54 protein-coding genes and 3 tRNA genes (2 of these 57 running past the window's edge) are annotated in these 55,557 nt (G+C 66.9%); 18 read left to right on the top strand and 39 right to left on the bottom strand.

Going from position 1 to position 55,557, the window contains the following annotated elements:
- The 4 genes from D9V32_RS09760 to uriH form a co-directional block, all read right to left on the bottom strand.
- Positions 1 to 659 carry the 5' portion of a hypothetical protein gene (locus D9V32_RS09760; protein WP_121648711.1) on the bottom strand. It extends 535 nt beyond the left edge of the window, so 659 of the gene's 1,194 nt are visible here — the first part of the coding sequence; it begins with the start codon at positions 657 to 659; its stop codon lies off the left edge, out of view.
- Positions 660 to 785: 126 nt separating this feature from the next.
- Positions 786 to 1,721, bottom strand: coding sequence for a ribokinase (locus D9V32_RS09755; RefSeq protein ID WP_121648710.1), 936 nt, complete (start codon positions 1,719 to 1,721; stop codon positions 786 to 788).
- 117 nt (positions 1,722 to 1,838) lie between these two features.
- Positions 1,839 to 3,266 (bottom strand): uridine transporter UriT, encoded by a 1,428-nt coding sequence (gene uriT / locus D9V32_RS09750; protein WP_121648709.1) that lies wholly within the window; start codon positions 3,264 to 3,266, stop codon positions 1,839 to 1,841.
- The gene (gene uriH / locus D9V32_RS09745; RefSeq protein ID WP_220700684.1) at positions 3,266 to 4,222 is read right to left on the bottom strand and encodes a uridine-preferring nucleoside hydrolase UriH; all 957 of its coding nucleotides are present in this window, start codon (positions 4,220 to 4,222) and stop codon (positions 3,266 to 3,268) included. Before uriH ends, uriT begins: the two co-directional genes overlap by 1 nt.
- A 123-nt stretch (positions 4,223 to 4,345) precedes the next feature.
- Here uriH and D9V32_RS09740 point away from each other — a divergent pair, with 123 nt between their 5' ends.
- The gene (locus D9V32_RS09740; RefSeq protein ID WP_121648707.1) at positions 4,346 to 5,371 is read left to right on the top strand and encodes a LacI family DNA-binding transcriptional regulator; all 1,026 of its coding nucleotides are present in this window, start codon (positions 4,346 to 4,348) and stop codon (positions 5,369 to 5,371) included.
- Between the two features lie 115 nt (positions 5,372 to 5,486).
- On the opposite strand, the gene D9V32_RS09735 is transcribed toward D9V32_RS09740, so the two are convergent.
- Positions 5,487 to 5,563 (bottom strand) — tRNA-Met (locus D9V32_RS09735).
- Positions 5,564 to 5,594: 31 nt separating this feature from the next.
- Positions 5,595 to 5,666, bottom strand: a tRNA-Thr gene (locus D9V32_RS09730).
- A gap of 203 nt (positions 5,667 to 5,869) precedes the next feature.
- On the opposite strand from D9V32_RS09730, the gene rfbB reads away from it, so the two are divergent.
- Positions 5,870 to 6,868, top strand: a complete 999-nt coding sequence (gene rfbB, locus D9V32_RS09725; RefSeq protein ID WP_121648706.1) for a dTDP-glucose 4,6-dehydratase — start codon at positions 5,870 to 5,872, stop codon at positions 6,866 to 6,868.
- Positions 6,869 to 6,915: 47 nt separating this feature from the next.
- Here rfbB and D9V32_RS09720 read toward each other — a convergent pair whose 3' ends face one another.
- The 12 genes from D9V32_RS09720 to D9V32_RS09665 all read right to left on the bottom strand — a co-directional run bounded on the left by D9V32_RS09720 (position 6,916) and on the right by D9V32_RS09665 (position 17,830).
- The gene (locus D9V32_RS09720; protein WP_121648705.1) at positions 6,916 to 7,143 is read right to left on the bottom strand and encodes a helix-turn-helix domain-containing protein; all 228 of its coding nucleotides are present in this window, start codon (positions 7,141 to 7,143) and stop codon (positions 6,916 to 6,918) included.
- Positions 7,144 to 7,962 carry a hypothetical protein gene (locus tag D9V32_RS09715; protein WP_121648704.1) on the bottom strand — a complete coding sequence of 273 codons (819 nt, stop codon included), beginning with the start codon at positions 7,960 to 7,962 and terminating at the stop codon, positions 7,144 to 7,146.
- Positions 7,963 to 7,966: 4 nt separating this feature from the next.
- On the bottom strand, positions 7,967 to 8,758 hold the full coding sequence (locus tag D9V32_RS09710) for a hypothetical protein (RefSeq protein WP_121648703.1): 792 nt from the start codon (positions 8,756 to 8,758) through the stop codon (positions 7,967 to 7,969).
- A gap of 4 nt (positions 8,759 to 8,762) precedes the next feature.
- Entirely contained in the window at positions 8,763 to 9,557 is a 795-nt protein-coding gene (locus D9V32_RS09705) for a hypothetical protein (RefSeq protein WP_147440439.1), read from the bottom strand.
- An 84-nt stretch (positions 9,558 to 9,641) separates the two neighbouring features.
- Positions 9,642 to 10,451, bottom strand: coding sequence for an inositol monophosphatase family protein (locus tag D9V32_RS09700; protein ID WP_121648701.1), 810 nt, complete (start codon positions 10,449 to 10,451; stop codon positions 9,642 to 9,644).
- Positions 10,452 to 10,527: 76 nt separating this feature from the next.
- The gene (locus D9V32_RS09695) at positions 10,528 to 11,283 is read right to left on the bottom strand and encodes an amino acid ABC transporter ATP-binding protein (RefSeq protein WP_121648700.1); all 756 of its coding nucleotides are present in this window, start codon (positions 11,281 to 11,283) and stop codon (positions 10,528 to 10,530) included.
- Positions 11,280 to 12,158, bottom strand: coding sequence for an amino acid ABC transporter permease (locus tag D9V32_RS09690; protein WP_121648699.1), 879 nt, complete (start codon positions 12,156 to 12,158; stop codon positions 11,280 to 11,282). Before D9V32_RS09690 ends, D9V32_RS09695 begins: the two co-directional genes overlap by 4 nt.
- 13 nt (positions 12,159 to 12,171) lie before the next feature.
- Positions 12,172 to 12,996 (bottom strand): ABC transporter substrate-binding protein, encoded by an 825-nt coding sequence (locus tag D9V32_RS09685; RefSeq protein ID WP_121648698.1) that lies wholly within the window; start codon positions 12,994 to 12,996, stop codon positions 12,172 to 12,174.
- A 101-nt stretch (positions 12,997 to 13,097) separates the two neighbouring features.
- Positions 13,098 to 13,538 carry a cupin domain-containing protein gene (locus D9V32_RS09680; protein WP_121648697.1) on the bottom strand — a complete coding sequence of 147 codons (441 nt, stop codon included), beginning with the start codon at positions 13,536 to 13,538 and terminating at the stop codon, positions 13,098 to 13,100.
- Positions 13,535 to 14,845, bottom strand: coding sequence for an amidohydrolase family protein (locus D9V32_RS09675; RefSeq protein ID WP_121648696.1), 1,311 nt, complete (start codon positions 14,843 to 14,845; stop codon positions 13,535 to 13,537). The genes D9V32_RS09680 and D9V32_RS09675 overlap by 4 nt, the downstream gene beginning before the upstream one ends.
- 250 nt (positions 14,846 to 15,095) lie before the next feature.
- Positions 15,096 to 16,871 carry an adenosylhomocysteinase gene (locus D9V32_RS09670; RefSeq protein WP_245982225.1) on the bottom strand — a complete coding sequence of 592 codons (1,776 nt, stop codon included), beginning with the start codon at positions 16,869 to 16,871 and terminating at the stop codon, positions 15,096 to 15,098.
- Between the two features lie 629 nt (positions 16,872 to 17,500).
- Positions 17,501 to 17,830, bottom strand: coding sequence for a hypothetical protein (locus tag D9V32_RS09665; protein ID WP_121648695.1), 330 nt, complete (start codon positions 17,828 to 17,830; stop codon positions 17,501 to 17,503).
- 167 nt (positions 17,831 to 17,997) lie between these two features.
- Here D9V32_RS09665 and D9V32_RS09660 point away from each other — a divergent pair, with 167 nt between their 5' ends.
- From D9V32_RS09660 to D9V32_RS09645, 4 genes are all read left to right on the top strand, one after another.
- On the top strand, positions 17,998 to 18,732 hold the full coding sequence (locus tag D9V32_RS09660; RefSeq protein WP_121648694.1) for a GntR family transcriptional regulator: 735 nt from the start codon (positions 17,998 to 18,000) through the stop codon (positions 18,730 to 18,732).
- A gap of 2 nt (positions 18,733 to 18,734) precedes the next feature.
- Positions 18,735 to 19,736: an ADP-ribosylglycohydrolase family protein gene (locus tag D9V32_RS09655; RefSeq protein WP_121648693.1), complete on the top strand. Its 1,002-nt coding sequence runs from the start codon at positions 18,735 to 18,737 to the stop codon at positions 19,734 to 19,736.
- Between the two features lie 127 nt (positions 19,737 to 19,863).
- Complete coding sequence (locus D9V32_RS09650; protein ID WP_121648692.1) at positions 19,864 to 21,270, top strand: purine-cytosine permease family protein; 1,407 nt, start codon at positions 19,864 to 19,866, stop codon at positions 21,268 to 21,270.
- A 55-nt stretch (positions 21,271 to 21,325) separates the two neighbouring features.
- Positions 21,326 to 22,255 (top strand): PfkB family carbohydrate kinase, encoded by a 930-nt coding sequence (locus D9V32_RS09645; RefSeq protein ID WP_121648691.1) that lies wholly within the window; start codon positions 21,326 to 21,328, stop codon positions 22,253 to 22,255.
- Positions 22,256 to 22,324: 69 nt separating this feature from the next.
- On the opposite strand, the gene D9V32_RS09640 is transcribed toward D9V32_RS09645, so the two are convergent.
- From D9V32_RS09640 to D9V32_RS09630, 3 genes are read right to left on the bottom strand one after another with little or no spacing between them, the layout of a single operon-like run.
- A complete protein-coding gene (locus D9V32_RS09640) occupies positions 22,325 to 23,758 on the bottom strand; it encodes an MFS transporter (RefSeq protein ID WP_121648690.1) in 1,434 nt (477 codons plus the stop codon).
- Positions 23,759 to 23,796: 38 nt separating this feature from the next.
- Positions 23,797 to 24,942, bottom strand: coding sequence for a zinc-dependent alcohol dehydrogenase (locus D9V32_RS09635; RefSeq protein WP_220700683.1), 1,146 nt, complete (start codon positions 24,940 to 24,942; stop codon positions 23,797 to 23,799).
- Entirely contained in the window at positions 24,939 to 26,165 is a 1,227-nt protein-coding gene (locus tag D9V32_RS09630; protein ID WP_121648689.1) for an acyl-CoA dehydrogenase family protein, read from the bottom strand. Before D9V32_RS09630 ends, D9V32_RS09635 begins: the two co-directional genes overlap by 4 nt.
- A 128-nt stretch (positions 26,166 to 26,293) precedes the next feature.
- Between D9V32_RS09630 and D9V32_RS09625 the strand changes: the two genes are divergently transcribed.
- The 5 genes from D9V32_RS09625 (at position 26,294) to trxA (ending at position 30,533) form a co-directional block, all read left to right on the top strand.
- Positions 26,294 to 26,641, top strand: coding sequence for an ArsR/SmtB family transcription factor (locus tag D9V32_RS09625; RefSeq protein WP_121648688.1), 348 nt, complete (start codon positions 26,294 to 26,296; stop codon positions 26,639 to 26,641).
- A 250-nt stretch (positions 26,642 to 26,891) separates the two neighbouring features.
- On the top strand, positions 26,892 to 27,185 hold the full coding sequence (locus tag D9V32_RS09620; protein WP_147440438.1) for a hypothetical protein: 294 nt from the start codon (positions 26,892 to 26,894) through the stop codon (positions 27,183 to 27,185).
- A 61-nt stretch (positions 27,186 to 27,246) separates the two neighbouring features.
- Positions 27,247 to 29,439, top strand: coding sequence for a hypothetical protein (locus D9V32_RS09615; RefSeq protein ID WP_121648686.1), 2,193 nt, complete (start codon positions 27,247 to 27,249; stop codon positions 29,437 to 29,439).
- 8 nt (positions 29,440 to 29,447) lie between these two features.
- Positions 29,448 to 30,113, top strand: coding sequence for an ABC transporter ATP-binding protein (locus D9V32_RS09610; RefSeq protein ID WP_121648685.1), 666 nt, complete (start codon positions 29,448 to 29,450; stop codon positions 30,111 to 30,113).
- Positions 30,114 to 30,128: 15 nt separating this feature from the next.
- A complete protein-coding gene (gene trxA / locus D9V32_RS09605; RefSeq protein ID WP_121648684.1) occupies positions 30,129 to 30,533 on the top strand; it encodes a thioredoxin in 405 nt (134 codons plus the stop codon).
- Between the two features lie 118 nt (positions 30,534 to 30,651).
- Here trxA and D9V32_RS09600 read toward each other — a convergent pair.
- Positions 30,652 to 30,736: transfer RNA gene (locus D9V32_RS09600), tRNA-Tyr, on the bottom strand.
- 150 nt (positions 30,737 to 30,886) lie between these two features.
- Between D9V32_RS09600 and D9V32_RS09595 the strand changes: the two genes are divergently transcribed.
- Positions 30,887 to 31,375, top strand: a complete 489-nt coding sequence (locus D9V32_RS09595; RefSeq protein ID WP_030149239.1) for a YajQ family cyclic di-GMP-binding protein — start codon at positions 30,887 to 30,889, stop codon at positions 31,373 to 31,375.
- Between the two features lie 93 nt (positions 31,376 to 31,468).
- Here the strand turns inward: D9V32_RS09595 and D9V32_RS09590 are convergent, their stop codons facing one another.
- From D9V32_RS09590 to gabT, 11 genes are all read right to left on the bottom strand, one after another.
- Positions 31,469 to 32,719 (bottom strand): Dyp-type peroxidase, encoded by a 1,251-nt coding sequence (locus D9V32_RS09590; protein WP_245982222.1) that lies wholly within the window; start codon positions 32,717 to 32,719, stop codon positions 31,469 to 31,471.
- Between the two features lie 77 nt (positions 32,720 to 32,796).
- The gene (locus D9V32_RS09585) at positions 32,797 to 33,357 is read right to left on the bottom strand and encodes a copper chaperone PCu(A)C (RefSeq protein ID WP_121648683.1); all 561 of its coding nucleotides are present in this window, start codon (positions 33,355 to 33,357) and stop codon (positions 32,797 to 32,799) included.
- Entirely contained in the window at positions 33,354 to 34,109 is a 756-nt protein-coding gene (locus D9V32_RS09580) for a copper resistance CopC family protein (RefSeq protein WP_121648682.1), read from the bottom strand. Before D9V32_RS09580 ends, D9V32_RS09585 begins: the two co-directional genes overlap by 4 nt.
- Positions 34,106 to 36,292: a bifunctional copper resistance protein CopD/cytochrome c oxidase assembly protein gene (locus D9V32_RS09575; protein WP_245982221.1), complete on the bottom strand. Its 2,187-nt coding sequence runs from the start codon at positions 36,290 to 36,292 to the stop codon at positions 34,106 to 34,108. The genes D9V32_RS09580 and D9V32_RS09575 overlap by 4 nt, the downstream gene beginning before the upstream one ends.
- A 128-nt stretch (positions 36,293 to 36,420) precedes the next feature.
- Positions 36,421 to 37,041, bottom strand: coding sequence for a hypothetical protein (locus D9V32_RS09570; RefSeq protein ID WP_121648681.1), 621 nt, complete (start codon positions 37,039 to 37,041; stop codon positions 36,421 to 36,423).
- A gap of 133 nt (positions 37,042 to 37,174) precedes the next feature.
- A complete protein-coding gene (locus D9V32_RS09565; protein WP_121648680.1) occupies positions 37,175 to 38,752 on the bottom strand; it encodes an APC family permease in 1,578 nt (525 codons plus the stop codon).
- Positions 38,749 to 39,633 carry a universal stress protein gene (locus tag D9V32_RS09560; RefSeq protein WP_121648679.1) on the bottom strand — a complete coding sequence of 295 codons (885 nt, stop codon included), beginning with the start codon at positions 39,631 to 39,633 and terminating at the stop codon, positions 38,749 to 38,751. Before D9V32_RS09560 ends, D9V32_RS09565 begins: the two co-directional genes overlap by 4 nt.
- Before the next feature lie 112 nt (positions 39,634 to 39,745).
- Positions 39,746 to 41,107 carry a flavin monoamine oxidase family protein gene (locus D9V32_RS09555; RefSeq protein ID WP_121648678.1) on the bottom strand — a complete coding sequence of 454 codons (1,362 nt, stop codon included), beginning with the start codon at positions 41,105 to 41,107 and terminating at the stop codon, positions 39,746 to 39,748.
- Between the two features lie 26 nt (positions 41,108 to 41,133).
- The gene (locus tag D9V32_RS09550; RefSeq protein ID WP_121648677.1) at positions 41,134 to 42,564 is read right to left on the bottom strand and encodes a gamma-aminobutyraldehyde dehydrogenase; all 1,431 of its coding nucleotides are present in this window, start codon (positions 42,562 to 42,564) and stop codon (positions 41,134 to 41,136) included.
- Between the two features lie 19 nt (positions 42,565 to 42,583).
- On the bottom strand, positions 42,584 to 44,044 hold the full coding sequence (locus D9V32_RS09545; RefSeq protein ID WP_121648676.1) for an NAD-dependent succinate-semialdehyde dehydrogenase: 1,461 nt from the start codon (positions 44,042 to 44,044) through the stop codon (positions 42,584 to 42,586).
- A gap of 15 nt (positions 44,045 to 44,059) precedes the next feature.
- Positions 44,060 to 45,403 carry a 4-aminobutyrate--2-oxoglutarate transaminase gene (gene gabT / locus D9V32_RS09540; RefSeq protein WP_121648675.1) on the bottom strand — a complete coding sequence of 448 codons (1,344 nt, stop codon included), beginning with the start codon at positions 45,401 to 45,403 and terminating at the stop codon, positions 44,060 to 44,062.
- A gap of 188 nt (positions 45,404 to 45,591) precedes the next feature.
- On the opposite strand from gabT, the gene D9V32_RS09535 reads away from it, so the two are divergent.
- The 3 genes from D9V32_RS09535 (at position 45,592) to D9V32_RS09525 (ending at position 48,758) form a co-directional block, all read left to right on the top strand.
- On the top strand, positions 45,592 to 47,142 hold the full coding sequence (locus D9V32_RS09535; RefSeq protein WP_121648674.1) for a PucR family transcriptional regulator: 1,551 nt from the start codon (positions 45,592 to 45,594) through the stop codon (positions 47,140 to 47,142).
- 78 nt (positions 47,143 to 47,220) lie between these two features.
- A complete protein-coding gene (locus D9V32_RS09530) occupies positions 47,221 to 47,607 on the top strand; it encodes a PadR family transcriptional regulator (RefSeq protein WP_121648673.1) in 387 nt (128 codons plus the stop codon).
- Positions 47,604 to 48,758, top strand: a complete 1,155-nt coding sequence (locus D9V32_RS09525) for a hypothetical protein (protein ID WP_121648672.1) — start codon at positions 47,604 to 47,606, stop codon at positions 48,756 to 48,758. Before D9V32_RS09530 ends, D9V32_RS09525 begins: the two co-directional genes overlap by 4 nt.
- On the opposite strand, the gene D9V32_RS09520 is transcribed toward D9V32_RS09525, so the two are convergent.
- A complete protein-coding gene (locus D9V32_RS09520) occupies positions 48,755 to 49,375 on the bottom strand; it encodes a hypothetical protein (RefSeq protein WP_121648671.1) in 621 nt (206 codons plus the stop codon). The genes D9V32_RS09525 and D9V32_RS09520 overlap by 4 nt on opposite strands.
- Before the next feature lie 237 nt (positions 49,376 to 49,612).
- Between D9V32_RS09520 and D9V32_RS09515 the strand changes: the two genes are divergently transcribed.
- Positions 49,613 to 50,218, top strand: a complete 606-nt coding sequence (locus D9V32_RS09515) for a hypothetical protein (protein WP_121648670.1) — start codon at positions 49,613 to 49,615, stop codon at positions 50,216 to 50,218.
- 57 nt (positions 50,219 to 50,275) lie between these two features.
- On the opposite strand, the gene D9V32_RS09510 is transcribed toward D9V32_RS09515, so the two are convergent.
- Positions 50,276 to 50,644: a VOC family protein gene (locus D9V32_RS09510; protein WP_121648669.1), complete on the bottom strand. Its 369-nt coding sequence runs from the start codon at positions 50,642 to 50,644 to the stop codon at positions 50,276 to 50,278.
- A gap of 63 nt (positions 50,645 to 50,707) precedes the next feature.
- Here D9V32_RS09510 and D9V32_RS09505 point away from each other — a divergent pair, with 63 nt between their 5' ends.
- Together D9V32_RS09505 and D9V32_RS09500 are read left to right on the top strand one after the other, a co-directional pair.
- Positions 50,708 to 51,154: a MarR family winged helix-turn-helix transcriptional regulator gene (locus D9V32_RS09505; RefSeq protein WP_121648668.1), complete on the top strand. Its 447-nt coding sequence runs from the start codon at positions 50,708 to 50,710 to the stop codon at positions 51,152 to 51,154.
- Between the two features lie 61 nt (positions 51,155 to 51,215).
- Positions 51,216 to 51,407: a hypothetical protein gene (locus tag D9V32_RS09500; RefSeq protein WP_121648667.1), complete on the top strand. Its 192-nt coding sequence runs from the start codon at positions 51,216 to 51,218 to the stop codon at positions 51,405 to 51,407.
- 29 nt (positions 51,408 to 51,436) lie between these two features.
- On the opposite strand, the gene D9V32_RS09495 is transcribed toward D9V32_RS09500, so the two are convergent.
- The 4 genes in view from D9V32_RS09495 to D9V32_RS09480 are tightly spaced (at most 55 nt apart) and all read right to left on the bottom strand, a layout consistent with a single transcriptional unit that may run on beyond the window.
- The gene (locus D9V32_RS09495) at positions 51,437 to 52,441 is read right to left on the bottom strand and encodes an alpha/beta hydrolase (RefSeq protein WP_121648666.1); all 1,005 of its coding nucleotides are present in this window, start codon (positions 52,439 to 52,441) and stop codon (positions 51,437 to 51,439) included.
- 40 nt (positions 52,442 to 52,481) lie between these two features.
- Entirely contained in the window at positions 52,482 to 53,846 is a 1,365-nt protein-coding gene (locus D9V32_RS09490; RefSeq protein ID WP_121648665.1) for an FAD-dependent oxidoreductase, read from the bottom strand.
- A 55-nt stretch (positions 53,847 to 53,901) separates the two neighbouring features.
- Entirely contained in the window at positions 53,902 to 54,969 is a 1,068-nt protein-coding gene (locus tag D9V32_RS09485; RefSeq protein WP_121648664.1) for a polyprenyl synthetase family protein, read from the bottom strand.
- 10 nt (positions 54,970 to 54,979) lie between these two features.
- On the bottom strand, positions 54,980 to 55,557 hold the 3' portion of the coding sequence (locus D9V32_RS09480) for a demethylmenaquinone methyltransferase (RefSeq protein WP_121648663.1). Its footprint extends 127 nt past the window's final position; the window shows 578 of its 705 coding nt (coding positions 128–705); its start codon lies beyond the right edge, outside the window — the gene reads right to left on this strand; it ends in the stop codon at positions 54,980 to 54,982.

Below are 55,557 nucleotides of genomic sequence, written 5' to 3'. Positions count from 1 at the left end.
ATGGCGGGCACGAGCACCAACACAAACACCAGCTGGGCGAACCGCAGAATAAACGGTGGCGTCCGCAGATCCTCGTGGCTCTTGAGCAGCGCCTCCACCCGCGAGAGGGAGATGCGTTTGGCCGCGCCGCGCACGAGCGGATCCAGCCGGTTTTCCGAGGCGCAGGCGGCGTCCGCGGCGAGCACCGCGAGCAGGAGACCTCCCAGCGGCGGCCCAAACTGGCTGGGAATGTCGATCACGCCATCGAGCGGGGCGTTTGAAATCGCGGTGGCCACGGCGATGGAGATCGCCGCCATCCCGGCCACCTCGGCCAGAGACTCCAGAACGCGCTGACGCGCCAACTGCTCGGGGACGGCGTCATCCGGGTCCTGACCCGGGGTGCGCACGGCAATCTGCAGGGCCACGATGATGGTCGCGAGGATGCCCAGCGCCCCCAGCGCCGATCCCGTCGAGATGTTGAACCTGAGGGTAAAGTCCGTTGCGCTGCCGCGGCTGAGCTCCCCCACCACCATGAGAATTGCGATGCCGCCCAGCGGAAACGCGGCCCCCATCACGTGGCGTCCGAGCGTGCGCCAGTAGCGCTCCTGCTCGTGCAGGATGGCCAACCCCAACTCGGGGGTTCCCTGATCCACCGCCCGCGTGCCGTCCTCGAATGTCATGCCGCCTCCCCCGGTCTTGCGCTCCACCCTAGTGCTGCGCGGCGCGGTGGTGGGGCAAACACTCAAAATCAGGACGAAAAACGCCGGTGTGGTCCGAGGACCACACCGGCGTTCATCACGCCTCCCCTAGGCGTGCGAGGCCACAAACTCCGCGAGCTGCTCGGGGGTGGGGTACGAGGCCTGGGCACCCGCACCGGTCGCGGCGAAGCTCCCCACGGTGGCGGCGTATGCGGCGGCCTCGGCCAGGGCGTCGCCCGCGGCCAGACGCAGCGCGAGCGCACCCATGAAGGCGTCGCCGCACCCGGTGGTGTCCACCGCATCAACCTTCGGTGACGAGACCGCGACGGCATCGCTCTCGGCGTCAAACACCACGCTGCCGGCGGCACCGGCGGTGATGACCGCGCGGGGAATGCCGTGCGCGGTGAGGGCTGCACGGGTCTGCTCGCCACCCGCGGTGAGTACCTGCTCGGGGGTGAGCCCCAGCAGGTCGGCGGCCTCGTGCTCGTTGATCAGCAGAATGTCGGTGAGCTCCAGCAGCTCGGCCGGAACCGGGCCGTAGGGCGAGAGGTTCAGCAGCACCTGGGCACCCGCGGCACGGGCACGACGGGCCGATTCGAGCACCACGTCGATGTCGATCTCGAGGCAGAGGCAGAGGATCTCGGCCCGCTCAAACAGCGCCGCGGCCGCATCCAGCTCGGCCACACCCAGGCGGCCGTTGGCTCCCGGGGAGACGATGATGGTGTTCTCGCCGGCCGCATCCACGGTGATCACCGCGGTGCCGGTGGCAACGCCCTCGAGGGTCGCGACGTGCTCGGTGTCCACGCCCGAGGCTTCGACAGACTCCCGCAGTAGCGCGCCGTTGGCATCCGCGCCGAGCGCACCAACCATCGCAACGTTTCCGCCGAGACGACCGGCGGCCACCGCCTGGTTCGCGCCCTTTCCGCCCGGGATCACCCGAAGCTCCGACCCGTTCAGGGTCTCCCCCGGCTGCGGGAATCGCGCGGTCTGCACCACGAGGTCGGCGTTCAGCGAACCAACCACAAGAATCTGGCCATCGGTCATGAGGGAGTCCTTTCCTCCCCGAACGGGGCGGTGGGATGAGGGGTAAGGGGAGGGTGGTACGGGAAGGTCCCCGCCGGCCGAGGCCGACGGGGACCCGTCCCTAGAATACGAGGTTTGCTACTTGACCGAAGCCGGGGCCTTGACCTCGGCATCCTTCGGAGCCGGGATCAGGAAGCTGATCGCGAAACCAACCAGCGAGATGACCGCACCCGCGAGCATTCCGGCGGTGTAGCCGGTGGTCGAGGTGGGGTCACCCTGCACGGTGAAGAGCAGCTGCACGGCGGGCAGGATCGCGAAGCTCAGGCCCGCACCCAGGTTGAACGCACCGGCGTTCAGACCCGGCAGGAAGCCCGGGTTGTCCTTCGGCGACAGCACGATGCCGAGACCGTTGAGCATGATGTTCCCGATACCGGCGTAGGTGACGCCCAGCAGGATCGTGGTGATGATCAGGACCGGCAGCGAGTGCACACCGACGAAGGCCATCACGACGGTACCAACGATGGTGCCGATCATGCCGACGCGCATCACGTTGAGGTATCCGAAGGTCGGTGCGAGACGACCCGCGAACGGACCGACGATCCATCCAGCCACCGCGTACGGCATCAGGAATGCCAGCGAGGTGAGGTCGGCTTCCAGGTCGAAACCGGCGGTGGCGTTCTGCGCGAGCGAAGCCACCAGGCCGTTGACCACGGCGAACACACCGGTCATGGTCAGCAGGGTCGTGACCAGCAGGGCCCAGCTCGAGCGCTGCTTGAGGTAGCGCGGCGGCACCAGCGGTGCGTCGAGCTTGGACTCGAGAACCCAGAAGACCCAGAACGACACAAGGCCCAGCACGGGCAGCGCCCAGATGATGTACCAGTTGGAGTCGTTAACGGCACCGAGGAAGTTCAGGAAGGTGAGCAGCGAACCGATCGATACGACCAGCGGCAGCACGCCCCACCAATCCATCTTGGTGCCCTTGGACGGGCGGCTCTCCGGAGCCCACAGGATCACGAAGATGATCGCGATAACGGCAACGACGGCCATGGTCCAGAAGACCGAGCGGAAGCCGTGGTTAGAGACGAGCCAGCCGCCGGCGAGGGCGTCGATACCGGCGATACCACCGTTGACGGCGGTGATGATGCCGAGCATGGTGCCGTAGCGCTTGGGCTCGGTGATCTCATTGCGGAGCATCAGCAGGGTCACCGGCACGACGGGCCCGGTTACACCCTGGATGATGCGGCCCACGAACAGCATCTCCACGTTGGTGGCGAGGGCGGCAATAACGGTACCGATCGCCATCACGACGAGCATGCCGATCAGGACGCGCTTGCGGCCGATGATGTCACTCAGGCGCGGCAGGAAGAGGGAGAACAGCGCGGCCGCGGTGAAGAACATGGTCTGCGACAGGCTGATCGTGGCGTCATCGGTGTTGAGGTCCTTGGCCATGGTGACCAGGGCGGGGCTCAGCATCGAGGCGTTGAGCTGGAAGGCCACACACGCTGCGAGCAGCGCGGCCATCAGTGCGCCCACGCGCACGGCGGGCTTCTGGGCGAGGTCGTTCATTAGAAGTCGACCTCACCGATGTTCTCGAGTGCCTCGGTGACGAGGTTCCAGAAGCGGGGGGCGTCCAGCTCGGTGGCGGCCCAGGTGGTGCAGTCCTCGGGGGCCTCGGCGCGGAAGTCCGCGACGGTCATGCCGAGGGTCAGGGTTCCGGTGAGCTCGATGTCGATCGGCACCTTGACGGTCTTCACGATGGTCGGGTCGATCACGTAGGCCACGGCGCAGGGGTCGTGCACCGGGGGTGCGCTGAAGCCCTGGGCGTCCTTGTAGGCGAGCGCGAAGAAGTCGAGCAGCTCACCCACGAACTTGGCGGGCTTGGTGCCCACGGCGGCGATCTGGGCGGCAACCTCGTCGGTGGCGAGGGCCTGGTGGGTCAGGTCGAGACCCACCATGACGACGGGCCAGGACTCGTTGAAGACGATGTGCGCGGCCTCGGGGTCGATCTTGATGTTGAACTCGGCCACGGGAGACCAGTTACCGACGTGGTAACCGCCGCCCATCAGGACGACCTCCTTGACGCGCTCAACGATGCGCGGCTCCTTGCGGGCGGCCATCGCAATGTTGGTGAGACCACCGGTCGGAACCAGGGTCACGGTGCCGGGCTCGTGGGCCATGATGGTGTCGATGATCAGGTCGATCGCGTGACGCTCATCCAGCTCGATGGTCGGCTCGGGCAGAACCGGGCCGTCCAGGCCGGACTCGCCGTGAATGTCGGGGGCTACCTCGATGTCGCGCACCAGGGGGCGCGATGCACCGGCGGCGAAGGGCACACCGGTGATGCCAGCGACGCGGGCAACGGAGAGTGCGTTGCGGGTCACCTTGGGCAGGGTCTGGTTACCAACAACGGTGGTTACCGCGAGCAGTTCGATCTCGGGGTTACCGTGCGCGAGCAGCAGGGCTACGGCGTCATCGTGTCCGGGGTCACAGTCCAGAATGATCTTCTTGGTCATTTTCCACATCCTTGGGGCAGGGCACCGCGCTGGGGAGGGCGGGCGGTTTATTACGTCAAGCGCTTTACGATAACACGTAAACCGCTTGACGTGTCAACCCCCGGGTCTGAATCCGCACACTAGACTGAACAGATGCCTCGCACCTCCGCCGCCGTCCCGCGCCCACGTCGGATCACGGCCGCCCAGGTGGCCGAACTCGCGGGCACCTCGGTCGCCACCGTCTCCCTCGTGGTCAACGACAAAACCGCCGGCCGGGTCTCCACCGCGAACATCGAGCGCGTGCGCGCCGCCGTCGACGAGCTCGGCTACGTGGTCGATCACACGGCCTCCTCACTCGCCCGCGGCACCAGCAACATCGTAATCCTGATCGCACCGGACCTCTCGAACCCGTTCTACGGACGGGTGATCTCCGGCATCAAGGATGAGCTCGGCAGCGAGTTTCAGCTGCTCCTCTCGATCACCGGCGAGGGTCGAAACCCGAGCGCCGCCGATGTCCACCGCCTCATCGCGCTGCGCCCCGCCGGCATCCTGGTCGAGGCCCCGGACGACGCCTTCCTGCGCGACCTCCCGGCCGGCGCCCCGCTCGTACTCCTCGATGCCCCGGGCCGCGAGACCCAGGCCGTCACCGTGAACTTCGATCTGGCCCACGGCATCAACGCCCTACTGGATCACCTCGCCGAGCGCGGCCACACCCGCATCGGCTACCTCGATAGCCGCACCCGCACCGAAACCTTCGAACTGCGCCGCATCCTCGTGGAGACCGGAGCCGCGGCCCGCGGCATGGAGTACGTCTCCCGCCCCGAGGCCGCCAGCCTGATCGATCCCGACGCCGCGGCCGAGGCCTTCCTCGAGCACTGGCCGGCCTGGCGCGAGTCCGGCGTCACCGCGCTCGTGTGCGCAACCGACTCGCACGCCTATGGGGTATTGAAGGCCGCCCGCGATCTCGGCGTCCGGGTGCCCGAGGATCTCGCGGTCACCGGCTTCGACAACCTGCCCGCCTCGGCGATCGTCTCCCCCGCGCTCACCACCGTCGAGCTGCCCGGCGAGGCACTCGGCCGCGGTGCCGTGCGCGCCCTGCAGGCGCAGCGACTCTCGCCCGAGCCGGTCACCGCACCACTGCTGGGCGCGACGCTGATCGTGCGCGGCTCCACCGCGTAGGGCGCGGCACCGAGCGGGCGCGGCGCGGGCGACCTCGCCCATTCCGTCTCGGGCAAACAAAAAACCCGCATCCGAGGATGCGGGTTATGTTACAGACTGATGTTTATGCTGCGTTTGGTAGCTGGAGCGGGATTCGAACCCGCGACCTCACGATTATGAGTCGTGCGCTCTCACCAACTGAGCTACCCAGCCGCGTTTCTCTCCCGTAGAAGGAAAGCGAACGAGCCCCGAGCCAGGATTGAACTGGCGACCCCTTCCTTACCATGGAAGTGCTCTACCACTGAGCTATCGGGGCGCTGCCTTTGCACTCTCGCGCTTGGCACATGAAAAGATTAGCACGCACTCGCGGTGGTCACGAAATCGAGCCGCCAAAACGAACAAAAGCCCAGATGTAAGGGCGTTTTGCATGCATTCAAAATTGGGCGTGTCCGCCCCAAGCGCGCGCCTTTTCCTGAGCCCTCAGGGTGTCCACGGGGTAAGCCAGGTAGTATCGAGGGCGTGTCTAGACTTCTTGTAACCGGCGGGGCCGGCTTTATCGGATCCAACTTCGTCCACTACGTTCTTGCGAACACCGACCACACGGTCACGGTGCTCGACAAGCTCACCTACGCCGGCAACCGCGCCTCCCTGGCCGGTCTCCCCGAGGACCGCTTCGAGCTGGTCGTGGGCGACATCCAGGATGCCGAGCTCGTCGACGGCCTGGTCGCCTCGCACGACGCCGTGGTGCACTACGCCGCCGAGAGCCACAACGACAACTCACTGAACGACCCGCGGCCGTTCCTCGACACCAACATCATCGGCACCTACGTCCTGATCGAGGCCGCCCGGAAGCACAACACCCGCTTCCACCACATCTCTACCGACGAGGTCTACGGTGACCTCGAGCTGGACGACCCCAACAAGTTCACCTCGGAGACCCCGTACAACCCTTCGAGCCCGTACTCCTCCACCAAGGCCGGTTCCGACCTCCTGGTGCGTGCCTGGGTCCGCTCGTTCGGCCTGCAGGCCACCATCTCCAACTGCTCGAACAACTACGGCCCGTACCAGCACGTCGAGAAGTTCATCCCGCGCCAGATCACCAACGTGCTGCGCGGCGAGCGTCCCAAGCTCTACGGCACCGGCGAGAACGTTCGCGACTGGATCCACGCCAACGACCACTCCTCGGCCGTGCTGACCATCCTCGAAAAGGGTGTGATCGGCGAGACCTACCTGATCGGTGCCGACGGCGAAAAGAACAACAAGGACGTCGTTGAGATGATCCTCGAGGGCCTCGGCCAGCCGCGCGACGCCTACGACCACGTCAACGACCGCCCCGGCCACGACCTGCGCTACGCGATCGACTCCAGCCGCCTGCGCGACGAACTCGGCTGGGAGCCGCAGTTCTCCAACTTCGAGGCCGGCCTGGCCGACACCATCGCCTGGTACCGCGACAACGAGGCCTGGTGGGCACCCGAGAAGGACGCTACCGAAGCCAAGTACAAGTCTCAGGGCCAGTAACCCTCAGCCATAGAAAGCGGCTCCCGTTTCGACGGGAGCCGCTTTTTTTACGTCTCGGGGTCGAGCCTCAGCAGGTCGCCCGGCGTGCAGTCCAGGGCGCGGCAGATCGCGGTGAGCGTCGAGAAGCGGATCGCACGGGCGCGATTGTTCTTCAGGATCGAGAGGTTCACCACGCTCACCCCCACGATCTCCGAGAGCTCCACGAGCGTCATCCCGCGCGTCTCCAGCAGTTCGCCGAGCGCGGTAACAATCTCCGACTCCTCCTCGGGCGGCATCTACACCAGCCCGTCCACGTCGCGGCGCAGCCGGGTACCCGCGTTAAAAACCGCGGACAGCGCCAAGCGCGCCAGACACACTCCGATGGGCCACGGGTTGAACTCCGGGACCCAGGAGTTGGTCACAAAGCGCAGGGCACCGGCAATCCCCCACGGGTCCCCCGGTTCCTGGAACTCCGCGGGCAGCGGGCGCTGCGTGACCTGATCCACCACGACCGCTCGGGCACCCGCAAGCGCCGCCTGCGCGCCGAGTCCGGCACCGAGGAACACCCAGGCGCTGACGCGCATCCAGGTTGTCACCGGCTTTTGGAAGGGCTCACCGGAGAGCAGCGCGGTGCACACCCGCGCGACCGCCACGGCGATCGTCACGATCAGGGCGGCCGTCAGCAGCACCTGCAGGATCAGCCAGAAGCGCACCGCGGGGTCGGCCCCCAGAAACTCCGCGACCCCGACATCGGCCTGAATGCCGACGATGACGATTGAGCCGGTCGCGGGTTCCGGGTGCAGCGGAGCGCCGCCGTTTGTGGGCGAAGCACTCAGGTCGTTGAGTTCGGAGGCGATGCTGAGCCCCGGCCCCCGCAGCGGAACCCGCACGGTCTCAGCAATCGCGATCTGCCAGGCGTCAACCACACCCACAAGACCCGCACCGGCGGCGGTGATGAACGCGAAGAGGCGCGTGATCCGATAGCGATTGCCGTTCAGAATGCGGGCGCGGTCATACCGTCCCGGCCAAAAAGCCAGGAGTACCACGGTGATCACCGCCGCAAGGGCCACCCCTGCGGCGATCAGCGCCACCGGGCTCTCAAAAACCACGTCCATCCCTCTATACCAGCCCGTCCACGTCGCGGCGCAGGCTGCGATTCGCGTTGCGCAGACGCGCGCCATAGCGGAAGACGGTGCCCAGAGCGAGCAGCGCCAGGCACACCCCGACCGGCCAGTAGTTGATGGTGAAATCGGCGCTTTCGGCAAAGATCCCGGGGATCTCCGACGGATCGTCGTAGGGCAGATCTCCGCTCCACCCCACCTGGTTCATGCGCAGTGCCTCGGCGGAGGCACCGACCCGGCCCGCCTCGCCGAGCACCTGCATGCCGAGCCCGGCACCCAGGATCACCCAGGCGGTCGCCCGAATCCAGCGTGCACTGCGCTCCTCAAAGGTCCGCTCGGTCAGCAGGGCGGAACAGATTCGCACAACCGCGACGGCAATAACCACCACGATGGCGCACTGGAGCAGTGCCTCGCCCGCCAGCAGGGCACGCACCCCGAAGGTCAGACCCTCCACATCGACGGAAACCTCACGAATCCGCCCGGACACGATCTGCGCCGTGGGGCCCTCAACGTTCACGCCCTCGGGCACCTGCGGCCAAAATGGGCGAACGGGCAGGACCAGGTCAAGCATGGGCATCCAGAGGAACTTACCCACCTGAAACAGCCCACCCAGGGTCCAGATCCCGGCAATCAGGCTGGCGATGTTTCGCGTCCAGCGCAGGCGTGTGTTTTCGATCCCCGGAACCTCCTCCACCCAGGCGGTTTGCGATGCGCGCCAAAACGTCACGCCGGCGATCGCGACGAGCACCATCACCGCGCCACCCACCAGATAAGCCAAAACGGTATCCATTGCCCTACACCAGCCCTTCCACGTCGCGGCGCAGGCCCTGGTTGACCAGGGTCAGGCGCATTCCCATCCGGAACGCCACGGCCAGCGCGAGGAGCGCGAGGCACACCCCGATGGGCCAGAACTGCAGGTCAAGCGAAAAACTCGGGTGGTACACACCGGGCATGCTGTCGAGCGTTCCCGAATAGGTCAGGTTCGACCACTGCCCGCCGGTGATTTCGAACGCCTGGACCGAGGCGAGGTATCGTCCGATCTGACCGACGATCTGCGACCCCAGGCCCGCAATGAGGAACGTCCAGGCACCCACCCGCAGCCAGCGCACCGTGCGCACCTGGAAGGCCTCACCGCTCAGCAGCCCGGCACAAATCTGTACCACCGCGATCAACACCACCAGCACCATCGATGACTGCAGCAGGGAGTCGGCGGCCAGCAGCGCTCGCGCACCAAAACCGAGACCCTCGACCGAGACGGTCACCTCACTGATTTCTCCCGAAATGACCTGAGCGGTGGGGCCGGTCAGAACGGCACCCTCCGGCAGGGACGGCCAGAACGGCCGCACCGGCAGGGCCTGTGTGAGGGTGGGAGCCCACAGCGTCAGTCCCGCCTGCAACACCGCACCGACACCCAGGAACCCCGCGAACAGCACGGCGATGTTGCGCGTCCAGCGCAGTCGAACGCGCTCAGCGGGCACGATGTCACCCGTGCGGCCGCGCCGCGTTTCCCCGCTGATCGAGAACAGCCAAACCACGAGGAGCGCGACGATCACGAGACCTACCGCGCCCATCACCCAGGAAGAGATCATCCACCCAAACACCACACCCACCCCGCTCCATAACGAATATCGTTATGCTAGCGGGGTGGGTGTGATTACCGCAAGTGCGGGTAGTTAGCCCTCGATGCCGAACTCAATCAGCAGGTCGTGGACCTCATCAAACAGGCTGGGCAGCGCGCTCAGCACGAGCTCCGCGCCCGGGGCAGCGCCGCGGATGCCCTCCACGCGGATACCGGCCTCGCGGGCGATGATCGTGGCGGCGGCATGATCCCAGGGCTTGGTTCCCACCTCGTAGTAGACGTCGGTGTAGCCGGCGGCCACGCCCACGCCATCGAGCGAGGCGGCACCCATGCGGCGGTAGTCGCGCACGCGGCCCATCATCTGCTGCATGATGCCGGTCTGCCACATGCGGCGCTCGGCCGAGTAGGAGAAACCAGTGGCCACCAGGGCGAGATTCAGGTCGACGTGGACGTCGCCGCGGTGCAGGGTGCGGCCGTTCAGGGTGGCACCCTCGCCGCGGGCGGCGGAGTAGGTTTCACCGGAGGCCGGGTTGGCCACGGCACCGGCCAGGCCGGTCCAGGTGTGCGGGTCGGCCTCACCCTCAACTACCGCGACGCTCACCGCGTAGTTGGGGATGCCGTAGGCGTAGTTGACGGTGCCGTCGATCGGGTCAACCACCCAGGTCAGACCCGAGGAGCCCGTCTCGGCGCCACCCTCCTCGCCGAAGAATCCATCGGCGGGACGAAGCTCGGCCAGACGCGAGCGGACGAACGCCTCAACCTCACGGTCTGCGGCGGTCACAATGTCCTCGGGCGACGACTTGCTCTGAGCGATCAGTACCCCCTCCTCGCGGCGGGCGCGCGCCAGGGCGGCGGCCTCCACGGCGATGTCACGGGCAAGATCCTGAAGTTCACGTGTGGACATATCGTTAATACTGGCACGCGGCGGGGCACCTGACCAGTCCGGCCCGTGTCCCGCCGCGTGTGTGCGCGTCTGAGTGCTATCCGAGGGGGTTCAGCACCCGCGCAAGAAATTCCTTCGTGGCCGGGTGCTGCGGGCGATCGAAGATCTCCTCCGGGGTGCCGGACTCCACGATCACGCCGTCCTTGAGGAACACCACGCGATCCGCCACGCGGCGTGCAAAACCCATCTCGTGGGTCGCCATCAGGATGGTGCTGCCGGATTCCTTGAGGCCGCGCACGAGGTCCAGGACCTCGCCCACGAGCTGCGGGTCCAGCGCGCTGGTGATCTCATCCAGCAGGAGTAGCCGCGGATCGGTCGCCACAGCGCGCGCAATAGCCACGCGCTGCTGCTGACCACCGGAGAGCCGGTCGGGATACTCGTTCGCCTTATCGGCCAGGCCGATACGCGCGAGCAGTTCGCGGCCGCGGGCATCCGCGGTCGCGCGATCCTGACCGTGCACCTGACGCAGCGCGAGCGTTACGTTGGCCAGCACGTTCATGTGCGGGAACAGGTTGAAGTGCTGGAACACCACGCCCACCTGTGCGCGCACGGCGTCGGGCTTGACCCGGGGGTCGGTGATGTCCTCGTTGCCGAGGAAAATCTGGCCGTCGTTGACCGGCTCGAGCAGGTTGATCGTCTTCAGCAGCGTCGACTTTCCCGATCCGCTGGCACCGATCAGCACGACCACCTCGTGGGCGGCCACCTCGATCGAGATGCCGCGGAGCACGGGGTGCTCGCCGAAGAACTTCCAGACGTTATCTACCCGCAGGACGGGTACGGTGGACGAGGTCATACCGCGCCTCCGATCTGCTCACGCTTCTGGGCGCGGGCGGTAAACCAGTCGGTCAGACGAATCATCGGCAGCGAGAGCAGCACAAACAGGATGCCGGCCACCACGTAGGGGCTGAAGTTGAAGTCCTGCGCGACCTGGATCTGGGCGGCGCGAATCGCATCCACGGCACCCAGCACCGAGATCAGGCCCACGTCCTTCTGCATCGACACGAAGTCGTTCATCAGGGCCGGGGTAACCTTACGCACGGCCTGGGGCATGACCACCAGGCGCAGCGTTTTCGCGTGGCTGAGCCCCAGCGAGCGTGCGGCGAGGCGCTGCGAGGGGTGAACCGCCTCGATTCCCGCTCGCAACACCTCCGCCACGTACGCCGAATAGCAGAGGATCAGCGCGATGGTGCCCCAGAACTGCGCGGGCATGCGCTCAAACAGGTTGAGTCCGGGCACACCGAACCCGATCAGATACATCACCAGCAGCACCGGCAGACCACGGAAAATGTCCGTGTAGCCGGCCGCGAGCAGTCGAATCGGGGTGAAGATGGGCCCGCGCAGGGTGCGGGCAATCGCGAGCAGCGAACCGAGGATTGCCACACCCAGCGCCGCGAAGAACAGCACCTGAATGTTGAGCCAGAGCCCGATCAGGATGGGCTGCAGGGAATTGACCATGCTCTTGCCGTCGAAGAACGACGCCTGAACCTGCGGCCATCCGGTGCTGTTGAAGAGTACGCCCAGCACCACGGCCGCGAAGACCACGGTCGAGACGACGCTGATGAGCACCGAGCGGGTGCCCTGTGCGCGGCGATGGCGGCGGCGGCCGAGTTCAATCCCCGAGGGGATGAACTCGGCGGTGCCGCGCGCGGTTGATTCGGTGCTGCTCACGCTGATTCAGGCCCTACTTCTTGGGCAGAACGGGAGCGCCCTGGTCGGCGATCCACTTCGTGGCGAGCTCGTCGAGGGTGCCGTCCTTGCGCAGCTCGTCCACGGCGGCGGTGACCTTGGCGGTCAGGGCCGAGTTCTTCGGCAGCAGGATCGAGAGCTCGTCGCCACCCTTCTTCGAGTCGATCTGGCCGACGTTGACGCCGTCCTTCACCTGGTCGGAACCGATGATGTAGAACGCGGTGGGCACGTCGGTGACCAGGGCGTCGAGCTGACCGTTGTTCACGGCGGCGGCGAGGTCATCGGTGTTGTTGAACACCTGGATCTCGGTGGAGGGGTCGATCTCGGCCTTGACGATGTCGAGCGCGGTGCTGCCCGCGGCCACACCAATGTGGGCGTCCTTGAGGTCGGCGAGGCTCTTCGCCGAGGCGAACTTGGAGTCCTTCTTGGCAACCACGGACTGGTTGGTCACGTAGTAGGGGCTCGAGAAGTCGACGGCCTTTTCGCGCTCGGGGGTGGCCGAGTACTGCTGCAGGTTGAGGTCGAAGTCCTTGGGGCCCGGGGCGATGGCGCTGTCGAAGGTGGTGCGCACCCAGACCACGTCGTCCTTCTTGTAACCGAGCTTCTCGGCCACGGCGTAAGCTACGGCGGACTCCAGGCCCTTGCCGTTCTCGGGCTTGTTGTCGACAACCCACGGCTCGTAGGCGGTCTGACCGGTAGCGATGGTGAGCTTGCCGGGGGTGATGGTCTCGGCGGCGCTGTCGGTGGACGCGCAACCGGACAGCGCGAGCGCTGCGGCGGCGGCCAGCGCGAGGGCGCCGAGGGTGATCTTGCGGGACATGTGGTTCTCCTGTGCTGAGTTCGGGTGGGTGCTGCGGGTGAATCGGTGTCGAAAGATAAGGGTACGTGGCCACGCTGAGTGCGTGCCCGCGTGATGTGGGCCTATTCGGCGGGCTCTAGGCCGGCCGCGAGACGCCAGTCGGCGAAGTCGAATCCGGGGCTGACGAGGCAGCTGACCAGGGCGTCCTGATCGCGCGGGCGCGAGCGCTGCCACACCCCTGCCGGCACCAGAACCTGCTGGTGGGCGCCCGGTGTGCCGGGAGCATCCAGGATGTGAACCTCGACCTCGCCGGGGTTTTCCCCGGTGCCACCGAAGTGCACCTCGACGGGGCCGGGGCCGTGCCAGAGCCACATTTCATCGCTCGACACCACGTGCCAGGCGGCTTCCTCTCCGGGCTGGAGGAGGAAGTGGATCACGGTGGCGGCGGGGCGTTCTCCGCCGGGGGTTGAGACCGGGTGCGGCGACGCGAACGTGCGCCGGTACCAGCCGCCCTCGGGGTGCGGTGCGAGGTCGAGCTGGGCGATCAGGGGCGAGGGGCTCATACGGTTTCCGTTTCGTTCTGTTCCGCGCGGCGGTAGCGTTCGATGCCGGAGATGATCGTGCGGGCCACGCGGCCACCGCCGCCCTCGACCAGGTCGGCGAGGGTGTCTGGCGGGGTGGTGACGGGGATGTCGAAGAACGCGAGGTCGGCGAGTGCGCCCACGACGAGCTGACCGATGCGCTCCTTGCCCACGTTGAGGCCGAGCGCGGTGGCACCGCCGAGGGTCGCGGCGGCGAACAGCCGCTCGTGCAGGTCGGCCTCCTGGTATCCCTGGCGCCGCGCGACCTTATAGAGCAGTGCGAGGTCGTCCATGGGGTCGAGGGTGGTTACCGAGGAGAGCGAGTCGGTGCCGACGGCAATGGGGCTGCCCTCGCGCAGGTAGTCGGCCACCGGGGGCATGTCGAGGCCAATGATCTCGTTCGAGCGCACACACAGGGCGACGCTGGTGCCGCGGGCGCGCAGCAGGGCACGATCCTTCGCATTGACGTATACGCCGTGGGCAATATGGCAGTCGGGGCCGAGGACACCGAGGTGATCGACGTACTGTACCGAGGACACCCCGATGCCGCGCAGGCGCAGCGCCCGGAAGCTGTCGGCACCGAGCGCCGGCCACTCGTCGCCACCCACCTCGCGTTCGCGCTCCATGTGCGCCTCGGCCAGGTGAATGTGCAGGCGCATGCCTTGCTCGCGCACGAGATCGGGAATGTCGAGTAGCGGCTTAACATCGAGTGAGTAGGGTGCGTGCGGCGAGACGCCGGCACCGGGCGGGGTGGGGAGCTTGCGCACCTGTTCGAGGACCTCGTTGCGGGCCTCGATGGTCCAATCCTGGTTGCTCTTGCCGTAGACCTCCCAATATGTGATTCCATGCATATTGGCGTCGTGGAGGGCGCTGGCGGCCTCGGTGTCGGTCACAACGTCGGCGGCGGCGGTTACGCCCGCGGCGAGCGACAGCGCCGCGCCCTCGGCCGCGGCGGCGGCCCAGTCGTGGTCGCCGCTGTCGTAGGCGACGTCGAAGGAGTCACCCCAGTCGTCAAAACCGTTGTAGTGCAGGGTCGCGACCTGCGCCATGTGCGTGTACTGCAGGTGGGTGTGCGCGTTCACGAGCCCCGGGGTGAGGACACCCGGCCAGAACTCCTCGGTGAACTCGATGCCCTGGTCGGTGAGAGCGGACAGCACCCAGGCGCTCTCGCCCACGTGCAGGATACGATCACCGCGTACGGCGACGGCACCGTGCGGGATGGCCGGTCCGGTGACGGGCAGTACGAGCCCGGCGGTGTAGACCACGACGGGGGCGGGGACGGCAGACATGTGTTCCTTTGGCTCGGGATGGGGCGGACTACGGCCCAGGCTCCACCGAGCGGGCACCCTCCCTCGACGGGAGCGCGCGATTGCGGCGGGAGACGCCCCCGAGCCGGGTCGCACCGGGTGGGTGCGGCCAGAAAAACGGGATGGCCGGGCGGTTAGCCCTGGCGCACCACAGTGGGCGGACACTATCGATCATAAACCGGATTTTCGCCCCGCACACATCGGCGGGATCCGGGCGATTGAACGGTTTGGACTACTCCGCGGGGGTGGCGCGGTATCGGTGGGTGCTCCAGTGCTGTGCGGCACCGCCGGCGCGGTCGGGAGTGGCCTGAAGCGCGAGGGTGGTTCGGCCCATCCGCTGCTCCAGCACCAGGCCGGCCACCTCGGCCTCGGCCGCGGTGTCGATGGGGTGCAGCCCCGGTTCGAGGCCGCCGTTGGAGAGCTGCCGCAGGGCTACGAGTTGGGTGGCGAAGGAGAGGTCCATGACCTCGATCGGGTTGCCCTCGGCCGCGGTGTAGTTCACCCCGCCGCCGTCCGCGAGAACATAGACGGTGCGCTCGGGCCGCTCGGGAGCCGACCAGGCGGACACCTGCGGGGTGATCTCCCGCACGCTCCATCCCGCATCACGGGCGTCATCGAGTGCGATCTCGTCGTCGATTCCGCCGGCAACCGCAACAACGGTATCGGCCGCAACCCGCTCGAGAAGCGCGAGATCCACCGTGTGCCAGACGCCGGTGGCGCTCACCACCACGTCAATCTCCGTCAGTTCCGAATCATCGATGTTCGAGAGCACGCCATATCCATCATGGGCGGCGGCCAGCGCGCGCACCGGGTCACGATCCAGCACCGAAACGTCCGCACCGAGCGCGGCCGCATGGCGGGCGACGCCCTGACCCACCGGGCCAAAGCCGATCACGAGCCAGCGAGCACCCAGGATGTCGCGTAGCGGGAGTGTACGGGCCGGGTGCGCCACCGGGTCGAGCAGATCGGCGATCGCGAGCACACAGGACTGCCCGGTGCCGTGGAGGTTGTCAAACAGCCCCTTCGTTCGCGCATCGTTGACCGCGATGACCGGGATGGTGAGCTCGCCCTCTGCCGCCATCTCCACCAGGGGTCGCACGCCGCTCGTGGTTTCCTCGGCGGCACCGCGCAGGGTGTCGAGGGTGCCGCGACGCTCGGTGTGCGCGAGACGCACGAGGTGCGAGCCATCATCGATCAGGAGGTCGGGGGCCCAGTCCAGGATCGCCGCCGCATTCTCGGCATCCGTCGCCGCAGCCCCCGCGCCACCGGGAGCACACACCCGCACACCGCGGGCGCTGAGCGCGGCCGCCACGGCGGGATCGGTCTCGCTGTCCGCCGAGAATACCGCCACCTCGGCCCCGGCATCCGTCAGGGCAACCGCGAGCGCGGCGGTCTTGGGCTCCAAGACCAGGCTGACCCCGATCCGTCGGCCACTCAGCAACCCGGAAGACGACAGCTCCGCGGCGAGCGCAGCGGTGGCGGGCATCGCCGACCAGGCCCAGTCAATTCGGCTGTCCGCATTGTCCGCTCCGGGTTCCACCGCGGCCTCGATCACGGCGATAACGCGTCCCTCGCGGCTAAAGCCCACCACGCCGGCCCGCAGCTCACTCGCCGCCCAACCCCGCGTGGTCAGCACGCGCGAGATACGGGCGCTCGGCTCATCCGACACCAGCAGCGTCGGAATCCCACCGGCGGCAACGCCATACTCTGCGGCGAGCGCACGCGGATTGTTCGCGAGGTCGTCGGTCACAAATACTAGGCGGGGCCGATCCGTGCCGCGCATGCGCGCACCGAATCCACGCAGCGTCTCGCGCACGGCATCGGCGAGCTCACCGCTGCCACGCACCTCGACCCGGGTTCCGGCAAAGAGCAGGTTTGTGCGCGATCCCGCCAGACGGATGAGGCGCTGCGCTCGAATCCGCGGGTTGTCGCTGAGGATCAGAGGCCCCCGAACATTGTTATTTGCGTGCTCGATGTGGCGGGGCTGCGTGCTGCGGGATTCGGACATGAGGGCCTTCCGGTGATGCGCGGCCCACCCGGTGTTGTCCCCATCCACTTGTCTCGACTCGGCCATCCACAGATTCACGATCTCTGGTCACTTTCGAGCCCAGATGGGGCAACGTCGAAACTCCAGGAGGGTTTGCGGCGATCCCCCGAGCGTATCAATCACTCACCGTGTGCAGCCACCGCCCACCCGAGGAAGGAAGCCACGTGGACGCCCTCATCACCGCCCTCAGCGAGGCAAACGCCTTACTGATTGCCGTCACACTCCTCACGGTGCTGGTGACGTCATCGGTTACGGGCACACTCATCACCCACCGGGCAGAGCGCCAACGGGCGAGGAGAGCGTATCAGCAGGTCAGTAGTGCCGCCGCGCTGAAATCAATAGGCCGCGCATACGTGGCATTTCGCGATGCAGGGTCACTCACGTCAAGAGCAATGGGGGGGGTCCCCCTCCCGCAGAATCGGCCCGAAACTCCACACGCAACCTCGCCGCCACGGCACTCGTCAGAACCGCACACATGGGTGATACCGGGATACTGGCGCTGGTTCAGGATTTCGTCGAATCCGGCTCGCTGCATGCAACCGGCAGCGAAGATGTTTCGGCGATGGACCTGGACATGGCTTTCGGCGAGGTTATCTACGCGATCGCGGCAGCCAATCCCGAAATCTCTCCGGGGTGGCATACTCGCGGGAAAAGATAAACGGGGATTCGGAGTTTTCAGCCTGCCATTCCATGAGCTCCACGAGCTTCTCACCCGCTCCGAACATGCGGATTTTTGTGACGCCGGCGGCCACCAACACGGACACGAGTCCGTCAACAAAGGTCCACGTCGCGAGCGCCGCTGCCCGGGCGTAGATGACCGCCTCATCCGTGCGCGGCTCGTCTCGCAGAGCCTCCCGGGCAAGGGATTCTCCGCTGACGCGGTTGCCATTCATCGACGGCAGGGTGATGTTGATGGTCATGGTGTCCTCCCTGGAAATTGGTCCTCATTGGATGGCCTTTTCTGGACGCTAGCACTCCCCGTGTTCCGGCACCGAGTACCGCGACCGCCATGTCCTCCACTCTCGAACAACCTGTACACAAAAACCAACACTTGCTGTACAGGTTGTGTACACGTATAGTGATCCGTATGAACACCCAGGCAGCGGGGCCGACCCCCAAACGTCAGCCGCTCAAGCGGATTGAAATTGCGCAGCAGCTGCGCGAAGCAATCGTTGAGGGCACCTACGGAAACGGTGAGCTTCTCCCCGGAGAAAACGAGCTCGCCGAAAGATTCGACGTGAGTCGAGGCACGATCCGTCGCGCCCTCGAATCCCTCGCCGAGGAACACCTGGTGGACACCCGCACCGGCATCGGTTCGTTTGTCACCTTCGATGGTCATGCCCTGGACCAGGGTGCCAGCTGGGGCAACGCGCTCGCCCTCGGCGGCATTCAAACCTCGGTACGGATCCTGCGCGCCGAGCGCATCGTGGATCCCGAGCTCGCGGCCTCGGTCTCCCCCACCGGCATGGAGTTCCTCGCGCTCGACCGCCTGCGCCTCCTCCCCGACGGCACCCCGGTCTCGCTGGAGCGCAGCCGGGTTCCGTTCGTGGGTGCCCTCGCCCGCGTTCCCGAGCACGGGCTCGTCGGCGACTCCCTCACCACCACCATGGGCGAAGCCGGGCTCATCCCCGCCAGCGGCGAACAGTGGGTCTCCGCGACCCCGCTCAGCGCCGAAGACGCCGCCCTCCTCGAGCGCGCACACGGCGAACTCTTCCTTAACAGCATTCGGATCACCCGGGATGCCGACGGCACCTTCATCGAGAAGGTTGTCTCCTGGCTCGACCCCGCACACTTCCGTCTGCACACCTACTTCGGAGCCTGATCATGACCAGCACCACCCCCGGCGAGCGCGCCCTCGCCAGCCTCACCGGCCTCGCCCTCGGCGACGCCCTCGGCATGCCCACCCAGTCGATGTCCCGCGAGCAGATTCGCGCCGACTACGGCCAGATCACCGGTCTGATTTCCGCCGGCCCGAACCAGGAGATCGCCCACGGCATGCCTGCCGGATCGATCACCGACGACACCGAGCAGGCGCTCCTGCTAGCCGAACACCTGATCGCCGGCCGTGGCGAGGTCAACGTCACCGAGTTTGCACACGCACTCCTCGCCTGGGAGGCCGATATGGCCGCCCGCGGCTCCCTCGATCTCCTCGGCCCCTCCACCAAGGCCGCCCTGGAACGCCTGACCGCGGGGGTTCCTGCCTCCGAGTCGGGCAAATTTGGCACCACGAACGGCGCGGCCATGCGCGTCGCCCCGATCGGTATCGCCCACCCCGTCGACAACATTTCCGACTTCGTGGACGCCGTGGCACACACCGCCGAGGTTACCCACAACACCACCCTCGGTATCGCTAGCGCTTCCGCAGTGGGCGCGATGGTGAGTGCGGGTGTGGCCGGGGCGAGCCTCGGCGAGGCGCTGGACATCGCGGTGGCCGCGGCCGCCGAGGGCGAAACCCGCGGGAACTGGATCGCCGGTGGTTCGATCTCGCACCGCCTGCGCTGGGCCCTCGACTGGCTGCCCACCGTGACCGCCGCCGAGCGGGAAGACGCCCTCTATCACGTGATCGGAACCTCGGTCGCGTCCCAGGAATCGGTGGTGGCCGCCATCGCCCTGGCCTCGCTCAGCGAGGACCCCTGGGACACCCTGTGCCTGGCCGCGGGACTCGGTGGCGACACCGATACCGTCGCCGCCATACACGGTGCCATTCTCGGTGCCGTACACGGGCCCGACATCTGGCCGGCCGACGCGGTCGAGCTGGTCACCCGGGTCAACTCCCTCAACCTGCCCCTCACGAGCGAAGCCCTCCTCGCCCTGCGCTCCCTCTAGGGCACGCACCTCGGCGCCCTCGCGCCCGCAGTACACATCGTCAGCACACCCCTCGCGGGTGCCGTTCCCGTCCCCTTTTTCCCTCGGGCGACGGACCCCATTCACACAACGAAGTTTGGAGAACATCATGAGTGAGAGCACACACGGCTCGCTCACCGCAATCGAGCAGCGCGGCATCGAGCCGGTTCCCGCGGCCGAGCGCACCGGAAAGCCGTTTGAGCTGTTCTGGGTGTGGTTCGCCGCGAACATTTCGATCCTCGGCATCCCGCTGGGTGCCACGCTCGTCGCGGTTCAGGCGCTGAACATCTGGCAGGCCCTGCTGGTTGCCCTGATCGGCGCGGGCGGATCGTTCGCCCTGGTGGGCGTGGTGTCGATTGCCGGGCGCCGCGGTGGGGCCCCGAGCATGACGCTCTCCCGGGCGATCTTCGGTCCCCGTGGAAACATGGGCCCCACCTTTGTTTCGCTGCTGTCCCGCTGGGGCTGGGAAACCGTGAACACCACCACGGCCGCGTTTGTGCTGCTGTCGCTGTTCTCGATCCTGTTTGGCTCCTCGGCAAACGCCAAGTCGGTGCCGGTACTGACGATCATCGCGATCCTCGTGTTTGAGGGCTGCACCCTGCTGGTGTCCGGCCTCGGTCACGGCGCGATCCTCATCATTCAGAAGTGGGCCACCTGGATCTTTGGTGCGCTGAACATCTTTGTGGGCGTCTTCCTCATTGCCAACGTCAACTGGGATGCCGTGCTCTCGGCACCGGGCGGCTCGTTCGGGGCGGTGCTGCTGGGCGTCGCAACCATCGCCGCCGGTACCGGTATCGGCTGGGCCAACTCCGGGGCCGATATGGCCCGCTATCAGCACGCCTCGGCGAAGGCCGGTCACCTCATCATGGTGAGCGCCGCCGGTGCGGGTATTCCGCTCGTGCTGCTGATCGGGCTGGGTGCGCTGCTCACCGCGGGAAACCCCGAGCTGGCCTCGGCCACCGACCCGGTGGCCGCGATCCGCGAACTGCTGCCCACCTGGATGGCCGCACCGTACCTGATCGCCGCTTTTGGTGGCCTGCTGCTCTCCAACCACCTCTCGGTCTACTCGGCCGGACTCACCACGATCACCCTCGGGTTCCGCATTCGCCGCGTGTACGCGGTCGGGGTGGACATCGTGGTGACCTTCCTCGGTTCGCTGTACTTCATGCTCGGTGCCGACAGCTTCTACGGCCCGTTCATCGCATTCATCTCGCTGCTGGCCATCCCGATCACCGCCTGGCTCGGGGTCTTCCTCGCCGACATGATTCGCCGTCACTGGTATGACCCCGAAGCCCTGTTGGACATGGGCCCGACCGGACGATACTGGTACCGCGGCGGTATCGAGTGGCGCGCCACCGGTGTGTGGATCGCCGCGCTTGCCGTGGGCTACGTCATGCTCGCGATGGATCAGGGCGGTATCGCCTGGCTGGTGACCCTCGTGATCTCCGCCCTCGGCTACCTCGCGCTCGGCGGTGCTCGCGGCACCGTGACCGACCCGGCGCTCTCCACCAAATAGTCCAGCGCCACTCCCACCCGATTCGCCCGATTTACCCGCCCGCAGGAGGCATCCCGTGTCTGAACCCCGACTCATCTTCACCGGCAACGTCATCGTTGACCTCGTGATGAACGTCACCACCATGCCCGAGGCGGGCGGCGATACCGTCGCTCACGACTCCGACATCACCGCGGGCGGTGGCCTCAACACCATGGTGGCCGCCCGTCGTGACGGCCTGCCCGTGGTGTTTGCCGGGCAGTACGGCACCGGGCACTTCGGCGGCATCGTCCGAGAGGCCCTGCATGCGGGCGGGTTTGAGATCCTGTTACCCGGGCTCGGCGATCAGGACAGCGGCTACTGCGTGGCGATCGTGGACGCGAGCACCGAGCGCACGTTCGTCACCGTGGTCGGGGCCGAGGGGCACCTCACCCTCGAGGATCTGCGCCGTGCGGACACCACCGCGCGGGACATCGTGTACGTTTCGGGCTACAGCCTCGCCCACCCGGTCAATGCGGAAAGCCTGCCGATCTGGCTGGATGAGCTGCCCGCGGAGACCCGGGTGATCACCGACCCGTCCCCGCTCGTGACCGAGCTGGATCCCGCGCTCCTGGACCGCGTGTTTGCGCGCACCGACGTGCTGAGCGCCAACGAGCGCGAGGCCGGGCTGCTCGCCCCGGGCACCGATGCGCGCGGCGCGGCCGATGCGCTGCGGGCACGGATTCGCCCCGGCGGCACCGTCATCGTGCGCGAGGGTGCTTTGGGGTGCTGGGTTGCCACGGGCGACGCCGATCCGGTTCTCGTTCCCGGATTCGCGGTGGACGCCGTGGATTCAAACGGCGCCGGGGACGCCCACGGCGGCGTACTCGCGGCGGGTTTGGCCCGCGGACTCGACCCGGTTTCTGCCGCCCGCCGTGCCAACGCGGCGGCGGCCATCGCGGTGACCCGTCGCGGCCCGGCCACCGCCCCCGAGGCCGCGGAGATCGACGCGTTCCTCGCCGAGCGGTAGCCGCTCACGCATACGCCGCACTCCCGGATGCCCGCGTGGGCATCCGGGAGTGCGCTGTGTGCCGTCGGGTCACCCCGAGACGGGCGGGCGTGCGCGGCGCCGCAGGAAGAGCGCGGCCACGATGATCGTCAGCAGCAGCGCCGCGAGCGTCGTCAGCGCCCCCTGTGCACCCGAGGCCACCCGGGCGGCCTCCGAACCTCCCGAGGCGAATGTCGCCCCGATGGCCACAAATACGGCCAGGCCGATCGCGTTACCCGTGTTTTGCGCGGTGGCCCCGATCCCCGAGGCGGTACCCTGCTCCTCATCCGCGGTGCCCGTGCCCACCGCGACCCACATCGCCGTCCAGACGATGCCCTGGCCGAGCCCCGAGAGCACGATACCCGGCACCCAGGTGAGCAGGCTCGCCCCCGAGGCGACGGTGAGGCCAAACCAGGCCGTCCCGACCAGGCCGACCGCGGCCCCCAGGATCAGGGTGGGCCGCGGCCCGAACCGGGTGGTGGCCCGCCCGCCGATCTGGGTACCGACAAAGATGGCCGCCGAGGGGATCAGGAACGCCAGCCCCGTCTGCAGCGGCGTAAACGACAGTACGGTCTGGAACAGCGTGGTCATGAAGTACGGAATCGCGCCAAACGTGCCCATATAGAGGAACGTGATGATCGACCCGATGATCAGGTTCGGGTTGCGCACGATGTGGGCGGGCACCAGCGGATCGGCCGCCCGCCGCTCGATCAGCGCGAACGCGATGCCGGCGATGATCGCCAGTGCCGCGCCCACCAGAACCGAGGGATGGGACCACCCCATCTCGGGTGCCTGTACCAGGGCGAAGACGGCGAGGGTCGCCGCCGCGGTGATGGTGATCGCGCCGGGGATATCGAACCCTCGTCGCACGGCCGCGCGCACCCCGATCGGGATGATCCGCCAGGCCAACAGCGCAACAATACCCGCGAGCGGAACGTTCACGAAGAACACCGCCGCCCAGCCGAACAGGTCGGTGAGTACCCCACCGGCGAGGGAACCGAGGGTCAGCCCGGACGCGCCGGCCCCGCCCCAGATGGCGAGGGCACGGTTTCGGGCGGGCCCCTCGGCGTGCAGGCTGTTCACGAGCGACAGCGTGGCCGGGAACAGCAGTGCGCCGCCGAGCCCCTGCAGCACCCGGGCGCCGATCAGGATCTCCGGAGACCAGGCAAACCCGCCAATCAGCGAGGCGATGGCGTAGATCCAGAGCGCCAGGATGAACACGCGCTTCTGCCCGAGGATGTCGGATGCACGGCCCCCGAGCAGCATGAACCCGCCCATCACCACGGTGTAGGCGCTCACCACCCACTGCAGGTTTTGTGCCGAGAACCCGAGGGAACTGGCCATATCGGGCAGGGCCACGAAGACGATGTTGATGTCCAACGAGATGATGAGCTGGGCGATGGCCAGGATGGCCAGGGCACCCCCCGGCGCGCGCAAACTCGCGCCGGGGGTGGGGCCCGATCCGGGCCCGGGAGTTGTGGTCATTCGGTGACGTTCCTTCACGTATTGCGTTGATGGTGAGGCTAGATGGTGGATGGAACGTATTCGAGGAGCCTTCGGGCATGCGACCTCTCCCCGGCCCCCTCCCGGAAATCAACCACGGTCTTCTGATCGGTTGTCTCGCGGTAGGTGTTCAGGATGTGCTGGAGCTCCTCGATATCGCTGAAGGCGCACACCCGCGTCCCGAGCCGCGCGCCGTCCACCACCCCGCGCTCAAGCAACCGCATTGCGGTCCGGATGACGTGGGCGGTATGGCGCATCGGGAAGCTCGACACACAGAAGGGCGCGGCCGCGATGGTCAGCCCCTTGGCCAGGATCAGCCAGTTGTCGAAGAGCTGCTTATCCTGCGAGGCTCCGTAGAGGATGTAGCGGCCGCGCGGTCGAAGCTTGCGCATCGCCAACTGTCGCGGATCGTTTTCGATCGTGGTGGGTATCGTCGGCAGGGTGTCAAAGACGTAGTCGTAGCCGTTGTCCGGTTTCTCGGCGGCCAGTTCATCCGGAGTCCAGGCCCGATCGGAGAAGTGCTCGGTAGCGCCCTGGTCGCGCACCGGATTGGTGTCGACCGATTCGACACTGTGCGGTGCGAACACCGCGCGCAGGATGCTGCCCGCGATGATTCCGATCGGGCCCGACCCGAGGATCAGGATGCGATCGCCGATGGCGGGCGGGTTTGTGAGGATCGAGCGCAGCGCCCCGGTGGTCGGCTCGATGAAGGGGGCCACCAGATCGTCGAGCGTATCCGGCACCCGTACGGCCGCGGCACGCCTGTCGTCATAGAAGTGCCGATCGGAGAGGAAGGAGTCCTCGAAGTCCTGCCCGGAAAAAACCGGGCGGAGACTCCGATACTCGGCGAAGCCAGCGAAGTCGGTTTGGCCCCAGTAGACCACCCGGTCACCGATCTGCACGTCGCCCCGGAATGCCTCACCCAGTTCAACGACCTCGCCCAGAAACTCATGGCCGAGCACGATGGGGTACGTTTCGGGGCGCAGGTGTCCCTCGAAATAGGACACGTCGGTCGCACAGATCGAGACGCACCTGGTTCTGAGGAGCAGCCCGTCCGAGGAGGTTTCGGGCAGGGGTAACCGCACGAGTGCCGTCTCCCGCGGCGCGTTGAGCTGAAGTGCGTGCATGGTGGCCGGCCGGGTGGCGGCACCCAGAGGGGCGCTCATTTACGCACCAGCAGCGGGCCTCCGAGCAGGTACTGTCCAACCATTTCCAGGTTGGATGCCGAGAGGGTGATGTGCTTGGTTGCCGTGTGGACGTCGCGCAGCGCGCGTTCCAGGCGGGAGCCCGCAAATACCGAGCTTGATCCCGAGAGCTCGATGACGATCCCGACGGCGGATTTGGTGCTTTCGGCCACGGCCGCGGCGGTGATTCGCACCAACGCGCTCAGGCCGGCGCCCCCGGGCTCGCCGCGGGCTTCCACCTCCGCAGCCGCGCGTTCCAGCCCGGCCCGAGCGAACAGCAGCAGGGCCTCGGCCCGCGCCAATCGTTCCTGCACCACTCCCGAGCGGGCGAGCGACGTGGCGGCCCCGGCGGGGGTCTTGGTGGCGGCGAGTTGGATGAACGTGGTGACGGCGTCCTCGGCGATGCCGAGTGCGGTGGCCGAGGAGGTGAACGGGCCGAAGTCGTGATAGGCGATGGGGTATCCTCGGCTCTCCCGCCTGGGCGGTGGACGCAGAAGGTCCTCACCGGCGACCGCACGCTCCCTGGGCACCCGAACCTCCGAAATGGTGAAGTCGGCGCTGGCCGTGCCGCGAAGCCCCAGGCTGTACCAGGTGTCGAGCAGGGTTACCGCGGATCGCGGCACAAACAGGTGCACGATCTCTGGATTGCCCGTCGCGTCTCGCTCCGTGACTCCGCCGACATCGAGCACCCGCGCGGCCGCAACAAACCATTCGGCGTGAGGCGATCCGCTGGCAAGACCCCAGCGCCCCGACAGGAGGTAGTCTCCCGATTCGGTGCGAACGGCACGGCCGGTGGGGTTGACCGAGCCGATCACGAGCCGGTCGTGGGTCGAGAAGATCTCGCGGGCCACCGGTTCTGCGAGGTAGTCGGAGAATCTTCCGATTGCGCCCTGCACCCCGATCTGCCAGGAGATCGAGGCGTCGTGGGCCGCGAGGGCGGTGAGCAGGTGCAGGCCCGTGGTGAGGGAGAGCCCCGCGCCGCCGAGCGCCGGTGCGACCCACATCCTGGTGAGACCGGCCGCGACGAGCGCCCGGTGAACCTCTTCGGAGCTGGCGCGGTTGGCCTCGGTCTCGTCGCGGGCGGCCTCGACCACCGCAAACACCGGTTCGAGGTGTTCCAGCCAGCGGGTGGTTTCGGGGTCTGGATCACCGCCGAGAGCACGAATCGTGGGTGGGGTGAAAGCAAAAGCTGCTGCTGCGCCCATGGCGGGCCTTCTTCCTCCGGGTGGCGACGCCGTCGGTCGGCGTCTACCCGGTTCCCATCCTGCTTTGGACTACAGTTCTAGTCAATTAGTCTCAAGATATATTTCGATTGGAGTAGTACAGTAGCCCCATGCTGCACGCCCCGGATCGCACCCAGATTGATCTCGCCGATGTCCTGAATGCGCTCGGATCACCGCTTCGGCTTGCTATCGTGCAGCGCCTCGCGGACGGCAGCGAGCGGCGCTGCGGAAGCCTGGTTCAGGGGGTATCGAAGTCCACCCTGACGCACCACTGGCGCGTTTTGCTTGCCGCCGGGGTCATCACTCAGCGACCCTCCGGTCGTGAAAACCTGCTCTCGCTCCGCCGAGCGGATCTCGACGCCCGCTTCCCCGGGCTCCTCGATTCCGCGCTGACCGCGCTCACGGCCGATCCGGCCAGCCGAGAGCGCATCGCAGCCTTCGATCCGACGGACATCTAGGACAACTCGCGACGCTCCCCCGGCTGCTGTCGAGGCACGCGCACCGGCCCTCGCGGACATCCCGGCCACGTTTGGGCCGATTCGTGGACGGCGCTCGGAAGGCCACGTAACGTGGGGCGCACCAGGCCAAGGCTCAACTGTCAATCGCTCGGTGATGTACCCACTCAGTCCCCCCGCTGAACCGAGTAAGGATCCACACAGCGCGTTGATGGTGAGGTTGAGGCAAATCAATCAAACGCAGGGGGCAACAATGAAATCCATCAAGAAGTTACTCGTGACCGTGCTATTCACCACAGGTCTGGTGGCGAGTGGTGCCGGGGTAGCGCAAGCAGCAACCGTGTATTACAAGGGTTCCGCGATTAGTTGGGATTCTGGCGTTACGTGGAATCGTTACAGTTACTCAACAGTGCAGTCTGGTGTCTACGACCACAGCGCCACCGCAAACACCACATTCTCTGGCTGGAAAAAGCCCGGAGTACGTGCTCATGCACAGCAGTTTGTGGGCTTCAACTCCGCTACGGCCTACTGGAACGCTCGAGGCTAACAATGCTAATAGCTAGTATTGCCTCGGCCGCTCCGGGATTGAAAGCTTCTCGGTAGGGCTGGTGTCCTTCTGGTCAAAGCTCTCAGGCTTCGTACTCGTTGTGCTGATCGGGGTGCTCGCCAGCGTGCTGCTGGTGCTCAGCCAGGCTAACCGGCTGCAGCAGGCGGTCGAACAGTTTCCGATCGGTGCAACCCCGATCTCCCTGCAGGGCGTCTCGGAGGAGGGTGCAGCGAGTGTACTCGCTGCCCTCGGTGAGTTTGCCGACGGCGACGGACGCGCGATTGTCCGGGTGGATCCGCAGTCGGCGGGTAACGAGGGGGGAATCACCGGGATGCGAATCGGCGTCGCCGCGAACCGCGAGGCTCCTCCGCCCGAGCTTGAACTCACCTCTCTCGGCACCACCCTGTTTGATACCGATGCGATCATCGCGCTCCTCAGCGGTGAACCCGAAGCCTCGCTCGGCCTCGACATCAACTCGGCAGACGTGATCTCCGCGATCCCCGAGTTTGCCTTCGCCCCGCGGATTACCGTGGTGCAGCTCCCCCATCAGCTCGACACCTCGGGAACGGCCAACGGCACCTACCGAGTCTTGGGAGCGACAGCGGATGAGGTAACCGGGCTACTGGCCGCCCTCGAATCCGTGACCGGCCAGTCTGCCGAGAGCATGCGCACTCCGATGCAGGGGCAGTCTACGAGCGGCGGCCTGATCGGGAGTATCCTGTTGGGTTTTCTCATCGCGGCCACGGTTCTGCTCCTGCTGCTCCTGATGTTTGAAACGTTGCGGGCCTTCCGTGTTCTCGGCGTGCATCTGCTGCTGGGAAAATCGGTGTGGGGCTTCTCGGCGGCCCTGTTTCGACCCATGCGTCTGGCCGCCGCCGTCTCTGCAATACTCGCAGTTTTTGTCACGATTTCGCTGGCACCGGGTTATCAGGTCACGCCGGAGCTCCTGTCGCTGGCCTGGGCTGCGGCCGCAGCGGGGGCCGCCCTGACGCTCGTGTGCGTCGCGATCGCGGCCAGCGCACTGATCCTCACCAAACCCGTGAACGCGATTCTCGGCCGCTACTCTCGGCGGAAACTTCTTCGAGTCGTGTCGGTGTTCTATCTGACCGCGATGGCCGCGTGTGCCCTGACGCTCATCTTTCTTGACGGCCCGATCCGGGAGGCCAACAGGCTTGCCGATGTTGCTCGTTCCTGGGCGGTTGTGGAAGACCAACAGATCCTGTACCGGATGGGGGCCGGCAACTTTCAAGTTGATGCCGGTGGGCGCTCAGCGCAGCAGACCGAGAGTTTCTACACCTGGTATGACTCCATCGCCGACAAACCCGGCGTCTCCCTCATCAAGACGGAGTTTTACACGCGGGAGATTCTGGACCAGTGGGGCGGATCGGATGCCGCCGTTCCGGAGCAACCGTTTTGGCACTTCGTCGCGTCTCCCTCCTGGCTTGCCGCGCAGAGTTTCCCGGTGAACAGCGACCTCATCGCTCGTGCGAAAGCCGGGGAGCGCGTCTTCCTGATTCCGGATAGTTGGCCGGAATCGACCTCCGAGGCGATGCGCACCTGGCTGGACGCGGACAGTCGCCCCTCCTATGAACCGGCTATCCGCACCGAGTACTTCGAAAACCAGGTGGTGCGATTCGAGGGATACACGCCCTCGCAGCCGCTGTTCACCTGGAGCCCGGATATGGACCTCCCGCAATCCATCACCGATCCGGTGATCCTCATCTCTACCCCGCAAAACATGGTGCCGTTTGAGAGTGAGAGCCTGCCTGCCGTGGGGCTCGACAACGGCTACATCAAGCTGAGCGCGGCCGCGGCGGCGGAGTACACCACCGGCGACTACCTGGCCGGGTTCGGTCTCGCAGACTCGGGCGTCGAGTTTCTGCCGGTGAGCGACTTCATTGCGGGGCTCACGAAGTCGATAGAGACGGTCGTCCAGCTGTTTGCCGGGGTGGTGCTGTTCCTCGTTGTCTTCTGTCTGGTTGCGCTCGTCTCACTGACCCGGCTGTTCGCCACCACCTATCGTGAATCCCTCGCGGTAAAGCGAATGCTCGGATTCTCGTTGACGCGACTCTTCGTGCCCGCGCTGGCCCTCATTGGCGGCGGCACGTTCCTGGCGATCGTTCTGGCGCTCGCCTTCCAGTCGGCGAGTGCGCTGTGGGGTGGCCTTATCCTGCTCGTCCTCCAGGCGGTGCTGATGGCGATGCTCGCCCGGCACTATGCGCGACTGCACCTCAGCACAACACTCACCGAATAGGAGCCACCGTGAATACCCTGCTCACCCTCGATGCCGTCACCAAGACGTTCGGCTCGCGGACGATCCTCGACCGCGTCTCCCTCGATGTTGTAGACGGTGAGTCCCTGGCCATCGTGGGGCCCTCCGGATCCGGAAAATCGACCCTCCTCAACGTCATCGGGCTGCTCGATGGGCCCACCTCGGGCGAAATTCGGTTCTCGGGAACTCCGCTCCCCCGCATCAATAGTGCGGCGGCTACCCTGCTTCGGCGAGACCACATCAACTATCTCTTTCAATCGTTTGCGCTCATCAGTTCGGCCACCGCACTCGAAAACATTCTGATCGGGATGCACGCGATGAGGGAGCGTCGCGCGGCAAAGATCGACCGTGCCATGGGCCTCCTCGAGCGTCTGGGGTTACTCGCAGTGGCCCAGGACAGGGTGGTGACGCTCTCCGGCGGGGAGCGTCAGCGCGTGGCCCTGGCCCGCTGTCTCCTGAAACCCGGGGAGCTGATTCTCGCGGATGAGCCCACGGGTGCCCTGGACTCTGCCATGGCGGAAATCGCGATCACGGAGATGCTGACCCTGCATCGGGACTTCGGCAAGACGCTGCTCGTGGTCACGCATGATGCCCGCGTTGCCCGGCGCTGTGATCGCGTGTATGAGATTGGTACTGGAATAACCCCCGGGGGTTAGTGGTTGGATGGGTACATGACTACCACCGTGATGACCGCCGATAGCCACGATGAGACCGTCACCGACGGCATCGTCCTGATCGATTTCTGGGCCGACTGGTGCGGCCCCTGCAAGAACTTCGCTCCCGTTTACGAGGCCGCCTCCGAGCAGCACTCGGACATCACCTTCGCCAAGGTCGACACCGAGGATCAGCGCGAACTCGCCGGCTCCTACGGCATCACCTCGATCCCGACCCTCGTGGCCTACCGCGATGGTATCCCGCTGTTCTCCCAGGCCGGCGCGCTGCCCGCACCCGCACTGGAAAACCTGATCGAGCAGATCCGCGGCGTCGACATGGACGTCGTGCGTAAGGAGTACGCCGAGCAGGTCGCCGCCTACAAGGCGCAGCAGGCCCTCGAGGCCGAGGGCGAAAACGCCTAGTCTCGCACCGCTACACAGGACGCCACCGGGAAACCGGTGGCGTTTTGTGTGTGGCGTCTCGACAAGACCCGCGCCGGACAAACAAAAATCGCCACCGGAAACCGGTGGCGATTTTTCATGGTGGTGGGTGAGGGATTCGAACCCCCGAAGTCTACGACAGCTGAGTTACAGTCAGATCCCTTTGGCCGCTTGGGTAACCCACCAAATGCGCGCTCAACCAACTTTTTCAGCCAACCGAAGGCGCGTCATTATTCTACCCACTGAGTAACGCGAATCTAAAATCGAGGGCGCGCACGGCGCGTTTCCCGGATTTCGGGCGTGTCGCACGGGGGCCGATCGCCTACACTGGACCCATGGCAGATTCATCTTTTGACATCGTCAGCAAGGTCGACAAGCAGGAGGCGAACAACGCCCTCAACCAGGCCCAGAAGGAAATCGAGCAGCGCTACGATTTCAAGGGCACCGGTGCTTCGATCGACTGGAGCGGCGAAAAAGTCCTCATCAAGGCAAACACCGAAGACCGCGCGCTCGCGATCCTCGACGTGTTCCAGACCAAGCTCATCAAGCGCGGCATCTCGCTGAAGAGCCTCGACGCCGGCGACCCCTACCCCTCGGGCAAGGAGTACCGCATCGAGTCCTCTCTGAAGGACGGCATCGCCCAGGACAACGCGAAGAAGATCAACAAGATCATTCGCGACGAGGGCCCCAAGGGCGTCAAGAGCCAGGTTCAGGGCGACGAACTGCGCGTGCAGTCCAAGAGCCGCGACGACCTCCAGGCCGTCATGGCACTGCTCAAGGGCAGCGACCTCGACATCGACCTGCAGTTCGTCAACTTCCGCTAGACGCCAGCTCGCAGCACGGTTCCGCAGCAGCACCGCGGCACCCCTCCACAAAATGGCCGCCGGCCGCATCCTCGATGCGACCGGCGGCCGTTTTTATGCCCCGAGCAGGGTCTCGCCGATGTATCCTCCCGGCGCACACCCGGGTGGAATCACAAACACCGCCGACCCCACCGGCACCAGCCACTCATTCAGCAGATCAAGCTCATCGAGTGAGCGCTGAATCGGCACAAACTGGTGCGTCACGTCCGCCTGGAAGCTCGCGAACAGCAGCCCCGAGTGCGAAACCCCGGTGCCAAACGGCGGCTCATCATAGTTGTATCCGCGGCGAAAGATGCGCTGCGAGGGGTCGGCCAACCGTGCCCGCCGAATGTGCGCAAACTCGGCGATGACGGGAAATCCCACCGCGTTCTTCGCCGCGAAGTCCGGCTCATCATGCTCCCTCGAACCGGTGAGCGGTGCTCCCGAATCCAGGGTGCGGCCCACCGACTGCTCACGGCCCTCACGGTCCAGACGATCCCACTTATCAAGATCCATCCCGATGCGGCGCAGCACAAACCCGGTGCCACCATGCGCCCAGGACGAGCGATCCGCAATCCACACCAGATCGTCGAAATCCCGGGTGCCCGGCACCGGATTCACCGTGCCATCGATCTGCCCGAAGAGGTTGCGCATCGTGGTCCCGGGCTTCTCCGACCCGCGGGCCCGTCGAAACCCCGGCTGATGCCAGCGCACCGTCGCAAAGCTTCGCGCGTCCTTCAGGAGCATCCGCAGCGCGTGCGCCAGGGTCAGCGGGTCATCCGACGCTACCTGCAGCAGCACATCTCCGTCCCCATAGTGCGGATCCAGGCGATCCACCGAAAACGCCGGCAGCGGGCCGAGCCACTCCGGACTGGGTTTCTCCGGCACCAGCGCGGCCACCCGTGGCCCGAACCCAAACGTCACGGTGAGGCGAGCGGGAAGCACGGCGAGCTCCGGTTCGGAATCGGCGAGCGCGGCGGAACCCGCGGTCAGCCGGGCCGCATCGTCGGTCAGGATGCGCATCAGGCGAGCCATGCCCGCGCGGTCCACATCCTCCCGCAGATCCAGCGCCACAAACGTGCAGTGAGCCTGCGGTTCGGTCGCGATCCCCGCCTGATGCTCGCCATAAAAATCGACCACGGCGGAGGCCTCCGCCGGTTCCTCGCGGGGAACCGCCGGGGCAGGCACGGCAGACGCGCGCCGCATCAACACATCGGCCCCGATCGCCGCGGCGGCACCAAAACCCGCCACCGCTCCGCCGAGGAGCAGCCCGCGACGACTCAGTTTCGAGCGCGCGCTCGTCTGCGCGGCGGAGGAATCCGCCACGGAGGAGTCACCGTGCTGCGCGCCGGGAGCCGAATCGAGTGGGGGTCGAGGATCGGGATTCTCCGGCGCGGACACCGCTAGTGCCCGCTGCCGGGAGTCGGGGCTTCCGACTCATAGGTTTCGTTCGCGCCCGCGAAGTCCTTGATCGGGACGGCCTGCTCGATCACCGAGCCGTCCATGAACGCCAGCGTCAGGGTCACGGTGTTCCCCGCGACCAGCGGCCCGGTGAGATCCATCAGCATGATGTGGTTGCCGCCGGGACGCAGCTCAAACGTGCCGCCCGCGGGAATCACGAAACCGCCGTCCTTCTGCCGCATCACCATCTGGCCGGATCCGTTATCCACGGTCTCGTGCAGCTCAACCATGCGCGACTCGGAGACGCCCGCGGCACTCAGCGTGACATCCTCGCTGCCGGTGTTCACGATGTCGCCGAAAACGGCCGACATCCCCTCGGTGGTGGCCTTGACCCAGGCGTCCGTGAGGGTCACGCCCGCGGGCACCCGGTGCACCGTCGCGGCATCCTCAGACGGGGACGCGGATGCACCGGCCCCGGGTGCCTCGGTGGAGGAGCAGCCGGTGAGAACGAGCAGTGCGGCGGCGGCGATGAGGCCCAGACGGGTGGAGGTGCGGGTGATCATGCGTCGTTCTCTTTCGTCGTGGGAGCAGAGTCGTTCTCACCCGGGGTGGGGGTGACCGCCGGGCGATCCCGACGTACAAACAGGCGCACGCCGAGGAAGATTATGGCGGCCGCGAGTGCGCCACCTACCCCAATCACGATATAGCGTGCGGGCGAAGAAGGACTAAACCATCCCCCTTCTTCGGGGGGCGTGTTGCCCGCGGAGGGTGCCGCGGTGCCGGGCGTTGCCCCCACACTCGGCGAAATTGCGGCGCTCTCACTCGGGGCGGGAGCCTCGGAAGCGACCGGCGAGGAATCCCCGGGCGCGGGCACCCCAGCGGGCGCACTCAGCGTAAACGGCACGACACCGGTAATCGGGTGCCCATCGGAGGACACCACCCGCCACGCGATCGTGTACTCCCCATTGGGCAGGCCCGCACGCACCGGCACCGACGCCTCGGTCCCCTCACTCACCGGCTCGCCCTCGGCCCAGTCGGTACCCGCGGCATCGTTGACGAGGATGCGGGTACCGACGTTCAAAATCGTCGCCGAGAACGTCAGGTTAATCGTCGTCGGGGCCACCTCCAGCACGGAACCCTGAGCGGGATCCGACACCAGCAGCTGATCGTGCGCCGACGCCGAGGTCGCCGGAAGGATCATGCCCGCGGTAAACAGGGCAACGAGCAGCACCAGCAGGGTCGCGGTGCGGCCGCGGGCGAGGGTGCGCCGGGCGGCGACACCCTCCGCGCTCAGGGTGTTCGGGACGATCGTCATGACTTCTCCTCGGTTTCGTATGTAGCGGTTTCGTATGTAGCGGTTTCTTGTGTATCTGTTTCTTGCGTTTCGGTCGTACCCGTGGTGCTGGGCTCACGCTCAAGCCCCTCCGCCACATCGCGCACCTGGATTTTCGCCAGGCGCGCGTTATAGGCGTTGAGTTCGGCATCGCCATCGCGATCCGCACGGCGGTCGTAGCGCTTGGCCGCACGCTCCTCGCTGCGCATCCACTGCACCACCAGCACGATCGCGACGATCACCGTGGGCAGCTCGCCCGCACCCCAGGCGATACCGCCGCCCACACCCTGATCGGTCAGCAGAGCGGCCTGATCGGTGTAGCGCAGCGCGGCCCACCAGCGCTCCCCCAGAATCTCGGTGTTCGACATGATCGACAGCCCGAAGAACGCGTGGAAGGCGAGGGTGGCCAGCAGCAAAATGAGGCGCAGCGGGTAGATGGGGCGGCCGGGCCCCGGATCCACCCCGATCAGTACCCAGAAGAACAGGTAGCCGCTGGCGAGGAAGTGCACGGTCATCAGGAAGTGGCCCTGATGGGTGAACATCGCCCACTCAAACCACCCGGTGTAGTAGAACACCACGAGGCTTCCCGCAAAGATGCCGCCGGCCACCGCGGGCATCGACAGCACGCGCAGATAGCGGGAGTGCACCAGCACGAGGATCCACTCGCGCAGGCCCCGGCTTCCGTCGGTGCGCGTGGGCAGGGTGCGCAGCGCGAGCAGTACCGGGCCACCGCTGACCAGCAGCGGGGGCACAAACATCATCAGGATCATGTGCTGAATCATGTGCGTGCTGAACGACACCTGAGCGTAGACGCCCGGGCCGCCGCTGGTCACATAGATGAGGCCCAGGCAACCGAGGATCCAGGCGATCATGCGGGCGATCGGCCACTCGTCTCCGCGGCGGCGCAGGCGCACCACGGCGCGCACGTAGAGCGCGATACCCACGAGCGCGGCGGCCAGCCAGAACCAGTCGATGTGCACCTGGGTGAGCATGTTCCAGGCGGTCATCGCCGGCGGGAAATCAAACCCGATGAGCGCGCTGCGCACGGCCTGATCGACCTCCCCCACGGTGGGCAGGGCCACCTGCGGAACCGGCGGAGCACTGCGCGAGAGCGCCACCGAGGCCCCCATCGCGATGGCCATAAACGCCACCTCGGCCACGGCCATCCGGATGAAGAGCTTCTTGCTGCCCGGATCCTGCCGCAGCTTCGGGATCAGCGAGGTACGATAGCGCGCGCCGGCGAGGCCCAGCAGCACGAGGATCACGATCTTCACCAGCAGGAGCTGACCATAGGCGGTGGTCCAGAGGTCGCTCAGCGCGGTGAGCCGCAGCGAGGCGTTGACCACGCCCGAGAGAGCCACCGCGGCGAACGCCCATCCGGCCACGATCGAGTAGCGCTCTACCACCACGGGGAAGCGCTTGCGGGTGGCGTTCCGGAACACGATCACGGCGATGAGGCCACCGACCCACACGGTTACGCCCACGATGTGCATCGCGAGGCTGTTCACCGCGTTCGCGTGTTCGGCGGTGCCCGCCGCGTGGCCGGAGAGCGCGAGCGGCAGCAGGGCGAGCACACCGATGGCGTTCGCGGCCGCGACCCAGGCGAGGCGCCGCGCAAACGTCGTGATCAGTGCGCAGATGAGAACGAGCACCAGAGAGAAGAGCAGCGCGATGCCGAGGTCAATGCCGGTGACGTAGAGGATGAGGTTGTTGAAGAAGGCGGGTGAGGTGATCGGCTCACCGAAGGTGTTCGCGGCGGTAAACAGCAGCACGCCGAGGGCGGCAAAGAACCAGCCCCAGGCGGCCCAGCCTGCCCAGTACACCGCGCGCTCCTGCACGCGGCTGACCCGGCCGGGGATGCTCTTCTGGCCGGGAAGGATGAAGGTGGCCAGCAGGAGCATGCCGATCGTCACGCTGGCAAAGAGGTCATGGAGGACACGGGCGATCGGGTTGCCCCAGAGCACAACGGTGCCCGGGTTCACCAGCGCGGTGTCGCGGGACAGCGCCCCGGTCATGGTCAGGCCCACACCGAGGGTGGCGAGGGCGAGGGCGATCATCAGCACGGGGGTCGCGACGGAGGCGACACGCTGACGGGGCGTGCGCGGGGAGAGCGCGCGCTCGGGAACGGGTGCCAGTGAGGCATCCGGAGTGGGAGTGACGGCCACGACGGGTGGCTCCTTTCACGGGAAAGACTCGGTGTGGTCAGGGACGCTCGGGCGGGCGCACGCGAGCGCACACGCGGCACCGACAGATCGGAGACACCGCGTGTTCGCAGGAGAAATGGATGGCTCGCCTAGGCGGCGAGTGCGTACTCCGGCGGCCCGCGATGCGCGAGCGTTGACACGTAGACACCGAGCGGGACCAGCGCGTGCGGGGTGTCCGGGCAGGCGGCCGCGCGGGTGCGGCGCGGCACCGCGATCGACACCAGGGCGCGCAGCCACGCGATGATCGACAGCGCCGCGAGCAGGAACAGCGCGCGCAGGGCGGCCTCCCCGCGATACAGCGCGAGCACGGTGAGCGCCGCGGCGAGCGCGTGCGCACCCCACATCAGCGGGCCGAGGTGCGCCGCGTGTTCGGCGGCGGAGACCGTGGCCACGATGTCGACATCAACCGGGGCGTGCTGGTGACCCGGGCCACCCATCGGAGGATTCTGTACCCGACCGCCGGCACCCAGCACAAACAGCACGTGGAAGAACGCCTGGCTGATCAGCACCGCGAGCGAGAGCCGCGTCGCGGAGAGCTTCCTGCCGGTGAGAAACACCGACACCACGATCGAGAGCACCAGCGGCACCAGGATACCCACGGTGCCGGGCATCGAGGCCCCCGCACCGACGTGGGAAAGGAGGGCCACAAACGTGGCGATCCCGGCGGCCAGCAGGCCACGGATCAGCCGCTTGCCGCGTGCGCCATCCATATCCGCCATTCTACGTGGTTGCGAGGGCCGCGCCCCGATTCGCACGATGACGGCCGATTTTGCACGGCCGCGATTGTCCCCCTCACGCGGCGATGCCCCGCCGGAAACCGACGGGGCATCGCTGGGTGATGATCTAGCGGCCGGCGTTGCGCGCGGCCTCCTCGATCTCGGCGTCAGCCTCGGCCGCCGCCTGCTCCTGGGCGTCTCCGGCAATACCCGCGGTGAGGGTCTTGCCGAGGAAGAAGTCCGGGTTGCGGAAGCGCTGGATGATCATGATGACCACCCCAATCAGAATGACCGTGATTCCCAAGACAAACACCAGTCCCATTCCGAAGACGCTCGATCCCGAACCGTAGGCCGGGTCGAAGCTGTCCACCATCGTCATCACAAACAGCACGGCGAGGATCAGCCCGCCGAGCCCCGGGAAGAGGAACTGCATGAAGAAGTTCCGTGCGCTCGTGAACCACTGCTTCCGGAAGTACCAGACGCACGCGAATGCGGTCAGGCCGTAGTAGAAGCAGATCATGATGCCCAGCGCGGTAATGGTGTCCTGCAGCACGGCCTCGGAGACGATGCGCATGACCGCGTAGAACACGCTCGCGCAGACCGCCGAGACGATGGTCGCGAATCCCGGGGTGAAGTACTTCGGGTTGACCTTACCGAAGCGCGCGGGCAGCGCACCGTAGTGGCCCATCGCGAGCAGGGTGCGGGCCGGGCCCACAAACGTCGACTGCAGCGATGCCGCCGAGGAGGACAGCACGGCGATCGAGACGATGATCGCGAGCGGTCCGAGGATCGGCCCGGCGAGGAAGAAGAATGCGTTCTCCTGGATCTCGGGGTTTTGCAGGCCGGTACCGGTGGTGCCGACGCCGGCGAAGGCGATCATCGAGACGGCCAGCAGGAGGTACAGCACCACCACGAGGATGACCGCGAAGGTTGCAGCCTTACCCGGGGTCGAGCGTGCACCCTTGGTCTCCTCGTTCATGGTGAGGATGACGTCCCAGCCCCAGAAGATAAACAGGGACAGCGACAAACCTGCGGCAAAGGCGGACATGCTGCCCACCCCGAACGGGTTGAACCACTCGAGCTGGATGGGCGTGAAGTCCACCGCGTCGCCGTCATAGGCGCGCACAAGCGCAACCACGATGAACACCGCGAGTACGAGGATCTGGAAGCCCACGAGCACGTACTGGAACTTCTGCGTGGTCTTCATGTCCCGGTAGGACACCATCGTCGCCAGCGCCACAAACACCAGACACGTGACCACGTTGATGATCGGGTTCTTGGTGAGCGCGGCGAGATCCGGGTTCTGGAAGATCTGCGAGAGCGCCAGATAGAAGAAGTCGACCGCAATACCGGCGAGGTTTGAGAGCACGATCACGGTGGCCGCGATCAGCCCCCATCCCGACATCCAGCCGAGCCAGGGCCCGAACGCCCGCACACCCCAGGTGAACGAGGTGCCGCTGTCGGGCATGCGGCTGTTGAGCTCGCGATAGCCGAAGGCCACCAGCAGCATCGGGATGAAGCCCACGAGGAAGATCGCGGGCACGTGGGTGCCCACTGCACCGACGGTCGGGCCGATCGCCCCGGTGAACGTGTAGGCCGGAGCGATACAGGAGATACCGATGACGATGGCACCGATCAGGCCGACGGATCCGGCGCCCAGGCCCTTCTTGGAGAGGCCCGGGGCAGCCTGGGTATCGGCGCTCATGATCCGGCTCCCTGCGAGAGGACCGAGTCACGCGGGACGACGCTCATGGGCACGGGCAGCTCACGCAGCATCTTCGATGCGGTGGACCCGATGAAGAGGTGGGCGGGGCGGGCAAGTCGGCTAGAGCCCACCAGCACGATCTCGTTGGGATCCCACTCAACCGACAGCACGGCGTCCTCGATCCGCTTGCCGGTCACGATCTCGGTGGTCACCTCGATGTCCGCGGGCAGCGCCTCGCGTGCCCCGGCCTGTACGGCCTCGGCGTGCGCGTGGGCTCGAGCCTGTGCTTCGGGATCCTCCGCACCCTCGGGCGCATCGAGCGCCACCACGGAGAGGAGCCGCAGCGGAATCTTCGCGGTGCCCGCGAGGTTCACGGCCGCGTTCAGGACGTTCTGGGCACCGGCTCGCAGGCCGATGGCCGCGGTAACCCGGGTGAGCACGGCGTTCGGATCCGCGGTTTCGGCGAACCCGGCCGGAGCCAGAGCCACCGGGACCGGGGAGGAGTGCAGCAGCGCGTTGGCCACCGAGCCGACACTGAATCGACCGAAGATGCCGCCTCCGGCACCCACGATGATCGCACGCACGTTGAGCTCCTCGGCTGCGAGGATCAGACCCTCGGAGAACGACTCGGCATATACCACGTGGTGGCGAGCCTCGATGCCCGCCGGCAGGGTGGCGATCGCCTGCACGAGCCAGCTCTCGGCCAGCTGGTGCTTATAGAGGTTGAACCCGGGAGAGGTGGGAACGAGCTGGTTGCGCTCCTCCCGGTCGAGAACCAGGACGAGGTCCAGGTCCGCACCGCGGGAGCGGGCGAGGCGGGCCGCGAGGGCCAGCGCATCGGCCCCCTGAGGCGTATTGGTATAGCCGACGACGTATCGCATGCAGAGCACTCGCTTTCTTCACTGAAAAGGGGAGTCTGGGGGCGGGGTACGGTTGTACCCCGCCCGAGGTATCACATCCTGTGTGCTGATCCGGTTCCGGATCGTTCGGAAACTACTGGGATTCGTGGCGGGCGATGATCGCCGCCGCGGTGTCGTGGCCGACGCGAATGGCGCCGTCCACGTGCTGGAAGCCCTCGGCCGCGAGGTCCGAGGAGGACCAGTAGATCGGCCCAACCGGGGTGGACTGCATCGCGCCGTAGCGCTCCAGCCCGCCCATGTCGAACGAGGTGGCGTACGCTCCGCGGGTCCACTCCTCGCTGCCCCAGTCGGACTCGTAGTAGACCACGGGGTTCTTCGCCTGCTCGCCGTAGTAGGTCGCGAGCGACTCGAGAATCGCGGCCTTGCGGGCCGCGGCATCCTGCTGGAAGACACCGTCGGCGTGCTGGTCGGAGACAAAGCCCACCAGGGTACCGCGGGGGTCCTCGTGGTTGGTGTTGTCATAGGCCTCGTGCACGAGCTGGTACGGGCTGAAGACGGTACCGGAGAGGCCGTCCTCACGCCAGAACGGGGTCTCGTACACCGCGTGCACCTTGATGACGAGGCCCAGCGACATGTGCTGGTGCATCTGGTGCTTGAGGCGCGGCAGCGGCGGCTGGTAGTCCACCCGCGAGTACAGGTTCGGCGGCACGGCCATGATCGCGAACTTCGCGTGCACGGTGATGCCGTCGGCGATCGCGGTCACCGAGTCCTCGGTGTACTCCAGGCGGCGGACCGGCTGGCTCAGGAAGACGTCCTCGCCGAGGTTTTCGGCCAGGCGCAGCGGCACCTGCTGCAGGCCACCGATCACGCGCTTGTCGAGGATGAAGTCCTCGTCAACGAGGTTCGAGAAGCTGCCCGCCGAGGCGGCCATCAGGATGGCCTGCAGCGCGGAGAAGGCGTGCCGGGGCTTGGTCAGCATGGCTTCGGCCACAAACAGGCCGATGTTGTCGCGGGCCTCGATATTGTCGGTGTTTTCCTCGAGCCAGGCCTGCCAGGTGATCGAGTCGAGTTCCTTTGCGCGCGGGTGCGCCCAGGGCTCGGTCGCCCCGACGCTCTCGGCGAGCTCGTCGAGGATCACGATCAGGCGGTCCATCTCGGCCGCGGTCTCGGCGTCCACCGGGAAGCGGTCACCGCTGTAGCGGGTGTGGGTTCCGTCGCGGCCGATGTAGATCGACTCGCCCTCGCGGTAGCGCGAGAAGGTGTCGAGCTTCAGGTTGTCGAGGGTTTCGATGAGGGCGGTCTGATCCGGCGAGACCCACTGTCCACCGATTTCGAGCATTGCGCCCTCGATGGTGTCGGTCCAGAGGCGGCCGCCCACCCGGTCACGGGCTTCGAGAACGGCGACCGTGAGTCCCCGTGCCTTCAGGTCCGTCGCGGCGGTGAGCCCCGATGCTCCCGCTCCGATGATGACAACATCGCGTGTGATTTCAGTCATGCTGTGTCCTTTCCTAAAACGGTCGACTAGCCCTCGAGGCTGGTCATCACGTGCTTGATCCGGGTGTAGTCCTCGAAGCCATAGCCCGAGAGGTCCTTGCCGTAGCCCGACTTCTTGAAGCCGCCGTGCGGCATTTCGGCGGCCAGCACGATGTGGGTGTTGATCCACACGCAGCCGAAGTCGAGGTCGCGGGCCAGGCGCATCGCGCGCGGGTGATTGGCGGTCCAGACGCTCGAGGCGAGGGCGTACTCGACATCGTTTGCGAGCTCGATGGCCTCCTCCTCGGTATCGAAGGCCTGCACGGTGAGGATCGGGCCGAAGCTTTCCTTCTGCACCACGTCATCGGTCTGCTTCACGCCGGTGATGACGGTGGGGGCGATGAAGTAGCCGGTCTCCCCCACGCGCTTTCCGCCGGCGGCCACGGTGGCGTGTGCGGGCAGGTTCTCCAGCACGGAGAGCACCTGGGCGAAGTGGTTCCTGTTATTCATCGGGCCGTAGAGGGCGTCGGGGTTGTCCGGGCCCGCGGTCACGGTCGCGTTGGCCGCGGCCACGAGTGCCTTCACAAACTCATCGTGCCTGGAGCGGTGCACGATCACGCGGGTGGCGGCGGTGCAGTCCTGACCGGCGTTGAAGTAGCCGGCCTCGGCGATGCCCTGGGCGGCGGCCTCGATATCGGCGTCCTCAAACACCACGGTGGGTGCCTTACCACCGAGCTCCAGGTGCACGCGGTGCAGGTTCTTGGCGGCCGAGGTGGCCACCGCCTGTCCCGCACGCACCGAACCGGTGATTGCGACGAGGCCCGGCGTCTTATGCTCGGTCAGCAGGGTGCCGGTGCTGGCATCGCCGAGCACCACGTTGAGCACGCCGTCCGGAAGGATACCGGCGGTGATGCGCGCGAGTTCGAGGGTGGACTCGGGGGTGGTGTCCGAGGGCTTCAGCACGATCGTGTTACCGGCGGCGAGCGCCGGGCCGATCTTCCAGATCGCCATCAGGAACGGGTAGTTCCACGGGGTGACCTGAGCGACCACACCGATGGGCTCGCGGCGCACAAACGAGGTGAAACCCTCGACGTATTCGGCGGCGGCCTTGCCCTCGAGGGTGCGGGCGGCACCGGCGAAGAAGCGCAGCTGCTGGGCACCGGTCAGGATCTCCTCGGCACGCACGGTCTCGATCGGCTGGCCGGTGTTGCGCACCTGAGCGGCCACCAGGGCGTCCTGGTTTTCCTCGATGGCGTCGGCCAGCTTCAGCAGGGCCAGCTGGCGGTCGGCCGGGGTGCTCCGACGCCAGGTCGCGAACGCGGTCTTGGCGGCGGCGAAGGCCGCATCCACATCCGATTCGATCGACACCGGGGCGTGGGCCACCACGTTCTCGGTGGCCGGATCAATCACATCGAGGACCGTGGTACCGGCCACCTCGACGAACACTCCGTTGATAAAGTTTTGCAGCTTCTCGGTCATGCTCTTCTCCCGTTTCGCTCTAGCCCAGCGGGGCCATCGTGTACTTCGTGGACAGATACTCGTGGATACCCTCGGAACCGCCCTCGCGGCCGATTCCGGACTGCTTGACCCCACCAAACGGTGCGGCGGCGTTGGAGAGTACCCCGACGTTGAGGCCCATCATGCCGGTCTCCAGCGCACCGATCAACCGTTGTGCACGGCCCTGGTCGGTGGTAAAGACGTAGCTCACCAGGCCGTACTCGGTGTCGTTGGCCGCGGCGATGGCCTCGGCCTCGGTGGTGAAGGTCGAGATGGCGAGGACCGGCCCGAAGATCTCCTCGCGCAGGATGTCTGATCCGGGCACCACACCGCTCAGCACGGCCGGGGCGAAGTATGAGCCCTCACCGTCGATGGCGGTGCCACCGGTGTGCAGGGTGGCACCGCGGGTGACCGCGTCCTCCACCAGGGCGACGCACTTGGCGACCGCGCGGTCATCGATCAGCGGGCCGATCTGCACGCCCTCCTCGGTGCCGCGACCGATCTTCATCGCGTTGACGCGCTCGGTCACGCGGGTGGTGAACTCCGCGGCGATCGACTCGTGCACGATGAAGCGGTTGGCGGCGGTGCAGGCCTGGCCGATGTTGCGGAACTTGGCGGCGAGGGCACCCTCGATCGCGGCGTCGAGGTCGGCGTCCTCGAAGATGACGAACGGGGCGTTGCCGCCGAGCTCCATCGAGGTGCGCAGCACGTTGTCGGCGCTCTGACGCAGCAGCGCCTGGCCCACACCGGTCGATCCGGTGAAGGAGAGCTTGCGCAGGCGGGAGTCGGCGATGATGGGGGCCGAGAGCTCCTGCGAGCGCGAGGTGGTCACGACGTTGACCACACCGGCGGGCAGGCCCGCATCCGCGAGCAGCTGCGCAAACGCGAGGCTGGTGAGCGGGGTCAGCGCGGCGGGCTTCAGCACCACGGTGCAGCCGGCGGCGAGCGCCGGAGCGATTTTGCGGGTGGCCATGGCCAGCGGGAAGTTCCACGGGGTGATCAGGAAGCTGGGGCCCACGGGCTGCTGCGAGACGATCATGGTGCCGGTGCCCTCGGGGTTGGTGCCGTAGCGACCGGTGAGGCGCGCGGCCTCCTCGCTGAACCAGCGCAGGAACTCGCCCCCGTAGGTGACCTCTCCGTTGGCCTCGGCCAGGGGCTTGCCCATCTCCAGGGTCATCAGCAGCGCGAACTCCGCGCGGCGCTCCTGCAGGAGGTCAAAAGCGCGGCGCAGGATCTCGCCGCGGGCGCGGGCCGGGGTCGCGGCCCAGTCGGCCTGGGCGGCCACGGCGGCGTCGAGGGCCGCGGCACCGTCCTCCACGGTGGCGTCGGCAATCTCGACGAGGGTTTTACCGGTGGCGGGATCGAGCACGTCGAGGGTGGATCCATCGGATGCCTCGCGCCATTCGCCTCCGATGAAGAGCCCGGTGGGGATCTTCGCCAGCAGTTCTGCTTCGGTAGTCATCGGTCTGATTCCTTTCTAGGCGTGTGCGAGTGCGTCGAGAACGATGCTCAGGCCCTCGGCCAGCAGCTCCTCGGAGATGGTCAGCGGCGGGAGGAAGCGGATCACGTTGCCGTAGGTCCCGCAGGTCAGCACGATCACGCCCTGGTTGTGGGCGGCCTTAGCGATCGCGCCGGTGAGGGCCGCGTCCGGCTCGCCGGTCTCGGGGTTCACGAACTCGATCGCGATCATCGCGCCGCGGCCACGCACGTCGCCGATGCGGGCGTCGGTGGTCTGGGCGGCGAGGAAGGCGGAGGTGATCTGCTTCTCGATGCGCTGGGCGGCCTCGATCAGGCCGTCCTGCTCGAAGGCGTCGATGCTGGCGAGGGCCGCGGCACAGGCCAGCGGGTTTCCGCCGTAGGTGCCGCCGAGGCCACCAGTCTGCGGGGCGTCCATGATCTCGGCGCGGCCGGTCACGGCCGACAGCGGCAGACCGCCGGCGATGCCCTTGGCGGTCACGATGAGGTCGGGCTCGATGCCAAACAGCTCCGAGGCGAACATCGCGCCGGTGCGGGCGAAGCCGGTCTGGACCTCATCGGCGATGAAGACCACGCCATTCTCCGTGGCCCAGGCGGACAGCGCGGGGAGGAAGCCCTCGGCGGGAACGATGAAGCCGCCCTCGCCCTGGATGGGCTCGATGATGATCGCGGCCAGGTTCTCGGCCCCGACCTGCTTCTCGATCTGCGAGATCGCGATCTTCGCGGCCTCGGCACCGGTGCGGTTGCCATCGCGGAAGGGGTAGCTCAGCGGGGCGCGGTAGATGTCCGAGGCGAAGGGGCCAAAGCCGGACTTATAGGGCTGGTTCTTGGCGGTCAGCGCCAGGGTCAGGTTGGTGCGGCCGTGGTACGCGTGGTCAAACGCCACCACGGCGGTCTTGCCGGTGTAGGAGCGGGCGATCTTGACCGCGTTCTCCACGGCCTCCGAACCCGAGTTGAACAGCGCCGAGCGCTTGTCGAAGTCTCCGGGGGTGAGCCGGTTGAGCTTCTCGGCCACCTCGACGTAGCCGTCGTAGGGGGTGATCATGAAGCAGGTGTGGGTGAAGGCCTCGAGCTGAGCGGAAACGGCCGCGACCACGCGCGGGTTGGCGTTGCCCACACCGGTGACGGCGATGCCGGAGCCCAGGTCGATCAGGGTGTTGCCGTCTACGTCGCGGATCACGCCGCCGAAGGCTGCCTCGGCGAAGACCGGCATCGTGGTGCCGATGGCGTTCGAGACCGCGGCCCGCTTGCGCGCCATCAGTTCCTGCGAGCGCGGACCGGGAATAGAGGTGACCAGGTTTCGGGCCTGGGTCAGGTTGGCTCCGCGTGCGGGGGTCTCGGACATTGAACACTCCTTGGTACTTGTGGCGTTTAAGGGGATGCGCAACGGTCGGGCGTGTGACCGCCCGGAATGGTCCCTCTGCGCACCATCTGTCCTCAGACTAGGCACGCGCGCCCGGAAATCCCCTCGACAATCTGTCAAACCTCCGGTGAATTCTTCGACACTCTGGCAGAGGGGTCTAGGGTGGTGTCATGTCACTGACCGTGGATCGCCTGCTCGCCCATCCCGCGCTCGGCCTGCGCCGGATCGTCGATAATCCGTCGGCCCGCGACATTGCGATCGAGTGGGTGTCGAGCTCCGACCTTGCCGACCCCACGCCCTTCCTCGCGCGCGATCAGGTGCTGCTCACCACCGGCAGCCAGTTCCTCGCCGAGGAGGGTGCCGACGCCCGCCGCCCGGGGATCAACGGCACCCGCACCGGCCCCGCGCTCAGCACCGACTACGCGAGCTACGTGCACCGCCTGGCCGATGCCGGGGTTGCGGCGCTCGGCTACGGCACCGATGTGGTGCATCCGGGGCTCCCCGACGCGCTCGTCTCCGCCTGCGAGGCCGAGGGGCTGCTGCTGTTTGAGGTGCCCTATCGCACCGCGTTTATCGCCGTGATCCGCACCGCGGCGGATGCGCTCGCCGCCGCCGCCGGAGAGCGTCAGGCGTGGGCGATGAACGCGCAGCGTGCGATCTCGTTTGCCGCGCTGCGCCCCAATCCGCAGCGCGAAATCTTTGTGGAGCTCGCCCGGCTGCTGCACCGACCGGTGCTGCTGTACAGCGCGCCCGGCCCCAGCCTCGCCCGGTTTGGGCCGCCGATTGACCCGCCCGCCGAGGTCGGGGCGGAGGCCGCCGCACTCCTCGACCGCGGGCAGCGCGCGGCCGCAACACTGGAAACGCCCGCGGGCACGGTGAGCCTGCAGACCGTGGGCCGGCGTGAAGACCTGCGCGCGGTGCTCGCGATCGTGGGGCCGGCTCCCGATCCCGCCGAGCAGAGTGTCATCACCAACGTGGTGGCCCTCACCGGGCTCGCGCTGGAGCAGGGTCGAGGGCTGCGCCGCGGAAGGCGCGCCCTACGCTCGGGTGCGCTGGAGGCCCTGCTGGATGCCCGCCCCTCACTCACCCGGCTCGTGCTGCAACACATCCATGAGGCGCTGCCGCCGGAGCCGGTGCGCGTGGCCATCTGGCATCCGGGGCACGGTGCGGGAAATCCGCTGCTGCGTGAGCTCGATGAGCGGGCGCAAACCACCCCGGGCTGGTGCTTTTTCGCGACCCGCGGGCGCGAGATCATCGTGATTCTTCCCGCGGATGACGCGGCCGAGCGCCTCGCCGAGCTGGGTACAGCGCGCGGGCTCTCCGGCGGGCTCTCCGAGCCCCTCGGGTATCCGGCGCTGGAGCAGGGCATCGATCAGGCCCGCCGGGCTCTCGCCGCCGACCCGCACTCCCCCGGCCTCACCACGTTTTCCGCGGTGGGTGGGCGCGGCATCGCCGAGCTCCTGTGCACCGACGTGGTGCGCGATCGCGCCCGCGAACTCCTCGCGCCGCTGGAGGCCCACGATGCCTCCCACGGCACCGAGCTCATTCCGGCGCTGCGCAGCTGGCTCGAACACAACGGCCAGTGGGATCCCGCCGCCCGCGAACTCGGCATCCACCGCCACACCCTGCGCGCCCGCATCACCCTGATCGAACGCCTCGCCGACTCCCCGCTGGACTCCATGGAGGCCCGAACAAACTTCTGGCTGGCGCTGCGAGCGTAGCGCGCCGAGGCCATCGGCGGCGTGGGGATTCTGCACGATGCATTGCTATCTCTATATATGTAGTGATAGCGTTTCGCCATGCTCCCGCTCTCGCGCATCACCCCGGCAACGGTGGACGTCCTCGATGCCCTCCTGAACGAATCGGACTCCGTCTGGGGTCTCCTCATCGTCAAGCAGACCGGACGCCCCGCCGGCAGCGTCTATCCGATCCTCGAACGCCTGGAGGGTGCCGGATGGGTCACCTCCGGCTGGGAGGAAGACGATGCTCGTGCCGGAGCGCGGCGACGCCTCTACACGCTGACGCCGGAGGGGGCCGCGGCCGCACGCACCACCGTGGCGGACGCGCGGGCGAAGGCCGCGGCAAAGAGTGCTCGGGTGGCGCGCACGGCAGCGCGAGCCGGTTCGACGGGCTCGGTAGGTTCTGCCGGTATTACCGGCCTCTCCGGCGCGGAGGCTACCGCGTGAGCATCGATGCCGCCCTGCGCCTCATTGCCCGCACCCTGCCCGCCCCCGCGCGTGCGCGCTATCTCGAGGAGTGGCGTGCGGATGCCGCGGCGGCATCCGTCGCGGGAATCCGGGAGGGTACGGTGGTGCGTGGCGCGCTGAGCCTCGCACTCACCCTCGACCGCGACTCCCCGCTGCACACCCTCGAACCGCGCGGCACGGTGCCGAGACGCCTGGCCCGACGAGGGATCGCCCGCTTCTCGGCGGCCGCGATCCTCCTCCTCGGCACCCTCGCCAGCAGCGGCGCCCCGGGCGGAGCGGGAGACTCCCCGGTGGCGGTAACCGCGGTCGCCATCGCGTTCTTCCTGATGGTTCTCGTCGGTGCGCTCTCCGCGGTGAGCGGCGCGCTCCTCCTGAGCGGCGCCGCCTGGGTCTCGCGCACTCCCCTCGCGCGGATCACCCTCGCGGCGGCCGTCATCGGCCCGGTTTGTGTGGCGCTCGCGCTGCTGCACGGTAATGCGCATCCCGGCGTGCTGTGGGCGGGTGTTTTGCTGACCGGTTTCGGCCTGATCTCGGGGCTGTGTATCGCGCTCAGTTCGGTGCCCCTGCGCCGGGAGGAGCGCGAGACTCCGCGGGCCCCGCGAATCCTGATCTCTACCCTCGGGCTGGTCGCAATGCTCGCGGTACTGGCACTGGGGGCGACGGATATCCTGCTGTGGGGTCCGCAGGCCGCGAGCCCGGCCATGGATATCGGGACAATCTACGCCCGAATGGTCACCGACGATGGCTTCAACCCGGCACTCACGTTTGTGGCGGTGTGGATCTGGGCCGCGTTCTGGGGCGCGCTCGCGATCGCACTCCTCGTTTTCGGCGCGCTGCCGGGCCCCTCCTGGCTGGATGCTCGACGCACCACCACCCTCACCCTGCTGCTCATCAGCGGTGCCCTGTTGTTCTGGAACCTTGCCGGTTTCGGGATCGGGATGTCCCTCGGGGACACCTTCGAGACCTTCGGCGGGCAGGTCTCGTTCGCGTCCTCAGTGTTACACCTGGTGGGCGTGCTCGCGCTGGCGGCCGCCGCACTCCTTCTGGGGCGGGCGAGCGGCGTGGGTTCGGGCCACGCCCCGCGGCGGGCTCCCGCCGTGTACGGAGGCGCGCGCGCCGTCGCAGGCTAGTGCTGCGAGTCGAGGTCCTGCATATCGATATTGGTGAGCTGACCCGAGGCGTTGTCGAACGTCATCTCGAAGGGGATGACCTCGGTCCAGTCGGTGTTGGTGGATGTCATATGGCGGTTGATCGTGAGGTCGACCGTGACGGTGGTCCGCTCGGTGCCGTAGGCATCGACGCGAATGTCGTCACCCTGGGTCACCGTCACCGCATCGACGTTTCCATCCCAGCCGGCACCTTTGCGCACCGCGGCGGCGTCTTCCTTGAGCTTCTCGGTGATCGCAATGAGATGGTAGCGGCCGTCCGTGGTGGCGTTGAGGGCCGCACTGTTGAGCTGGTCCGCGAGTTCCGGTGTCTGGTCCACCCAGATGGTGTTCAGGGTCGCCTGCAGCGATGAGGTCAGTTCGCCGACCAGCGCGGGAGCCTGCCTGGTGACCTCGGGCGAAGCGATGGTTTCTTCTTCCCCGCCCTTGGGCCAGGCCAGCCACGCCACGGCACCCACCACGACGATCAGGGCGAAGGCGGCGACGATGCGCACGATCCAGCGCGAACGCCGAGCCTTCAGATCCCCGGTGTCCAGCGAGAGTCGCCTATTCCCCGCGAACGGCGAAACCGGATTACTCATTTCAGTGCCCCCACAACCGCGTCATTACATAACGCTCGTAAACCACCCAGCATAGGGGGTCCGGAAGCATTGATCAGACCACGGCTCACCGCCGGAGTAGACTCCTCGGCCCAGCACTGAGCGCGCAGTGACGCGTCTTTCTTGGCCGCTCTCCGGAGGCCACCGCCCCCAGAGAACCGCGGAAGGCCCCCGCTCTGGGGCGTGTGCAGCGCACGCCCGCGTCCCTAGGATGGGGGTATGAAGGACGCTCTGGAATACACAACCACCGAACGCCCCGAGTATGGTGCAACGATGCAGATGGGGATGATCCGGAGCACCGAGCGTGCCCCGATGACCCGCTCGCTCCTCCTGGCACCCGCGATCCTTGGTGTCGTGGTGCTCATTGCCTCACTGACCTGGTACTTCATGTTCCAGGCGGCGACCCAGCCGAAGGCGCAGAGCATCGAACTCTCACCGGCGAGTGTTTCCGAGGCACACCTCATCGACGACGACGTGAGCATGGAGTCCCCCGAGGGCCAGTACATCTTCCGCGTACGTCCGCAGGACACTCCGGGCTCTGGGCAGTTCGACATCGTTGCGAGCACCTGGAACCAGTACGCCGGCTACAGCGCCGACCACCTGCGCAGCGCGTTCATCGCCGCCGACGGCACGGTGATCCGGAACACCAAGATTGCCGCATACTCCGGCCCCGATTTTGAGCGTAACTCCAGCGGGGTTGTCTACAGCGCGGTGCCCTACACCGTGACCGTTCCCACCGGCGGCAAGGCCCTCGGCACCGGCCACCTCGCCTTCTGGCTGGATCAGGCAGCCGACGACGTCGTGTACGTCGCGGTCAACGAGTAGAGCCGAGCGCCCGGAGGCCATACTGGCCGCCGGGCATTCGCATGTCAGCCGGGTTATCTAGACCCGATCGTGCAGGGTGATGTGGTACCCGTCGGGATCTGCCAGTGTGAACGTACGCCCAAACGGACCATCAATGGGTGCGGCAACAATCGGGCGACCGGCCGCCACGAGAGCGTCGTGAATCTCCTGAACGTCGGTGGCGTGCAGCCACACCGCGGCTCCGACGCCCGGACGCTCGCCAGACGAAATATCGGTGCCCGGCACGATGTCGCGCAGCGCGAAGGCGATGGGGGCGGTCTGGAACACCACCGCATGCGGGGGCCCGGCGGGCGAGCGCACGAGACCGAGGTAACGCTCATAGAACGCCTGCGAGGCGTCGAGATCGCTCACCTGCAGCGAGATGAAGTCGGGTCCGGTAACGGGCATGGTGAAGCTCCTTCGTTTTATGTCAGTTAGCTGACATAAAACAATCTATGTCATACTACTGACATGAGTCAAGACGAAGCCGGCGTCGATCTGAACACGTCTCTGGGGTACCTCCTCAAGGAGGCCTCGGTCGCGCTGCGCTCGGCGATGGAGGAGGTCTTGCGTCCGCTCGGCATGACCATCACCCACTACTCCTGCCTCGAACTCCTCGCCCAGCGGCCCGGTCTCTCCAACTCCGAGCTGGCGCGCGGCACATTTGTAACCCGACAGTCGATGAACGTGCTACTCCAGTCACTCGAGCGCGACGGCTTTGTGACCCGGCCCGCCGAGGCTCCCGTCGGGAAGGTACTGCCCACCCAACTCACCGCGAGCGGTCGGCGCAGCCTGGAAAAGGCAACGGTGGCCGTGCGCTCGGTCGAGGAACGCATGCTCTCCGGGATGAGCGATGCCGAGCGAGCAGTAGCCTTCGTCGCCCTCAGCAGCATGATCCACTCATTGAAGGATCGCTAGCGCTCGCCGCGCCCCCGAACCGGGGACATTTTACCGAGGGCGATGTCCCTAGGCTGAGGGTATGAGCCAGAACTCCGATGTGTCACCCGAAATTGAAAACGAGCCGCCGCTGTCCGGTGGCGAGATGGGCATGCTGGGGACCGGTGAGCGCTCCCCTACAAACCGCACGTTTGTGATCTTCCCGGCAGTCGTGGGCATCATCGTCGTTACCACCGCGATCATCTGGACCGTGGTCGCCACCAACGCCGGATAGTCGCTGGGGAAGCCCGGGTGCGGGGCGGGCTAGAACCCGCGCAGCCAGGCGTCCATCTGGGCGTAGGCGTGATCGCGCACGCTGCGTTCGGATAGAAACACGTCGTGTAGCGCTCCGGCCACGCGTGAGACGGTGACCGTGGGGCCGAGCTTCAGCGCACGCTGAGCGATATCCGACACCACGAGCACGCTGTCGCTGTGCTTCATCCGCTCGTTCCAGCCGGCCGTGACCGTGGAGGAGTCCGACAGCAGGGTGAGCACCGGCACATCGATCGAGAGCCCGCGCGCCACCTGGGTGTGCCCCGCGAGGATGGTGCGCAGCCACCCCACCGTGACCGGGAAGCCGCGCTCGGGCCGCCAGCGGTCGTCGAAGGCCCACTCACCCTCAAATGCCGCGCTGGTTGCCCGGCTGTAGTATCCGAAGTCCACACCCGGCAGGGTCGCTCGCGGGTCGTAGCGAGCGCCGAGACTCAGCAGCGGTTCGAGTGTGCCGCGGCCCAGCTCGCCGGCCTGAAATTCCAGCCACGGGGAGTTCAGGATGAGGGCGTCGAGGCGGCCCGGATGCCGGTGCGCCCACAGGCTCGCGGTCAATCCGCCGGTGGAGTGTGCCACGATGACCAGGCGTCGCGGGTTCTCCGTGCCCTCCCCGTGCCCCATCAGCGTGAGTGCGGCCTCGATGTCCTCGTCATAGGTGGTGAGATTGTCCACGTAGCCGGGCGCGCGATCCGGGCGCATGCTGCGGCCGTAGTCGCGCAGGTCCAGCGCGTGGAAGCGCGCGCCGCGCTCGTGCCAGAAGTCGGCCAGCTCGGTCTGGAAGAAGTAGTCCGACCAACCGTGCAGGTACAGCACATCGGTATTGCGTGCGATAGCTCGGTGCGGCCACCCGGAACCCGGGCGCGACTCGAACCGGGGCGGCCGCCGTGAATCACGCACCAGCGTCGCACACACCTCGCCGTGGGCGTCGGTGCCCAGCGGCAGGGTGTGCGCCTGAAATGGCACACCGAGCACATCGGTTTCCCAGATGTGCTCGGTCATGTCCACTCCCCCGCTCGAAATCGAGCCGTTTGGTGCTACGTTACTCGGCCGCGGGCTCATCCCGCGAGATGCGAATCATCTCGCCGCGGTGGCCCACCTTGATGCGCGCGCGCTCGTGCGGCTCGCCCAGGCTGATCTCGTGCTCGTCGAGGCGGTGCCAACCGTCGAGATCGGTGTACGCCACACCGCGCTCCTCGAGCAGCGCCGGAATCGCCGACTCCTCGGGAGCCTCCGGGATCCACCAGGTCTCGCGATCCGCCAGAACGTTCTCCACGGTCTCCATGGCGTCCGACTTCGTGGCACCGATCAGGCCCACCGGGCCGCGCTTGATCCAGCCGGTCGCGTACACGCCGGGAACCTGAGCGCCGGTGGCGTCGTGCACCTGACCGCCGCGGTTCGGAATCACACCGCGGGTCTCGTCAAACGGAATCTCATCGAGCGGCGAACCGTAGTATCCCACCGCGCGGTACAGCGCCTGGATCGGAACCTCGCGGTACTCGCCGGTGCCCTCGACCCCGCCAAAGCCGGTGGCCTTCGTGCGCTCGTAGCGCAGACCCGAAACCTTACCGTCCTCGCCGAGGACCTCCTCGGGGTTGGCGTAGAAGTGCAGGTGCAGGCGGCGGCTCGCGCCCTCCTGCGGCTCCTTGCGCCACTTCTGCAGCACGCGGTCGATGACCATGATCTGCTTGTTCGTGGCGATGTCGTCCAGCGAGGCCTGATCGTAGTCGAAGTCCTCGTCGTAGAGCACCATGTCCACGTCGTTCAGCTCGCCCAACTCACGCAGCTCGAGCGGGGTGAACTTCACCTGGGCCGGGCCGCGGCGGCCAAACACGTGCACGTCGGTGACCGGGGAGGCCTTGAGGCCCTGGTAGACATTGTCCGGGATCTCGGTGGGCAGCAGGTCATCGGCGTGCTTTGCGAGCATGCGGGCCACATCGAGCGCCACGTTTCCGTTACCGATCACGGCGACCTCGCGGGCGTTCAGCGGCCAGGTGGTGGGCACGTCGGGGTGAGCGTCAAACCAGTTCACGAAGTCCGCGGCACCGTAGGAGCCGTCGAGGTCGATACCCGGAATGTTCAGGTGGGCGTCCTGAATGGCGCCGGTCGCGAAGATCACCGCGTTGTAGTGCTTCTTGAGGTCATCCAGGGTGATGTCGGTGCCGTAGCGGACGTTGCCAAAGATGCGAATGTCACCGCGGTCAAGCACGTCGCGCAGCGCGTTGATGATGCCCTTGATGCGGGGGTGATCCGGTGCCACACCGTAGCGAACCAGGCCGTAGGGGGCCGGCAGGTGCTCAAACAGGTCGATCGACACGTCGAAGTCTTTTTCGGCTTTGAGCAGGATGTCGGCGGCATAGATTCCGGCGGGGCCGGCTCCCACGATGGCCAGGCGCAACTTGCTCATGTGTCAATTTCTCCTTTGTTAGCGTCCTCAGACGCGGGGGTAACGAGGGGTAAAACTAGCTCGAGCGCTCAACGATGGTCTCGGCGAAGCGCACGAGAGCATCCTTGACCGGGCCCTTGGGCAGCGGGGCCAGGGCGGCCACGGCCTCCTCGGACCAGCGGTGAGCGGCCGCGAGGGTGCGGGCGGTCACCTCGTGTTCGCGCAGCGCGGCAATCGCCGCGGTAAAGTCTTCGGCGGCCGCACCGGTGAGCTCGGCCTCGCTGTCGGTCTCGATCCGGGCCACCAGGGCGGCGGCCTCCGGGTCGGTCTCGGCCAGGCGGCGCAGGTAGATCATCGGCAGGGTAGCCACGCCCGCACGCAGGTCGGTGCCGGGCACCTTTCCCGTTTCCTCGGGTGCCGGGGAGAGATCGATCACGTCGTCGATCAGCTGGAACGCGATGCCCACCTTCTCGCCGTACTCGACCACCGCGGCCTCATAGGCCGGGTCGGCGTGACTGAAAATCACGCCGGTACGGGCGGCGGCGGCGATGAGCGAACCGGTCTTGTCCGAGAGCACCTGGATGTAGTGCGCCTCAATGTCTTCATCCTCGCGCGGGCCCACGGTCTCGTGCAGCTGGCCGAGAACCAGGCGCTCAAACGTGCTCGCCTGCAGCTGGATCGCACGCTCACCGAGCTCGGCCATGATCTGGCTGGCCCGGGCAAAGAGCAGGTCACCCGTGAGGATCGCGGCGGAGTTGCCCCACACCGTGTGAGCGCTCGGCACACCGCGGCGCTTATCCGACTCGTCCATGACGTCATCGTGATACAGCGAACCCAGGTGCGTGATCTCGATGGCCTCGGCCGCGAGCACCACCTCGGGGGTCGTGCCCTCACCCAGCTGAGCGGTGAGCAGCAGGAGCATCGGTCGGATGCGCTTACCGCCGGCCTCCAGGAGGTAGCGGCTCATGCTGTTGGCCACCGAATCGGTGTACGCCAGCTGCTTTTCGAGGCCGGCCTCGATCCGGACCAGGCCGGCATCCACCTCGTGAAGCAGCTTCTTCGTCGCGGGGGACGCAAAAATACGCTCGGTCAGGCCAAGGTGCTGAGACAGACTCGTGATGCGAGTCTCGGGTCGATCGTTCACCCTACCCACCCTAGCTGGCCTTGGTACCGCGGTGCAGGGCGGTGATACCACCCGTGAGGTTGCGGTACTCAACGTTTGTCCAGCCAGCCTCGCGCATCCACTCGGCGAGCTCGGCCTGCGCCGGCCACGCCTGAATGGACTCGTTGAGGTAGTCGTAGGCATCCGGGTTGGAGCTGGCAAGACGCACCAGCACCGGCGAAACGCGGTGCAGGTAGAAGTCATAGAGGCCACGCCACAGGGTGTTCGGCGGGGTCGAGAACTCGCAGATCACGAGGCGACCGCCCGGCTTGGTCACGCGCAGCATCTCGGCGATGGCCTGCTTGGGGTTGACCACGTTGCGCAGACCGAAGGAGATCGTGGTGGCATCAAACTCGTTATCCGCGAAGGGCAGCTTGGTGGCGTCGGCCTCAACAAAGCTGATGCGGTTGATGTGGCCGTAGCGACGGCGGCCCTCGGCGAGCATGCCCGGGGAGAAGTCCGCGGCCACAACGCTCGCACCGGTGCCGGCGATCGAGGCGCTGGACGTGCCGGTACCGGCGGCCAGGTCGAGAATGCGCTCGCCCGGGACCGCGCCGATCGCGCGGGTCG

The organism is Mycetocola tolaasinivorans, from assembly GCF_003667565.1.
GTDB classification, from domain to species: Bacteria; Actinomycetota; Actinomycetes; order Actinomycetales; family Microbacteriaceae; genus Mycetocola; species Mycetocola tolaasinivorans.
This window is presented reverse-complemented; position numbering and strand designations above follow the sequence as displayed.

Excerpts from the sequence above, each read along its gene's own strand:
- D9V32_RS09740 (WP_121648707.1), top strand. The coding sequence starts at position 4,346 with ATGCCTCGCACCTCCGCCGCCGTCCCGCGCCCACGTCGGATCACGGCC.
- D9V32_RS09630 (WP_121648689.1), bottom strand. The coding sequence starts at position 26,165 with ATGGGCGCAGCAGCAGCTTTTGCTTTCACCCCACCCACGATTCGTGCT.
- D9V32_RS09495 (WP_121648666.1), bottom strand. The coding sequence starts at position 52,441 with ATGACCGAGCACATCTGGGAAACCGATGTGCTCGGTGTGCCATTTCAG.
- D9V32_RS09650 (WP_121648692.1), top strand. The coding sequence starts at position 19,864 with ATGAGTGAGAGCACACACGGCTCGCTCACCGCAATCGAGCAGCGCGGC.
- D9V32_RS09665 (WP_121648695.1), bottom strand. The coding sequence starts at position 17,830 with ATGACCATCAACATCACCCTGCCGTCGATGAATGGCAACCGCGTCAGC.
- D9V32_RS09565 (WP_121648680.1), bottom strand. The coding sequence starts at position 38,752 with ATGAGCGCCGATACCCAGGCTGCCCCGGGCCTCTCCAAGAAGGGCCTG.
- D9V32_RS09545 (WP_121648676.1), bottom strand. The coding sequence starts at position 44,044 with ATGACTACCGAAGCAGAACTGCTGGCGAAGATCCCCACCGGGCTCTTC.
- D9V32_RS09560 (WP_121648679.1), bottom strand. The coding sequence starts at position 39,633 with ATGCGATACGTCGTCGGCTATACCAATACGCCTCAGGGGGCCGATGCG.
- D9V32_RS09535 (WP_121648674.1), top strand. The coding sequence starts at position 45,592 with ATGTCACTGACCGTGGATCGCCTGCTCGCCCATCCCGCGCTCGGCCTG.
- D9V32_RS09700 (WP_121648701.1), bottom strand. The coding sequence starts at position 10,451 with ATGTCCACACGTGAACTTCAGGATCTTGCCCGTGACATCGCCGTGGAG.
- D9V32_RS09715 (WP_121648704.1), bottom strand. The coding sequence starts at position 7,962 with ATGGACGTGGTTTTTGAGAGCCCGGTGGCGCTGATCGCCGCAGGGGTG.
- D9V32_RS09515 (WP_121648670.1), top strand. The coding sequence starts at position 49,613 with ATGAAGGACGCTCTGGAATACACAACCACCGAACGCCCCGAGTATGGT.
- D9V32_RS09635 (WP_220700683.1), bottom strand. The coding sequence starts at position 24,942 with ATGAGCGCCCCTCTGGGTGCCGCCACCCGGCCGGCCACCATGCACGCA.
- D9V32_RS09520 (WP_121648671.1), bottom strand. The coding sequence starts at position 49,375 with ATGAGTAATCCGGTTTCGCCGTTCGCGGGGAATAGGCGACTCTCGCTG.
- uriH (WP_220700684.1), bottom strand. The coding sequence starts at position 4,222 with ATGTGGAAAATGACCAAGAAGATCATTCTGGACTGTGACCCCGGACAC.
- D9V32_RS09585 (WP_121648683.1), bottom strand. The coding sequence starts at position 33,357 with ATGATCACCCGCACCTCCACCCGTCTGGGCCTCATCGCCGCCGCCGCA.
- D9V32_RS09695 (WP_121648700.1), bottom strand. The coding sequence starts at position 11,283 with ATGACCTCGTCCACCGTACCCGTCCTGCGGGTAGATAACGTCTGGAAG.
- D9V32_RS09595 (WP_030149239.1), top strand. The coding sequence starts at position 30,887 with ATGGCAGATTCATCTTTTGACATCGTCAGCAAGGTCGACAAGCAGGAG.
- D9V32_RS09670 (WP_245982225.1), bottom strand. The coding sequence starts at position 16,871 with ATGTCCGAATCCCGCAGCACGCAGCCCCGCCACATCGAGCACGCAAAT.
- D9V32_RS09680 (WP_121648697.1), bottom strand. The coding sequence starts at position 13,538 with ATGAGCCCCTCGCCCCTGATCGCCCAGCTCGACCTCGCACCGCACCCC.
- D9V32_RS09530 (WP_121648673.1), top strand. The coding sequence starts at position 47,221 with ATGCTCCCGCTCTCGCGCATCACCCCGGCAACGGTGGACGTCCTCGAT.
- D9V32_RS09720 (WP_121648705.1), bottom strand. The coding sequence starts at position 7,143 with ATGCCGCCCGAGGAGGAGTCGGAGATTGTTACCGCGCTCGGCGAACTG.
- gabT (WP_121648675.1), bottom strand. The coding sequence starts at position 45,403 with ATGTCCGAGACCCCCGCACGCGGAGCCAACCTGACCCAGGCCCGAAAC.
- D9V32_RS09550 (WP_121648677.1), bottom strand. The coding sequence starts at position 42,564 with ATGACCGAGAAGCTGCAAAACTTTATCAACGGAGTGTTCGTCGAGGTG.
- trxA (WP_121648684.1), top strand. The coding sequence starts at position 30,129 with ATGACTACCACCGTGATGACCGCCGATAGCCACGATGAGACCGTCACC.
- D9V32_RS09500 (WP_121648667.1), top strand. The coding sequence starts at position 51,216 with ATGAGCCAGAACTCCGATGTGTCACCCGAAATTGAAAACGAGCCGCCG.
- D9V32_RS09655 (WP_121648693.1), top strand. The coding sequence starts at position 18,735 with ATGACCAGCACCACCCCCGGCGAGCGCGCCCTCGCCAGCCTCACCGGC.
- D9V32_RS09555 (WP_121648678.1), bottom strand. The coding sequence starts at position 41,107 with ATGACTGAAATCACACGCGATGTTGTCATCATCGGAGCGGGAGCATCG.
- D9V32_RS09625 (WP_121648688.1), top strand. The coding sequence starts at position 26,294 with ATGCTGCACGCCCCGGATCGCACCCAGATTGATCTCGCCGATGTCCTG.
- D9V32_RS09660 (WP_121648694.1), top strand. The coding sequence starts at position 17,998 with ATGAACACCCAGGCAGCGGGGCCGACCCCCAAACGTCAGCCGCTCAAG.
- D9V32_RS09710 (WP_121648703.1), bottom strand. The coding sequence starts at position 8,758 with ATGGATACCGTTTTGGCTTATCTGGTGGGTGGCGCGGTGATGGTGCTC.
- D9V32_RS09510 (WP_121648669.1), bottom strand. The coding sequence starts at position 50,644 with ATGCCCGTTACCGGACCCGACTTCATCTCGCTGCAGGTGAGCGATCTC.
- D9V32_RS09705 (WP_147440439.1), bottom strand. The coding sequence starts at position 9,557 with ATGATCTCTTCCTGGGTGATGGGCGCGGTAGGTCTCGTGATCGTCGCG.
- uriT (WP_121648709.1), bottom strand. The coding sequence starts at position 3,266 with ATGAACGACCTCGCCCAGAAGCCCGCCGTGCGCGTGGGCGCACTGATG.
- D9V32_RS09620 (WP_147440438.1), top strand. The coding sequence starts at position 26,892 with ATGAAATCCATCAAGAAGTTACTCGTGACCGTGCTATTCACCACAGGT.
- D9V32_RS09755 (WP_121648710.1), bottom strand. The coding sequence starts at position 1,721 with ATGACCGATGGCCAGATTCTTGTGGTTGGTTCGCTGAACGCCGACCTC.
- D9V32_RS09490 (WP_121648665.1), bottom strand. The coding sequence starts at position 53,846 with ATGAGCAAGTTGCGCCTGGCCATCGTGGGAGCCGGCCCCGCCGGAATC.
- D9V32_RS09685 (WP_121648698.1), bottom strand. The coding sequence starts at position 12,996 with ATGTCCCGCAAGATCACCCTCGGCGCCCTCGCGCTGGCCGCCGCCGCA.
- D9V32_RS09570 (WP_121648681.1), bottom strand. The coding sequence starts at position 37,041 with ATGGATGGCGCACGCGGCAAGCGGCTGATCCGTGGCCTGCTGGCCGCC.
- D9V32_RS09580 (WP_121648682.1), bottom strand. The coding sequence starts at position 34,109 with ATGACGATCGTCCCGAACACCCTGAGCGCGGAGGGTGTCGCCGCCCGG.
- D9V32_RS09675 (WP_121648696.1), bottom strand. The coding sequence starts at position 14,845 with ATGTCTGCCGTCCCCGCCCCCGTCGTGGTCTACACCGCCGGGCTCGTA.
- D9V32_RS09640 (WP_121648690.1), bottom strand. The coding sequence starts at position 23,758 with ATGACCACAACTCCCGGGCCCGGATCGGGCCCCACCCCCGGCGCGAGT.
- D9V32_RS09505 (WP_121648668.1), top strand. The coding sequence starts at position 50,708 with ATGAGTCAAGACGAAGCCGGCGTCGATCTGAACACGTCTCTGGGGTAC.